The organism is Niallia sp. CD-39 (assembly GCF_059874745.1).
Genome location: NZ_JCBCPS010000006.1, coordinates 1 through 57,671, shown reverse-complemented (window position 1 = coordinate 57,671; position 57,671 = coordinate 1). Strand labels below are relative to the sequence as shown.

At 37.4% G+C, this 57,671-nt stretch carries 61 protein-coding genes, 2 pseudogenes, 2 riboswitches and 1 other annotated feature (1 of these 66 running past the window's edge); of the genes and pseudogenes, 22 read left to right on the top strand and 41 right to left on the bottom strand.

Annotation, left to right across the window (positions count from 1 at the left end):
- Positions 1 to 352, bottom strand: the 5' portion of a protein-coding gene (locus AC6F34_RS13585) for a signal peptidase I (protein WP_500773025.1). The gene continues 200 nt to the left of window position 1, outside the view; only the first 352 of its 552 coding nucleotides appear in the window; the start codon lies at positions 350 to 352; its stop codon lies off the left edge, out of view.
- A 134-nt stretch (positions 353 to 486) separates the two neighbouring features.
- Positions 487 to 2,202 (bottom strand): ABC transporter substrate-binding protein, encoded by a 1,716-nt coding sequence (locus AC6F34_RS13580; protein WP_500773023.1) that lies wholly within the window; start codon positions 2,200 to 2,202, stop codon positions 487 to 489.
- Positions 2,203 to 2,297: 95 nt separating this feature from the next.
- Between AC6F34_RS13580 and AC6F34_RS13575 the strand changes: the two genes are divergently transcribed.
- Positions 2,298 to 3,500 carry an MFS transporter gene (locus AC6F34_RS13575; RefSeq protein ID WP_500773021.1) on the top strand — a complete coding sequence of 401 codons (1,203 nt, stop codon included), beginning with the start codon at positions 2,298 to 2,300 and terminating at the stop codon, positions 3,498 to 3,500.
- 50 nt (positions 3,501 to 3,550) lie between these two features.
- Here the strand turns inward: AC6F34_RS13575 and AC6F34_RS13570 are convergent, their stop codons facing one another.
- The 4 genes from AC6F34_RS13570 to AC6F34_RS13555 all read right to left on the bottom strand — a co-directional run bounded on the left by AC6F34_RS13570 (position 3,551) and on the right by AC6F34_RS13555 (position 6,174).
- Positions 3,551 to 3,877 carry a YunG family protein gene (locus tag AC6F34_RS13570; protein ID WP_500773257.1) on the bottom strand — a complete coding sequence of 109 codons (327 nt, stop codon included), beginning with the start codon at positions 3,875 to 3,877 and terminating at the stop codon, positions 3,551 to 3,553.
- Between the two features lie 108 nt (positions 3,878 to 3,985).
- Positions 3,986 to 4,594: a histidine phosphatase family protein gene (locus AC6F34_RS13565; protein WP_500773019.1), complete on the bottom strand. Its 609-nt coding sequence runs from the start codon at positions 4,592 to 4,594 to the stop codon at positions 3,986 to 3,988.
- A gap of 16 nt (positions 4,595 to 4,610) precedes the next feature.
- Complete coding sequence (locus AC6F34_RS13560; protein WP_500773017.1) at positions 4,611 to 5,003, bottom strand: RidA family protein; 393 nt, start codon at positions 5,001 to 5,003, stop codon at positions 4,611 to 4,613.
- 136 nt (positions 5,004 to 5,139) lie between these two features.
- Positions 5,140 to 6,174 (bottom strand): 2,3-butanediol dehydrogenase, encoded by a 1,035-nt coding sequence (locus tag AC6F34_RS13555; protein WP_500773015.1) that lies wholly within the window; start codon positions 6,172 to 6,174, stop codon positions 5,140 to 5,142.
- 105 nt (positions 6,175 to 6,279) lie between these two features.
- Here AC6F34_RS13555 and AC6F34_RS13550 point away from each other — a divergent pair, with 105 nt between their 5' ends.
- The gene (locus AC6F34_RS13550) at positions 6,280 to 7,188 is read left to right on the top strand and encodes a LysR family transcriptional regulator (RefSeq protein ID WP_500773013.1); all 909 of its coding nucleotides are present in this window, start codon (positions 6,280 to 6,282) and stop codon (positions 7,186 to 7,188) included.
- Positions 7,189 to 7,323: 135 nt separating this feature from the next.
- On the opposite strand, the gene pdxR is transcribed toward AC6F34_RS13550, so the two are convergent.
- A complete protein-coding gene (gene pdxR, locus AC6F34_RS13545; protein ID WP_500773011.1) occupies positions 7,324 to 8,715 on the bottom strand; it encodes a MocR-like pyridoxine biosynthesis transcription factor PdxR in 1,392 nt (463 codons plus the stop codon).
- A gap of 107 nt (positions 8,716 to 8,822) precedes the next feature.
- Between pdxR and AC6F34_RS13540 the strand changes: the two genes are divergently transcribed.
- Positions 8,823 to 9,527, top strand: coding sequence for an aspartate/glutamate racemase family protein (locus AC6F34_RS13540; RefSeq protein WP_500773009.1), 705 nt, complete (start codon positions 8,823 to 8,825; stop codon positions 9,525 to 9,527).
- A 168-nt stretch (positions 9,528 to 9,695) separates the two neighbouring features.
- Here the strand turns inward: AC6F34_RS13540 and AC6F34_RS13535 are convergent.
- The 3 genes and pseudogenes from AC6F34_RS13535 to AC6F34_RS13525 form a co-directional block, all read right to left on the bottom strand.
- Positions 9,696 to 10,451, bottom strand: a pseudogene (locus AC6F34_RS13535) (3-oxoacyl-ACP reductase).
- Between the two features lie 352 nt (positions 10,452 to 10,803).
- Positions 10,804 to 10,903: riboswitch (TPP riboswitch) on the bottom strand.
- A 55-nt stretch (positions 10,904 to 10,958) separates the two neighbouring features.
- Entirely contained in the window at positions 10,959 to 11,453 is a 495-nt protein-coding gene (locus AC6F34_RS13530; RefSeq protein ID WP_500773007.1) for a hypothetical protein, read from the bottom strand.
- A gap of 355 nt (positions 11,454 to 11,808) precedes the next feature.
- Positions 11,809 to 12,288: a hypothetical protein gene (locus AC6F34_RS13525; RefSeq protein WP_500773005.1), complete on the bottom strand. Its 480-nt coding sequence runs from the start codon at positions 12,286 to 12,288 to the stop codon at positions 11,809 to 11,811.
- Between the two features lie 102 nt (positions 12,289 to 12,390).
- Between AC6F34_RS13525 and AC6F34_RS13520 the strand changes: the two genes are divergently transcribed.
- Positions 12,391 to 12,897 (top strand): cysteine hydrolase family protein, encoded by a 507-nt coding sequence (locus AC6F34_RS13520; protein WP_500773255.1) that lies wholly within the window; start codon positions 12,391 to 12,393, stop codon positions 12,895 to 12,897.
- A 420-nt stretch (positions 12,898 to 13,317) separates the two neighbouring features.
- On the opposite strand, the gene AC6F34_RS13515 is transcribed toward AC6F34_RS13520, so the two are convergent.
- Positions 13,318 to 13,953 carry an NAD(P)-dependent oxidoreductase gene (locus tag AC6F34_RS13515; protein ID WP_500773003.1) on the bottom strand — a complete coding sequence of 212 codons (636 nt, stop codon included), beginning with the start codon at positions 13,951 to 13,953 and terminating at the stop codon, positions 13,318 to 13,320.
- 152 nt (positions 13,954 to 14,105) lie between these two features.
- On the opposite strand from AC6F34_RS13515, the gene AC6F34_RS13510 reads away from it, so the two are divergent.
- Positions 14,106 to 14,540: an Rrf2 family transcriptional regulator gene (locus AC6F34_RS13510; protein ID WP_500773001.1), complete on the top strand. Its 435-nt coding sequence runs from the start codon at positions 14,106 to 14,108 to the stop codon at positions 14,538 to 14,540.
- A gap of 66 nt (positions 14,541 to 14,606) precedes the next feature.
- Here the strand turns inward: AC6F34_RS13510 and AC6F34_RS13505 are convergent, their stop codons facing one another.
- Positions 14,607 to 15,824 (bottom strand): MFS transporter, encoded by a 1,218-nt coding sequence (locus AC6F34_RS13505; protein ID WP_500772999.1) that lies wholly within the window; start codon positions 15,822 to 15,824, stop codon positions 14,607 to 14,609.
- A gap of 142 nt (positions 15,825 to 15,966) precedes the next feature.
- Here AC6F34_RS13505 and AC6F34_RS13500 point away from each other — a divergent pair, with 142 nt between their 5' ends.
- Positions 15,967 to 16,848 (top strand): LysR family transcriptional regulator, encoded by an 882-nt coding sequence (locus AC6F34_RS13500; RefSeq protein WP_500772997.1) that lies wholly within the window; start codon positions 15,967 to 15,969, stop codon positions 16,846 to 16,848.
- Between the two features lie 51 nt (positions 16,849 to 16,899).
- Here the strand turns inward: AC6F34_RS13500 and AC6F34_RS13495 are convergent, their stop codons facing one another.
- Positions 16,900 to 17,889: a choloylglycine hydrolase family protein gene (locus tag AC6F34_RS13495; RefSeq protein WP_500772995.1), complete on the bottom strand. Its 990-nt coding sequence runs from the start codon at positions 17,887 to 17,889 to the stop codon at positions 16,900 to 16,902.
- Between the two features lie 140 nt (positions 17,890 to 18,029).
- On the opposite strand from AC6F34_RS13495, the gene AC6F34_RS13490 reads away from it, so the two are divergent.
- From AC6F34_RS13490 to AC6F34_RS13480, 3 genes are read left to right on the top strand one after another with little or no spacing between them, the layout of a single operon-like run.
- Positions 18,030 to 18,242, top strand: a complete 213-nt coding sequence (locus AC6F34_RS13490) for a helix-turn-helix transcriptional regulator (protein WP_500772993.1) — start codon at positions 18,030 to 18,032, stop codon at positions 18,240 to 18,242.
- On the top strand, positions 18,235 to 18,978 hold the full coding sequence (locus AC6F34_RS13485; RefSeq protein ID WP_500772991.1) for a hypothetical protein: 744 nt from the start codon (positions 18,235 to 18,237) through the stop codon (positions 18,976 to 18,978). The genes AC6F34_RS13490 and AC6F34_RS13485 overlap by 8 nt, the downstream gene beginning before the upstream one ends.
- A complete protein-coding gene (locus AC6F34_RS13480) occupies positions 18,971 to 19,180 on the top strand; it encodes a hypothetical protein (RefSeq protein WP_500772989.1) in 210 nt (69 codons plus the stop codon). The genes AC6F34_RS13485 and AC6F34_RS13480 overlap by 8 nt, the downstream gene beginning before the upstream one ends.
- Before the next feature lie 324 nt (positions 19,181 to 19,504).
- Here AC6F34_RS13480 and AC6F34_RS13475 read toward each other — a convergent pair whose 3' ends face one another.
- The 7 genes from AC6F34_RS13475 to AC6F34_RS13445 all read right to left on the bottom strand — a co-directional run bounded on the left by AC6F34_RS13475 (position 19,505) and on the right by AC6F34_RS13445 (position 26,416).
- Complete coding sequence (locus tag AC6F34_RS13475) at positions 19,505 to 21,241, bottom strand: ABC transporter ATP-binding protein (protein ID WP_500772987.1); 1,737 nt, start codon at positions 21,239 to 21,241, stop codon at positions 19,505 to 19,507.
- Positions 21,238 to 22,980, bottom strand: coding sequence for an ABC transporter ATP-binding protein (locus tag AC6F34_RS13470; protein WP_500772985.1), 1,743 nt, complete (start codon positions 22,978 to 22,980; stop codon positions 21,238 to 21,240). The genes AC6F34_RS13475 and AC6F34_RS13470 overlap by 4 nt, the downstream gene beginning before the upstream one ends.
- Positions 22,981 to 23,402: 422 nt before the next feature.
- Positions 23,403 to 23,837, bottom strand: coding sequence for a PaaI family thioesterase (locus AC6F34_RS13465; protein WP_500772983.1), 435 nt, complete (start codon positions 23,835 to 23,837; stop codon positions 23,403 to 23,405).
- A gap of 16 nt (positions 23,838 to 23,853) precedes the next feature.
- Positions 23,854 to 24,420: a GNAT family N-acetyltransferase gene (locus AC6F34_RS13460; RefSeq protein WP_500772981.1), complete on the bottom strand. Its 567-nt coding sequence runs from the start codon at positions 24,418 to 24,420 to the stop codon at positions 23,854 to 23,856.
- A gap of 693 nt (positions 24,421 to 25,113) precedes the next feature.
- Complete coding sequence (locus AC6F34_RS13455; RefSeq protein WP_500772979.1) at positions 25,114 to 25,401, bottom strand: helix-hairpin-helix domain-containing protein; 288 nt, start codon at positions 25,399 to 25,401, stop codon at positions 25,114 to 25,116.
- A 32-nt stretch (positions 25,402 to 25,433) separates the two neighbouring features.
- Entirely contained in the window at positions 25,434 to 26,009 is a 576-nt protein-coding gene (locus AC6F34_RS13450) for a nucleotidyltransferase family protein (RefSeq protein ID WP_500772977.1), read from the bottom strand.
- Positions 26,010 to 26,020: 11 nt separating this feature from the next.
- A complete protein-coding gene (locus tag AC6F34_RS13445) occupies positions 26,021 to 26,416 on the bottom strand; it encodes a hypothetical protein (protein WP_500772975.1) in 396 nt (131 codons plus the stop codon).
- Positions 26,417 to 26,500: 84 nt separating this feature from the next.
- Between AC6F34_RS13445 and AC6F34_RS13440 the strand changes: the two genes are divergently transcribed.
- Complete coding sequence (locus AC6F34_RS13440; RefSeq protein ID WP_500772973.1) at positions 26,501 to 27,148, top strand: SDR family oxidoreductase; 648 nt, start codon at positions 26,501 to 26,503, stop codon at positions 27,146 to 27,148.
- Positions 27,149 to 27,425: 277 nt separating this feature from the next.
- On the opposite strand, the gene AC6F34_RS13435 is transcribed toward AC6F34_RS13440, so the two are convergent.
- From AC6F34_RS13435 to AC6F34_RS13425, 3 genes are all read right to left on the bottom strand, one after another.
- The gene (locus AC6F34_RS13435) at positions 27,426 to 27,845 is read right to left on the bottom strand and encodes a hypothetical protein (protein WP_500772971.1); all 420 of its coding nucleotides are present in this window, start codon (positions 27,843 to 27,845) and stop codon (positions 27,426 to 27,428) included.
- 221 nt (positions 27,846 to 28,066) lie between these two features.
- Complete coding sequence (locus AC6F34_RS13430) at positions 28,067 to 28,972, bottom strand: aminoglycoside phosphotransferase family protein (protein WP_500772969.1); 906 nt, start codon at positions 28,970 to 28,972, stop codon at positions 28,067 to 28,069.
- A 324-nt stretch (positions 28,973 to 29,296) separates the two neighbouring features.
- A complete protein-coding gene (locus tag AC6F34_RS13425) occupies positions 29,297 to 29,707 on the bottom strand; it encodes a carboxymuconolactone decarboxylase family protein (protein ID WP_500772968.1) in 411 nt (136 codons plus the stop codon).
- A gap of 121 nt (positions 29,708 to 29,828) precedes the next feature.
- Between AC6F34_RS13425 and AC6F34_RS13420 the strand changes: the two genes are divergently transcribed.
- From AC6F34_RS13420 to AC6F34_RS13410, 3 genes are all read left to right on the top strand, one after another.
- Positions 29,829 to 30,269: an Lrp/AsnC family transcriptional regulator gene (locus AC6F34_RS13420; protein ID WP_500772966.1), complete on the top strand. Its 441-nt coding sequence runs from the start codon at positions 29,829 to 29,831 to the stop codon at positions 30,267 to 30,269.
- A gap of 146 nt (positions 30,270 to 30,415) precedes the next feature.
- Complete coding sequence (gene solA, locus AC6F34_RS13415; protein ID WP_500772964.1) at positions 30,416 to 31,546, top strand: N-methyl-L-tryptophan oxidase; 1,131 nt, start codon at positions 30,416 to 30,418, stop codon at positions 31,544 to 31,546.
- A 209-nt stretch (positions 31,547 to 31,755) separates the two neighbouring features.
- Positions 31,756 to 32,088 carry a cupin domain-containing protein gene (locus tag AC6F34_RS13410; RefSeq protein WP_500772962.1) on the top strand — a complete coding sequence of 111 codons (333 nt, stop codon included), beginning with the start codon at positions 31,756 to 31,758 and terminating at the stop codon, positions 32,086 to 32,088.
- Between the two features lie 191 nt (positions 32,089 to 32,279).
- Here the strand turns inward: AC6F34_RS13410 and AC6F34_RS13405 are convergent, their stop codons facing one another.
- Positions 32,280 to 33,194 carry a tetratricopeptide repeat protein gene (locus AC6F34_RS13405; protein ID WP_500772960.1) on the bottom strand — a complete coding sequence of 305 codons (915 nt, stop codon included), beginning with the start codon at positions 33,192 to 33,194 and terminating at the stop codon, positions 32,280 to 32,282.
- A gap of 194 nt (positions 33,195 to 33,388) precedes the next feature.
- On the bottom strand, positions 33,389 to 35,083 hold the full coding sequence (argS, locus tag AC6F34_RS13400) for an arginine--tRNA ligase (protein WP_500772958.1): 1,695 nt from the start codon (positions 35,081 to 35,083) through the stop codon (positions 33,389 to 33,391).
- 76 nt (positions 35,084 to 35,159) lie between these two features.
- Positions 35,160 to 35,385, bottom strand: a binding site (T-box leader).
- Positions 35,386 to 35,640: 255 nt separating this feature from the next.
- Here argS and AC6F34_RS13395 point away from each other — a divergent pair.
- Positions 35,641 to 36,123: a DinB family protein gene (locus AC6F34_RS13395; RefSeq protein WP_500772956.1), complete on the top strand. Its 483-nt coding sequence runs from the start codon at positions 35,641 to 35,643 to the stop codon at positions 36,121 to 36,123.
- A gap of 15 nt (positions 36,124 to 36,138) precedes the next feature.
- Here the strand turns inward: AC6F34_RS13395 and AC6F34_RS13390 are convergent, their stop codons facing one another.
- The 4 genes from AC6F34_RS13390 to AC6F34_RS13375 all read right to left on the bottom strand — a co-directional run bounded on the left by AC6F34_RS13390 (position 36,139) and on the right by AC6F34_RS13375 (position 38,409).
- Entirely contained in the window at positions 36,139 to 36,576 is a 438-nt protein-coding gene (locus AC6F34_RS13390) for an SRPBCC domain-containing protein (RefSeq protein WP_500772954.1), read from the bottom strand.
- A gap of 108 nt (positions 36,577 to 36,684) precedes the next feature.
- Positions 36,685 to 37,218, bottom strand: coding sequence for a GrpB family protein (locus AC6F34_RS13385; RefSeq protein WP_500772952.1), 534 nt, complete (start codon positions 37,216 to 37,218; stop codon positions 36,685 to 36,687).
- Complete coding sequence (locus tag AC6F34_RS13380) at positions 37,218 to 37,664, bottom strand: GNAT family N-acetyltransferase (RefSeq protein WP_500772950.1); 447 nt, start codon at positions 37,662 to 37,664, stop codon at positions 37,218 to 37,220. Before AC6F34_RS13380 ends, AC6F34_RS13385 begins: the two co-directional genes overlap by 1 nt.
- Before the next feature lie 193 nt (positions 37,665 to 37,857).
- The gene (locus AC6F34_RS13375) at positions 37,858 to 38,409 is read right to left on the bottom strand and encodes a GNAT family N-acetyltransferase (RefSeq protein ID WP_500772948.1); all 552 of its coding nucleotides are present in this window, start codon (positions 38,407 to 38,409) and stop codon (positions 37,858 to 37,860) included.
- A 151-nt stretch (positions 38,410 to 38,560) separates the two neighbouring features.
- Here AC6F34_RS13375 and AC6F34_RS13370 point away from each other — a divergent pair, with 151 nt between their 5' ends.
- Entirely contained in the window at positions 38,561 to 39,367 is an 807-nt protein-coding gene (locus tag AC6F34_RS13370; protein WP_500772947.1) for a pentapeptide repeat-containing protein, read from the top strand.
- A 140-nt stretch (positions 39,368 to 39,507) separates the two neighbouring features.
- On the opposite strand, the gene AC6F34_RS13365 is transcribed toward AC6F34_RS13370, so the two are convergent.
- The 3 genes from AC6F34_RS13365 to AC6F34_RS13355 form a co-directional block, all read right to left on the bottom strand.
- Complete coding sequence (locus AC6F34_RS13365) at positions 39,508 to 39,957, bottom strand: GNAT family N-acetyltransferase (RefSeq protein WP_500772944.1); 450 nt, start codon at positions 39,955 to 39,957, stop codon at positions 39,508 to 39,510.
- Between the two features lie 97 nt (positions 39,958 to 40,054).
- Complete coding sequence (locus AC6F34_RS13360) at positions 40,055 to 41,311, bottom strand: MFS transporter (RefSeq protein WP_500772942.1); 1,257 nt, start codon at positions 41,309 to 41,311, stop codon at positions 40,055 to 40,057.
- An 18-nt stretch (positions 41,312 to 41,329) separates the two neighbouring features.
- Positions 41,330 to 42,073 carry a class I SAM-dependent methyltransferase gene (locus AC6F34_RS13355; protein WP_500772941.1) on the bottom strand — a complete coding sequence of 248 codons (744 nt, stop codon included), beginning with the start codon at positions 42,071 to 42,073 and terminating at the stop codon, positions 41,330 to 41,332.
- A 310-nt stretch (positions 42,074 to 42,383) separates the two neighbouring features.
- Positions 42,384 to 42,528, top strand: a riboswitch (FMN riboswitch).
- A gap of 458 nt (positions 42,529 to 42,986) precedes the next feature.
- Between AC6F34_RS13355 and ribE the strand changes: the two genes are divergently transcribed.
- The 4 genes and pseudogenes from ribE to rsgA all read left to right on the top strand — a co-directional run bounded on the left by ribE (position 42,987) and on the right by rsgA (position 46,343).
- On the top strand, positions 42,987 to 43,628 hold the full coding sequence (ribE, locus tag AC6F34_RS13350; protein WP_500772939.1) for a riboflavin synthase: 642 nt from the start codon (positions 42,987 to 42,989) through the stop codon (positions 43,626 to 43,628).
- 19 nt (positions 43,629 to 43,647) lie between these two features.
- Positions 43,648 to 44,247: pseudogene (gene ribB / locus AC6F34_RS13345) on the top strand (3,4-dihydroxy-2-butanone-4-phosphate synthase); the annotation flags it as partial.
- Between the two features lie 89 nt (positions 44,248 to 44,336).
- A complete protein-coding gene (ribH, locus tag AC6F34_RS13340; RefSeq protein WP_500772937.1) occupies positions 44,337 to 44,807 on the top strand; it encodes a 6,7-dimethyl-8-ribityllumazine synthase in 471 nt (156 codons plus the stop codon).
- Between the two features lie 474 nt (positions 44,808 to 45,281).
- Complete coding sequence (gene rsgA, locus AC6F34_RS13335; RefSeq protein ID WP_500772935.1) at positions 45,282 to 46,343, top strand: ribosome small subunit-dependent GTPase A; 1,062 nt, start codon at positions 45,282 to 45,284, stop codon at positions 46,341 to 46,343.
- 62 nt (positions 46,344 to 46,405) lie between these two features.
- Here the strand turns inward: rsgA and AC6F34_RS13330 are convergent, their stop codons facing one another.
- Positions 46,406 to 46,576 (bottom strand): hypothetical protein, encoded by a 171-nt coding sequence (locus AC6F34_RS13330; protein ID WP_500772933.1) that lies wholly within the window; start codon positions 46,574 to 46,576, stop codon positions 46,406 to 46,408.
- Positions 46,577 to 46,771: 195 nt separating this feature from the next.
- On the opposite strand from AC6F34_RS13330, the gene AC6F34_RS13325 reads away from it, so the two are divergent.
- A complete protein-coding gene (locus AC6F34_RS13325; RefSeq protein ID WP_500772931.1) occupies positions 46,772 to 47,407 on the top strand; it encodes an O-methyltransferase in 636 nt (211 codons plus the stop codon).
- Between the two features lie 48 nt (positions 47,408 to 47,455).
- Here the strand turns inward: AC6F34_RS13325 and AC6F34_RS13320 are convergent, their stop codons facing one another.
- From AC6F34_RS13320 to AC6F34_RS13310, 3 genes are all read right to left on the bottom strand, one after another.
- The gene (locus AC6F34_RS13320) at positions 47,456 to 48,493 is read right to left on the bottom strand and encodes a hemolysin family protein (RefSeq protein ID WP_500772929.1); all 1,038 of its coding nucleotides are present in this window, start codon (positions 48,491 to 48,493) and stop codon (positions 47,456 to 47,458) included.
- A 57-nt stretch (positions 48,494 to 48,550) separates the two neighbouring features.
- Positions 48,551 to 49,864 (bottom strand): hemolysin family protein, encoded by a 1,314-nt coding sequence (locus AC6F34_RS13315; protein WP_500772927.1) that lies wholly within the window; start codon positions 49,862 to 49,864, stop codon positions 48,551 to 48,553.
- A 261-nt stretch (positions 49,865 to 50,125) separates the two neighbouring features.
- Entirely contained in the window at positions 50,126 to 50,548 is a 423-nt protein-coding gene (locus tag AC6F34_RS13310) for a DUF1801 domain-containing protein (protein WP_500772925.1), read from the bottom strand.
- A 209-nt stretch (positions 50,549 to 50,757) separates the two neighbouring features.
- On the opposite strand from AC6F34_RS13310, the gene hemF reads away from it, so the two are divergent.
- Positions 50,758 to 51,675, top strand: a complete 918-nt coding sequence (gene hemF / locus AC6F34_RS13305) for an oxygen-dependent coproporphyrinogen oxidase (protein WP_500772923.1) — start codon at positions 50,758 to 50,760, stop codon at positions 51,673 to 51,675.
- Between the two features lie 152 nt (positions 51,676 to 51,827).
- On the opposite strand, the gene AC6F34_RS13300 is transcribed toward hemF, so the two are convergent.
- From AC6F34_RS13300 to AC6F34_RS13280, 5 genes are all read right to left on the bottom strand, one after another.
- Positions 51,828 to 52,919, bottom strand: coding sequence for an ABC transporter permease (locus tag AC6F34_RS13300; protein ID WP_500772921.1), 1,092 nt, complete (start codon positions 52,917 to 52,919; stop codon positions 51,828 to 51,830).
- Positions 52,919 to 54,187 (bottom strand): ABC transporter permease, encoded by a 1,269-nt coding sequence (locus AC6F34_RS13295; protein ID WP_500772919.1) that lies wholly within the window; start codon positions 54,185 to 54,187, stop codon positions 52,919 to 52,921. Before AC6F34_RS13295 ends, AC6F34_RS13300 begins: the two co-directional genes overlap by 1 nt.
- A 13-nt stretch (positions 54,188 to 54,200) precedes the next feature.
- Positions 54,201 to 55,133, bottom strand: a complete 933-nt coding sequence (locus AC6F34_RS13290; RefSeq protein ID WP_500772917.1) for an ABC transporter ATP-binding protein — start codon at positions 55,131 to 55,133, stop codon at positions 54,201 to 54,203.
- Between the two features lie 113 nt (positions 55,134 to 55,246).
- Positions 55,247 to 55,879, bottom strand: coding sequence for a response regulator (locus AC6F34_RS13285; RefSeq protein ID WP_500772915.1), 633 nt, complete (start codon positions 55,877 to 55,879; stop codon positions 55,247 to 55,249).
- Positions 55,876 to 57,000: a sensor histidine kinase gene (locus tag AC6F34_RS13280; protein WP_500772913.1), complete on the bottom strand. Its 1,125-nt coding sequence runs from the start codon at positions 56,998 to 57,000 to the stop codon at positions 55,876 to 55,878. Before AC6F34_RS13280 ends, AC6F34_RS13285 begins: the two co-directional genes overlap by 4 nt.
- 200 nt (positions 57,001 to 57,200) lie before the next feature.
- Between AC6F34_RS13280 and AC6F34_RS13275 the strand changes: the two genes are divergently transcribed.
- A complete protein-coding gene (locus AC6F34_RS13275; protein WP_500772911.1) occupies positions 57,201 to 57,671 on the top strand; it encodes a dienelactone hydrolase family protein in 471 nt (156 codons plus the stop codon).

Genomic DNA, 57,671 nt, shown 5'->3' with positions numbered 1-57,671 from the left:
GTTCATCTACAATGTTATTCGCGTCTCCTTTCGTTTCGTAAAGAGCTTGTCCATCTTTAAATTCCATCTCATTAACCCTATGAGTGACTAATGTAGTGTCATTTAGCTTGTAAGTAATCACATCATTTACCTTAATGGCACTCGGCGGTACTTCTTTTACAATAATGAGAGATCCAGCATCAACATTCGGTTCCATACTACCAGTCAAAACCGTCATCATCTTAAAGCCGAAGAGATGTGGGCTTTGATCTGGGTTCACTTTTCCTTGCACCAAAATAAACATGGATCCAATTCCAAAAAGAATAAGGAGTGCAAACAACCCATTAGAAAGATATTGAAAGATTCTTTTCAATAAACCACCTCAATATAGATTATTCTGTTCTTTTTTAAGAACGATTTAAGTATAGTATATCTTTCTATTTAATTCAATATATAGTTTATTATTGTTCTTTATAAAGAATAGCGTTCTTTTGAGGGAATTTCTATCTATCTCTTAATCCATAGCTTCGTAAAATCTAGATGACCGTATGATTGGGACACTGCATCCTGTAGGATAGGATCGAGCTCCCTTTGTACTTTTGGATGATAAAGAAAAAGAAATAACCGATGTTCATGTATATAATCCTCTATTTTCTTCAATACCTTATGTCTATCTACTGCCGAAAGAGCTGTTTCGAATTGCTTCAGCATGACCGCAAGCACTTTAATGTGATCTTCCCTCAGTAAAAAGGTGATTAACGCCTGATCCTTAAACAAACTCAAAAACGATAGATGAGTGTCATAATGAAAGGCGATACCTAGAAGAAAAAGGTCGACCATTTCTCCTACTTCTCCATTGGCATAAGTGTCATAGGACACTTTTCTCGTTTCCAGATGAATTCCTACCTTTTTTGCCCACTGTTGTAACCAAGTGGCTTCTCTTGTTGCATGTTTCGTATCGAAGTGACAAAGTATCAATGTCTCCCCCTTATAGTTCGCTTCATCCAATAATCGCTGAACTCGCTTTGGGTCCTGATGATGCTTTGCCCTCTTTTCATTCGTGAAGCCCGTTGCTTCAATGATTTCTAGGTTTAGTTCCCTTTTCATTACATCAATTTTATAAAGATGGTACATAGCCTCACGAAATGCTGGATGACTCACAACAGATTGTTCTCTTTGATGGAACATCAGCAATTGAAATCCAGAATGTTTTACTGAGATCACCTTGGCTTTTTCGTTACTGCTCTTTGATGTTGAAAGGTATAATGTATTTTCTGCATCCTTTGATACAGTATAAAAATGAATTTCGTCTATTAAAGGTCGTTCCTTAAAGTACCCAGAATGTGCTTGAAGAATTAATTTGTTCTTTGTTCTCTCTTTTAATGAAAATGGCCCCGTACCTATCCATTTTTGCTCATCGAATTCAACAGATTTAGGCAAAATACAAAATGCTGGCGAGCAGAGGTAACGAATAAAAAATGGATTTGGCTCCATTAATGTGATGGTTAGTTGATAGTCATTTTGCGAGGTCACTTCTTTAATCTGCTCCGTCAACCAAGAACGTGAATGTTGCGATTTACTAAGACGCTCAATTGTATAATACACATCCTCACTCGTGCACTCTTCATGGTTATGAAAGAGTACTCCTTTTCGCAAATAAAAGGTCCATATTCGGTTGTCCTCTACCGAATAATGGTGCGCTAGATGTGGAACTACCTTCTCCCTCTCAACGTCATATTTCACAAGTGTGTCTCCAAGATGTGAAACAATATGTGCCTCTAATGTGACGGCGAACTTCAAAGGATCTAATGTAGAAAAAGGTCGCGACTTGAATAAATAAAGGACATCCTGGGCTTCCTCATTTCGGTGGAGACCAAGACGATCACGAATGAGTAAAGATGATTTTGCAATCCATGCCTCTGGAATCGGCATTCGAAGAAGATGAGAGAGTTTCTCTAATTGATCCATGTCTATATAATTTCGAATCGCCCTCTCAACCTCATCTTGAAAGTCAGCAACATAGGTAATCTTTGAACGATTGCCTCTCCCTTTTCCAGGCTCATAGTATAGTAAACTCTCGTCCTCTAGCTGGTGTAATACCCTTTTCACATTGCGCCTTGTGCAATGCCATACTTCTTCTAGTTCTCCTAATGAGAATTCTACCTTTCGATTTTTCTCTCTTCGAAAGAAATGCGCTCTCATTTCCACATAGCGTTCATTCATTCTACTCACTCCTAAAAGGGGACAACATTTTCTAAATTGTACCCTTTTTAACCCTTTTATTAAAGATGATAATAGAGAGGCAAAGGAGGTAAACCATGAATAATTTCAATTATTACTTTTTTGGAACGATCATTTTTAAGTTAGTTGATAAAATGTATATATTTGCGCTTCCTTGGCTTATTTATGAAATTACACAGTCGGCTGCTAGCATGGGTTCGATGTTTTTCATTCAAACATTGCCCTATATTTTCATTTCTCCAATCGCTGGTGTTTTAGCAGACCGCATGCCAAGAAAATTACTGATGATCGGGAGCTTACTCTTTCAAGGAGTTTGTATCGGTCTCATTCCCTTGCTTCATTCGTTTGGTATATTACAAATTTGGCAGATTTATTTATTAGGTTTTCTGATCGCCAGTGCAGGAGCTTGCTATTCAGTCGTAAATAGTACCATCATTCCGCAGTTATTTAAAAAGGCGCAGTTAGTGAAGGTGAATTCCATTTTTCAATTTATTGATACGTCGTCCGTTTTGTTCGGAAGCATGATCGCAGGTGTATTGATTGCACAAATCGGGGCTTATTTTGTGCTCACTCTAAACGCCCTAGCATTTGTCCTGATTATCGTCTCCATTTTCTTACTTGACTTCCTCACAGCTCAATCAATGGCTAAAAAACAAAGTAATTCATGGGAGCAGTTTAAAGAAGGAGCACAATATGTTTGGAAGCACCCAACATTGAGGCCATTAACTGGTTTAATTCTTGTTGTTAATTTTGCAAATGGGGCATTGATTTCTATGCTTGTTTTCTTTTCCCGTGATAGCATCGGCTTATCTTCAACTGAAACTGGATTCATTTATACTGGAGCAGCAATCGCACAAATCGGGTCAATTATCCTTGTCAACTATTTGGGGAAAGGGAAGAACCCTATTCCGCTAATGCTAACATCCTTGCTCTTTAGCGCAATCGGCATCATCATTGTAGGAGCTAGTTGGAACTTCTTAAGCTTGCTTATAGGAGTTTCCTTACAAAGTGCACCAGTCATCTTATTTAATGTCCTGAATCGGACATATCGCCAGTCCATTGTTCCAACAGAGATTTTCGGAAGAGTCAGTGGTCTCATCTCAATGTTGAGCTTAAGCACTCTCCCACTCTCAGGCTTTTTAACAGGAATCTTTGCAGAGTTTATTGATATTCGCTTTATTTTTCTTGCTCTAGGCGTGTTCTCATTTCTATTCGTTCTGCGCTACAAAGCAATTGGGAAAATGAACGTTCCTGAACTAAGCTACAATCAAGGAAAATAATAGAAAAAGGACAGAAAGCACAGTTCACAACTCCTGCTTTTTTGTCCTTTTTATAAAAAATCAAGATTCGTTAAAACTTTTGAACTTAGATAGATATATTGCTCATCATTCGTATCCTTGAATGCTTCTTCTCTATTTGATGGTATATCCATGTAAATAATCTCTTTCATAAATTGAGATGCAGTAAAATCGAATCTCTTACCATTTATAACATTATAAAAGTGCCATCCTTCTGGCAATCTTGTTTTCTTAATTTCCCCACCTAGTAGATCATTTACAACTAACGATGTTACACCACACTGTCCCTTTGCTGGATTATCTTTACTCCATTTTGAACTTGAATCTAAAGACCAAGATTTAGAGACAGCGGACACTATTTATTCTGCTTTAAAGGTTAAATGCTCCAAGTAAACACCACTTCTATCTAAATTTTCTTCTTACTTAATTTCATTAGCTCATCAAACTCTTCAATTGCACAACTAAAGTTACAACCACATATAATCATCGTGAACATGGTCATCTAGATGCCTCGTGCAATTATATAGGTCACAATCCCAGCTGCCATTAACATTTTGAAGAATGGTGATGGACGTGTTTTCTATATAAGGTGTAGGAAACCTGTCAGGAAGCAATTGTCGTAGTGTTGCACCAATTAGGCCACCATGACTAACAACTAAAATCTTTTGACCAAAAAATTGTTGATGGACTTCTTCAAGAAAGGATCGCCCTCTTTTCGCAACATCCTCGAAGCTTTCCATTCCTAAATCCAACTCACGCCACTGGCTTCCCCACTTTTGGATTCTTTCCTCTTCAGTTGTTCCTTCAATGCTCCCACAGTTGATTTCTCGAAGTCTCTTGTCCAAACGTACAATTGGAATGTTGGCTTTATTGCTTATAATCTTTGCCGTTTCATGCGCCCTCGATAAATCACTTGTTATGATTACATCCCATCTCTTGTCATTTAAAAGACGTTCTCCAAGTTTACTCGCTTGTTGTGTCCCTTCATCATTGAGTGGAATATTCGTTAGCCCTTGAACCTTGCCGAGTGCATTCCATTCAGTAATTCCGTGTCTAATAAATCCAATCTTCGCCAACTAATCATCTCCTAATTTATATGATTTCTTTGCATGCCCATGCATCGATCTCAACTTTAAAAGCAGGGGCTGCTAGTGCTACAACATAGAGCATTGTTGTACATGGAAGATGTTCTCCTAAAAAATCCGCTATTATCTTTCTTCTTTTGTTTGGATCAAAATCTCCAACTAAATAGAAAACTAGTTTCGTTAAATCTTCTATATTCATATTAGCAGCCTCTAAATTTTTCCTTATATTTTCTAAAGCAACTTTCAATTGGTCCATTCCATCGTCTGGAACAGTGCCATCGATGTTCATGCCTAGTTGCCCTGAAAGTGTAAGCCACCTATTTGGCCCTGTCACCTCAATTTGGTGTACATAAGGCGCAACTGGTTCATGTATCGTGCTTGGATTTCTTGTTTGCTTCAAACCATTCCCCCCTTTATTTTTGATAATTCAAATTATACTACAAATAGTACTAATCTCTTAAAAGTAGCCAGCTTTTCCACAATAAGAAACCCGCTGTATCTTAATCGATTCCAACGGGTTCAAGTTAATAGAATATTTATGGTTTAACAAGGATTTTCGCTTGTTTTACATCGTTCATTAACTGATTAAAACCTTCCTCAACAATATCATCTATAGATATTTTCTTCGTTATCACTTCTTTTACATCTAATCGACCAGTAGAAATCATGTCAATTACCTCTGGAAATACGTGGCGATATGCTAATGTAGAAGTTACATCAGCTGCTTTAAACATGATTTGCCCCATGTCTACACTAACAGGTTTAGAGTAAACAGCTATAGCCATGATCTGACCACCTTGTTTTACCGAAGCTACAGCATTTGTCATCGTCGCCTGTACTCCAGCACATTCATAAGCAACACTTACTCCACCATTCGTAATTTGATAGATCGTCTCTACAATGTCATTTCTACTACCGTCTATAACCGTTGTTGCTCCAAGTTCGCTTGCCTTTTTTAGCCTTTCAGCAGATAAATCAATCACAATTATATTTGTAGCACCCGCTGCTTTTGCAGATAGTAAAGTTAACAATCCAATAGGACCAGCTCCAAATATGGCTACAGAATCTCCTGCTTTTAATTTACTTTCTCTTACTGCATAGAATGAAACTGCAGTTGGTTCAACTAGAGCCCCTTCTTCCAATGATACATTGTCCGGAAGAACATGAACCATCTCTTCATCAACTACTGTATATTCTGCAAAACCGCCATCACGATTTAATCCTACAAACCCCACCTTGGCACATTGATTGTAATAGCCTCTTTTACATGCATAGCATTCGCCACAATAGATAAGTGGTTCAATCGTTACTCTCTCACCAATTTTATGTTTTGTTACCCCATCACCTAACTCAATAATTGTTCCCGAAAATTCATGTCCTAGAGCAAATGGTGGTTTCACTCCACTAATCGGATGTGGTTCATTTGATATTCCATGTGAATATGCATGAAGATCACTGCCACATATTCCTGCCCACTCTACTTTTACTTTTACTTGATTAGATCGTACAATTGGTTCGTTTACCTCTTCTACTCTCAAATCTTTTGCATCATGTAATACAGCTGCCTTCATTTCCTCATCCCCTATTCTAATATAAGAATAGTATAACAATTGAATGACATAAGGAAAATTTAATATAATTAAACAAGCGTTTACTTTTACTTAAGGTGGTTTACGATGAATATTGAACAATTAATGTACATTGTAGAAGTAGCAAAAACAAAGTCTCTTGCTAAAGCCGCAAAGACATTAAATATTACTCAATCTGGTTTAAGCCAGGCCATCACCAAATTAGAATCTGAGCTAAACATAAAAATATTTGAACGTACCAATACTGGAGCCATCGCTACGAAAGAAGGAGATAAAATTATAGAAAAGGCTCATGTTGCTTTACTTGCTATACATGAAGTCAAGGAGGAAGCACATAACCAGCTAAAAACAAACGATTATCTCAAAATTTCAATGATTCCAGGATTAATGAACCCTATCATTGATACCTATCTACATTTTAAAAACCATTATTCTACTTTTAAAATTGAAGTAGATGAAAAAGGCAGCTTCGACATTATTGAAGACCTTAAAAACGATGAGATAGACATTGGCTTTATTGCCATAAATCAAACACATCTTGATTTAGTAAAAGAATTTGAGTTCATTCCCATTCTGAATGGAGATTTAAGGGTCTATGCGTCAAAAGACTCCACTCTATTTAAAGAAGACGAACAAATTACAATACACTCATTAAAAGATCAATTATTCGTCCTCTACAATGATGATTATGTTGAAGAGTGCATATCAACTATACAAAGAATCATTGGGCCAGTTGATATTTTCTTGAGGACTACAAATATAAATCTCATCATGAGAACCGTTTCAGATCTTAAAGCACTTACGATCGGACATGACCTTTCTATTCTTTATGATCAATCACTAAATACAAAAGCGCTTAACATAGCAAATTTTATGGACACTTCGTTTAAGTTTGGATGGATTAAAAAGAATGACTATAAGTTATCAAAGGAAGCTAAAGCATATATTGAAAAAGTGAATCAATTCTTGCTAAATACTAAAAATCATTCTACATAAAAAAGAAAGACAAATGAGGCTCGGAGAAGGAGGAGAGCGCATTGAATTAGAGAGCTTGCCAACTCTTCTCGTCCTTGTCACCTGTCCTTTCCTATTGATCTAATAGGACATCTCATTAGTGAGGATGCTCTTATCCTAGTACGTCATCAATACAGAAGCAATGCGTGAAACACCAAGTTCTATTTGTTCTTCTGTTAAGCTTCCATAACCTAAAACAACTTGATTTTTATACTTTCCTTTTGTTATCGCATAATGCTCCACAGGGTAAACTTGTACACCAGCATCTTTGATTTTCTCTATTAGTGCATCATCAAATATAATGTTTAAAAACTCAACGACTAAATGCATGCCAGCTGCCTCTCCAATGATTTTGCAGAATGAAAAATGCTTGTTTAATGCATGAACCAAAGTGGCTCTTCTCCGTTTATAAATACGCTTCATTTTCCGAATATGTTGATCTAAATAGCCATCTTCTATAAATTTAGCCATCGCTAATTGCTCAATCGTACTTGTATGACGATCCGCATACCATTTCAACTTTTGGAACGACTGAATCAGCGCAGGCGGCAATACAACATAGCCAATTCTAATTGCTGGAGACAGGATTTTGCTAAAGGTTCCAACATAAATCACCTTATTCGGATCGAGGCTTTGCATCGACGACACAGCAGTCCCTTCATAGGTGAATTCACTATCATAATCATCTTCAACAATATAACTATTCATCTTTCTCGCATACTCTACAAGTTGGATCCTTCTCTGGATGCTTAATGTAATGCCTGTTGGAAATTGATGAGATGGAATAACAAATACAAAGTTAGAAACTTCCTTCTCTGGAAGACATGCTGGGATGATTCCCTCTTCATCCATTGGGATTGGCATCACTTTTGCACCAGCTTGTGAAAAAATCCCGCGCATTTCGTCTGTTACAGGATCTTCTACTGCAATCGTGTCCAACGTCCCAGCTAACAATCTAGTAATGAGATAAAGTGCCTGGGTTGCACCAGAAGTAATCACAATTTGTTTAGAGGAACAAATCACTCCTCTTGTACGCGATACATAATTCGCAATACTTGTTTGCAATCGTTCCTCACCAGACGGATTTCCATAACCAAAAATATGTTGATCGACATCAAAGCAAATGTCTTTCACTAGCTTTCCCCATACTCTTCTTGGAAAATGATCCATTGCAGGATGCGCAGCACGGAAGTCAATGACATCTTCTTTCTTTCCTTGTTGTGTCTCGACTATTCTCGGATTTTGAATAGATTCCACCTGTAAGGCTACTCCTGAAGCCACGTAGGTCCCCGATTTTTCTTTCATATAAATATAGCCTTCATACAACAGCTGTTCATAAGCCGCTAAGGCGGTATTTCTAGAAACTCCTATTTGATTAGCCAATTCTCGCGATGATGGCAGGCGCGTTTCTGCAACAAGCTGCTCACTTAAAATGAGCTGTCGAATCTGCTGATATACCTGTTTTGTCAAACTAGTCTTACTCTCACGATCCACTTCAAACCAAATCATCTATTCACACCCTATCTGGTACTATAAATATGTTTATTTATTGGCTCTATAACATACCAGTATATCATGATAAGTTTGAATAAACTTAAAAAGGTGGTTAGTGAGAGATGAAAACGATCGGACTAATAGGTGGGCTTAGCTGGGAATCAACAGCTGATTATTACAAACGAATCAATGAATATGTAAAAATGCAATATGGTGGGCTCAATTCAGCAAAAGTTGTGATGCATTCATTTAACTTTCACGAAATTGTGGAGCTACAAAATACAGGTCGATGGGATGAGGCAACGAACGAAATGATCCATGCTGCACAATCTTTAGAGAAGGCTGGGGCTGACCTTATTATCATTTGTACAAATACGATGCATTTAATGGCAGACGAAGTCCAATCATCTGTTTCTATACCATTGCTTCATATTGTCGATGTCATTGCAGCTGCAATCAAAAAGCAAGGACTGTCTACCATCGGATTATTAGGTACGAGGTTTACGATGGAGAAGAATTTTTATAAGGAAAAATTAGCAGAGCATGGGATCGAAACAATGATTCCAACAGATGAAGACCGTACAACTGTGCACAATGTCATTTACGAGGAATTATGTCAAGGAACGATCTGTCCGAACTCTAAAGAGGCTTATATAAATATAATTGAACGGTTAGTAGAAAGAGGAGCTGAAGGTGTCATTCTCGGCTGTACAGAAATCCCTCTGCTCTTATCTGAAGAAGATTCTACCATCCCTCTATTTGACTCGACAAAGTTACATGCAGAGTATGCTGCACAATTTTCTTTAAAGGAAACAATCCATTCTTGATTCTAAAAGATACCACGATGTCTTTTCTAATTGGTAGATAATCTAGCAATTAGAAGAGGTATCGCATCGCTAAGAATTTGTATTCTCCATTTCGTAGAGATTTGATCTATGTATGATTGCATCACTTGAAGGTTGTTCCTCTGTTTGGAACAACCTTCTTAGCTCTATTTAGTTAAATGTTAAACCACTGTCGACAACGAGGTTTTGGCCAGTGATGGCTCTCGCTTTTTCCGAACCGATAAATGCAACCGCTTCTGCTACATCTTGTGGCGTCGTAACACGATTTAGTGCTGAACTATTTGCTATAAGTTGGAACACTTCTGGTGTTGTTACAGCACTAGCGTCTGTTTGTTCGAGTAAGCCACCTGAGATCATATTTACCGTAATGCCAGCAGAGCCTAATTCTTTTGCCATATTTCGTGTGAATCCCAACAAAGCAGCTTTCGCTGTTGTGTATTGATGATAGGGTACTACAGGGTTTTGGAAAAGATTCGTACCAATTTGAATAACGCGCCCATAGCCTGCTTCCTTCATAATAGGTAAGGTAGCTTGAATCACATTTAACGATGCTTTTACAGCACCTTCAAGCTGTTCTTGATAATGCACCCACTCTAAGTCCTCTACTTTAGCTTGTGCAATCGGATCGAACTTAAAATTGACAAGTGCGTTGTTTACAACAACATCAATGATTCCGAATGTTGCTTGCGCCTTCTCAACCATTGCTTGTACAGATGACTTCTCTCACACATCTGCCTGAATAGCAACAGCGCGATTCGTACCAATTTCTTCTACTAATGCATCTGCAAGCTCCTTGCTTTTATAATAGTTAATGACGATATTGTAGCCTTGTGCAGCAAATGTTCTTGCAATCTCTCTTCCTAAACCTCTACTTGCTCCTGTAATCAACACTGTTTTTCTTTGCATGATTCATCCTCTTTTCCTTGTATTTAATCAAAATATGAAAAGACAAAAGAATGCATTTGAAAGCAACTTGGTGACTAAATGATAAAAAGCTCTCCAATGTTGGAGAGCTCAGACTGTTGATAAACGCTCGCATACGTCGTTATTTGTCTCACTCGTCCCCTCATGAACCGTGTGTTCTATTCGGGTCTTCATTCGACCGCACGCCTAGTCTGACAAGCGTTTTCAAGACATTCTGAGGGTTTCTCTTATTATCAAAAAGTACTACGAAAAAAATGTAGACAAAGTCAAAATCGACTTTGTCTACAATCTCAGCTCTCCAATGTTGGAGAGCTTTGTGTAATCGATTCGTATACATCAACCATACATTGCTCCCTACGCTCGTCTTAACGAACAGGTTCTAAGGGTCAGGTTTTACCTTCTCAACTCTAATAAGAGTCCCCCTGCAAATCATATTTCAATTGATTTAACACTATCATACAAACATACTAAACTCAACGGAAGTACTCTCTACTTTTTCACCCGCTTTTTTCTTTTCATTTTCTTCCTGCTTTGATCGGCACTAAGCTTCATAAGACCGTAAATAAAGACAAAGGCTAGAAGAATAAGTGTATAATTTATGTACCAGAAAAGCGGCGCATATGGTACGCCAGTAAAGAGTGTTAGGATGTAATTACAAATCGATAAGACTACTAATAAAATCGAGAACTCAAGGATAATTTGTAAAAAGGCAACCGTTTCTCTTAAAAACCCATAGTAAAGCAAGGCGAGGATTAAAATGATAAACAGACCAATAAAGAAGAAATCCATGTACCTTGATAAAACGAGAACCGTACTATACTCCGCATCGGATAATGCGGTGCCTCTTTGCACATACGTTTGATTCATATGAATATGAAAAGAAGTTAAAAGAATACTGCATATAGACATTATGATCGCAAAAAAACGAAAAGACTTCGTTTGCGTATGCTGCTTCCATTCTTCAAAAGCAAAAATTTGTTTCATGCTGTCACTCCACTATAATAGTATGAATATTCAATACCATTATAGCAGATAACAGTACCAGCAGAAGTCCAACTAAGTTAAAACATTTTGTAAAACTGATAAATCAATGGGTTTGTAATAAAGCCAAAAACGAATAGAAAAATCATGAGTTTAATAAGCTTTATTCTCATTCTCACCATTGAAAAGAGAACCAACCAGCAAACGAGAGGGTATAGCATGAAAGAGAGAACCACCGCAACAATCAGCGCATTTATAGGTGACTGTGTCATCCACTCAAGCCACAAATGGATAGTCCATTGAGCGATGCAAATCAAAATCCACATACAGAGCCATAGTCGAAAATGGAGAATCCTCATTACGTTAAATGTGTAACACGCTTTTTACTTTTTATCGAAGAAAGCAACAGAAAAACAGGAATAGAAAGTAGATAGATGATTGCAAATTGAACACTATAGGATCTATGCTCATGGTGAAGAACACCTGAATGAATGACAAGAAGTTGACCAACTATAACTAAAACAACAAATAAGGAAATTTGCAAAAGAGATAGACGAACAAGGCTTTTAACCCCATCCTTTTTCCAATACTGCCATATGAAGAAAAGAGTAACCGAAATAATAAGACCCCATGTTAAGTCTATGGTTTGCTGTAAGTTTCTACCCGCAGTCATCCTTTCGACAGTGGAAACTTGGCCAATCGGAACTTCAAACCATTTGTAACGTTGAATATAAGCGAGCGTATGAATAATATAGGCAGCCGTCACAAAACATGCATATAACAAGAAATACCTGTTTTTCACAAAAGAAAAGGAGAAAAAAGATCGTAGTTTCCCCACACAAACACTCCTTAATATTAGAATATTTATACTATTATACCAATTCGGGTTATAATAAACAAAGAGTGATTGAAGCATAAGGAGAGAATAAACTTGAAGGCAATGCTTGTTATTGATGTACAAAATGGAATGTTCATAAAAAATGAAGAAGTCTATCATGCTGACAAACTTATAAGGAGAATTCGTAAACTGATCAATAAAGCCCGTTCAATTGATGTCCCGATTTTTTATATTCAACATAATGCTCCTAGTGGTAAGCTATTAGAGAACGGTACTTCCGAATGGGAAATCGATCCTCAAATTAAACCTTTTAAAGAAGACATCGTTATCCAAAAAACGACTCCAGACTCCTTCTTCAATACAACCTTACATGATGAACTTCAAAAAAGAGGAGTGACAGAATTAATTTTGGCAGGGATCCAAACTGAATTATGTGTTGATACCACTTGTAGACGCGCCTATAGCTTAAATTATAAAGTAACCTTAATTTCTGATGCACATAGTACATGGAATTCGAATGAATTGAGTGCTCCAAAGATTATTTCCCATCATAACCAACTGCTTAGGTGGTTCGCAAGAGTCATTTCACATGAAGCTTTTGAGTTTTAATCTGTTGTCTACCTTTAAACATAAAATTTTTACGTGAGGTATGAAATCTATGGCACTCTTCTTTTACATTACTCCCATTATTGCAATCATTTTTTTCGTTAATTTGGTAGCGCTGCTTAAAAAAATTCAAAAAGGGGATCCAACTACCGCAAATAACACTGCTTTCGGTGCTATTATGTTTGCCTATCTCATTGTTATGATTCTTCTATTTTCTGCAGGATAATGATTACAAACAGGTGCTTCTGCAAAAAGGAAATCCTCAGAATGTCTTGAGAACGCTTTTAAGACTAGGCGTAAAGTCGAATGAAGACTCGAATAGAACAGAGGGTTCATAAGGGGGATGAGACAAACAACGACGTATGCCAGCGTTTGTCGGGTAATCTGAGGTGCTTCTCAATAAAAGAAGCACCTTTTTAATAATTATTCCCCTACAACAGTAAAGCGGTCATTTTCATGACGTGGGTTTTCGATTTCATCAACGAAAGCGATTGCGTAATCGGAGTAACTGATATAGCTATCTCCTTTTGAATTTACGAGTAGCTTACTTTTTCCCAATTTATATGATCCAGTACGCGGACCATTCGGATCAAAGAATGCTGACGGGCTAACATGCGTCCATTGTATTCCTGTCGAATTCTTTAATTCTTCTAAGCTTGCGCCCATATACTTAGCTGTTGGTAAGAAGGCTTCTGGAAAGTCAAGTGTATCGTACAAACGAATTGTTTCGTTTTCATCAACGTATAAGCTGCCGGCACCACCTACTATCATCAACTTTGTTTGCGGAGCACCCTTTAACGCTTCAATCAATACCTTTGTTCCATCCACATATTGACTCTCTTCACCCATCGGCGCTTTAAAAGCATTTACAACGACATCGAACCCTTCAAGATCCGCCGTCTTAAGATCAAAAAGATTTTTTTCTACTACCGCTACCTGATTGTTTTTCACTTTTTTCACGTCTCGTACAATGGCTGTAACCTCATGCCCTCGTGAAACAGCTTCGTCTACAATTAAACTTCCTGCTAAACCACTTGCTCCAATTACACCAATCTTCATTATTGCTACCTCCTGCACATTTATTGTAACTAAATCGATTACATGTAATCATTATAGTTACAGGTTATCATCCTGTCAACCCTTCTTAAAATACACTTTCTTTTACGGTATACTTATAATATGTCCAATTACGAAAAAGGAAGTGACATAAAGTGTCAATTAGTAGCCGCCTGTCTGTAGGCATTCATATATTAACCCTATTAGCACTCGATAAAGAGATGAATCATACATCAGAATCAATCGCCTCAAGTGTCAATACAAACCCCGTTGTCATACGGAAAATAATGGGTATGTTAAAAAAAGCAGGACTACTGCAAAGTCAGCCAGGGATTGCTGGAGCAAATTTAGGAAAAGATCTATCCTCAATCAGCATCTATGACGTATATAAGGCAGTCAATGTCGTTCAAGAGAACGAGCTTTTTAACATTCACGACAAACCGAATCCCGATTGCTTTGTCGGACGGAATATTCAAGACGCGATTGAACCATTATTTGCTTCTGCGCAATTAGCAATGGAAAAAGTATTAAAAAATGTGACATTAGAGGATGTCATTCAAGATATTTCTCACAAAGAAAACTCCCAATAATAAGGGAGTTTTCTTTATAGATAGATTCGTCAATTTCGGATTACACCGTTCTAAATAGCGCTTCTTTTACACCGCATGTGTTTTGATTTCTTTTTGAGCCACTTTCACCTCGTCCCGATGAAGAAGGTAGGCAAGGAAGTAACCAATCGCTAAAAAGACTAGTACGAAGAGCACAACTCCCGTCCACTGTAAATCCCCCCACAGCATTCCTGCCATTGTTCCTCCAACACTAGAACCCATATAGTAGGAAAAAAGATAAAGCGATGAGGCTTGAGCTTTGTTATGTGTTGCCCGTAACCCGACCCATCCACTAGCAATAGAGTGACTACTAAAGAAACCGTAGACAGTAAAACAAATTCCTAGTAGTTTGATAAGTAAGTTTGTGTTTAAGGTTAGCAACGTGCCAATAAGTAAAACAGTTATGCTAATAAGTAATAACTGCTTCCTACTAAAGCGATCAGCTAGTCTCCCAGTTATAACAGAGCTAAACATTCCAAAGATTAAGAGCAAGTAAACCCAACTGACTACATTTTGACTCAGTTCATAAGGTTTATCTAGAAGAACATACCCAATATAATTAAAGAGTGCGATATTGCATGCAAGCAGCAAAAAACCTAGCCCGAATAACGGAAAAAGACTTGGATTTCTTAAATGCTGAAACATTGAGCTACTTAACCCTTTCAGATCAAATGTCTTTGCACGAAAGTTCGAAGAGTTCGGAATAAATACCCAAAATAGAATGCTAGCGAGTAAGCTAATCAGTCCGACAAGTAAAATCGCTGTTTCCCAATTTGTTAGGCCCGTAACGATACTTGAAAAAAATCTCCCGAATGTAGCACCAACTAAATTCCCACAAATATATAACCCCATAGCCGAACCTAGATGCAGTGGATTGATCTCTTCGCTTAAATAGGCCATTGCAATTGAAGGTAAACCCGCTAACGCAAAACCAACTAGCATGCGCAATAGCAAAAAGGTCGTAAAGTCTTGACTGAGTGGGGTAATGATGCATATAAGTGATGCGACAATTAAGGAGACGATCATCAAAGGTTTTCTTCCCCACACTTCAGATAATGAACCAAAAATTAACAAACCAATTGCGAGTGTCAATGTTGTTAATGATAATGACAAACTCGCCGTTGCTGGTGTTACACCAAACTCTTCTGTAAAAACAGGGAGAATTGGCTGCACAGCATATAGTATGGCAAATGTATTAAATCCAGCTAAAAAGAAAGCTGCATTGATTTTGCGATATAATGGTGTACCTTTTTCAGCATAAGTCATGTAGTCATCCCAGCAATTTCTTGTAGCACAATAAAACGTCCCTTCCATTATTTCTCTTTCATTTATCGTATCACCAATCATTTATGTTGTATAATGCATTATAAACATACAATTAATCCATTTTACGAATAAGGAGAATTCTATGGAATGGCATCACCTGCATTATTTTCAAACATTAGCAAAGATGGAGCATATGACAAAAGCTTCACAACAATTGTCTGTTTCGCAACCTGCACTGAGTAGGGCAATTGCGAAGTTAGAAGCTGAAGTTGGCGTTCCATTATTCGATCGAAAAGGAAGAAACATCTCATTAAATAAATTTGGTAGGCTTTTCTTGCAAAGAGTTAATAGAATGGTTCAAGAATACGAGGAGGGTTTAGCAGAAATCCAAGCATTAATTGACCCACACGCAGGAGAGGTGACATTAGGTTTTATTCATACGCTCGGGGCAAATTATATTCCAAACTTAATCCGTGACTTTATGAAGCAGCACCCAAAAATTAAATTTAAGCTTGTCCAAAGCAACTCTCATACATTGCTTGCTCACTTAAAGGACGGAACCGTGGATTTAGCTTTCTTATCTAATTTAGCTTATGAACCACCTATTTACTGGGAAACGATTAAAAATGAAGAACTGTACATTACCTTACCTAAAACCCACCCACTTGCCAACAACATTGAAATTAATTTGGCAGACTTACAGAATGAAGATTTTGTGATGCTGAAGGAAGGCTTCTCTTTACGGAACACAGCTGATCTCCTGTTACTCGATGGCGGGATCGACGCAAATGTAACCTTCGAAGGTGAGGAAGTTTCCACGTTAGCAGGGTTTGTTGCCGCAGGACTAGGGATTACACTAATTCCCCGTATCGATGAAGCGGATCAATTAAAACTCATCCAAATAGGTGTGAAAAATGCAAAGCATAAGCGCATCATTGGTCTGTGTTGGAATACCCAAATGTTCCAATCACCTGCAATGAATCAACTAAAAGCTTATATTTTGAAGCATCTTAAAGAAACTTAGTTCGTATGATTTAGGGCCATTTGTAATCAGCATGGCCCTCTAAAAAATCACTTAATTTTGAAACCTAACAGATTGTTTTGTAGGAAAAGGATATTTTTTCACTCTATTCCCATTCACATCTTCATGAGATAGACGAATTGCATTTATTCTTTCGTTATTGTAGGTCTGATAGTAATAAGTGCCAGATTGGCTGCACATCACACTTGTATAAATCGTATAGGATGGCTTTCCATCATCTAATTCGATTCCACGCGGTACTGCACAATTTTGCAGTGACTTTAACGCATTCCGTACACCATCCAACTCTCCTTCAGCAGCTTCAATATGATTGTTTAGAAAGGCTGCACGTACAAACCTTGATGGAGAGGAAAAATCACCAGGCATTCCAAATGTCCCACTTACAATTTCCGCCTGCTTCGGTTTATAACTACCCCAAATAGATGGATTAGGGTCATTCGTGCTTAATGCGGAATATTGTCCTAGATTCAATAAATGCCACCTAAAGTCTGGGCTATTTGCCATCACACCGACCTTATTATCATAAATTTTCAACCCTTGCTTCGTTTGCTCAATCACAATCTTTTTCCCATCGCTGTCACTAAAGATCCAATGCATCGGTGGTACTTCACCAATCGCTTGAAGAGCCTTTCCTATTATATTGACCATTTTCAACTCTTCTGTTAATTCATTTACTGTAGAAAACTGAGACAATGCCCATAACAGCACATCGTAACAACTAATATTAATCTTATTTGTGATTAGAGTTTCACTGTATTCAGCAAATCCTTCGAAATATAGTACAGCTCCCATTAAACCTTCTTCATTCTGTCCATCGAATATTACGACATGATTTTTCTCAACAAATCCCATCCCTAAAAGTGCGTAATTATTTGATAATACTCCTCGATCCTGTCTATTTATCCATTTATAATTCCGCGGCAAAAAATATACCCCATAATCAGTCGGTATGTCTACAAAGTCCATGTTTCTCGCCAATAAACTTTTCTGATCCTCCGTTCTAATCGTTAAACTCGTACACAAGTTGCTCCCTCCTCTAACGGTCATTGTATCCTTACAATCATATGTGGCCACCCTTTTAATTATGAAAAGGGTAGATATACTTGACATAATGTTAAGTATAATTTACATTATGTATATAATAGTTCACACGGAGGATTTTTATGTTAAGGAATCGGGTAAAGGAGTTACGTGCAAGGCATGGATTTACACAGAGTGATCTTGCGCAGCGTGTCGGAGTAACAAGACAAACAATTGGTTTTATTGAAAAGGGAGAATTCTCTCCCTCCATCACGCTTTCGCTACGCTTAGCAAACCATCTACAAATTAAGGTAGATGAATTATTTTGGTTAGAAGGGGAAGATTCAATTGACTAAAGATCTAAGATTACAATTGCCTTTATGGAACAGTGCCGTCTTTCTAATTTTAATTCCATTAATGAACAGTATGCTATACATTATCCACGAAGCATTCAAGGGATTTAGTGCAATATCTGAGTCAAATGAGTTTATCGTCTCATTCTCATCTTATATCCCTATTTTCCTTGTTTTTATATCTAGCTTCATGCTGTTAACGATTTGGATCGTTCTATATTTCAGAAAGATTTCCAAACATAATCAGCAACATCCTAATGAAAGAATTCCATTGCTAGCATCATGGCCTTCTGAATTTTCAATTGAAAAGGACGAAATGGTTAAGAAAGTGGCAGAACAAGCCACACGTAAAGTGTATATTTTTTATGCGAATTCACTAGGACTATTGCTTTTTCTCTTGCTATTCCCATTGCATCAGAGCATTTATATTACATTTATCCTAGTAACTTTAATCGTTCAGCAATTGATCTATTACATGGAAATGAAGCGATACCATAAAGGCACTTTTTCATTTTCAGATCAACAACCAATGAAGAGAAAAACTGAAAAGAAAACACTAATAACAATTACTTCAATTCTTATACTCTTATTTAGTACGACTCTTGTCACCTTATTTGTATTAAACGAAAGAAACAACCAGTATGTTTCAGAAGCAATCGCTTGCATGGAGGATGGGAAAAATCTACTTGTTGAATATTCCTCTAATCCATTTAAAAAGCCAGAGGTGACTTGTGATTAAGCGTAAAAATGAAGATCTTCTTTCACTAGAGCGCCATAAATTAAGGCAGCAAATCCAACAAGACATCTGCAATGACCTAAACATTGTCGCTGCCTTTTATGGTGGTTCAATTGGAGAGAAAAACGAGGATGCATATTCAGATATTGAAAACAACTTGCCTTGCTACAATCATGGGATTGTGATCGTAGCCAAGATAGAATAATGAAAGTAGCAAAAAGCATGCTTCCTCATTTCCTTTCAATCTATGAGGAGCTTTGCTTTCAAACTGGATTGGAATATGATGAAAAGTATATATTGAGTATAATTAAACTAGTTTATAAGTAACTGTAGTTTATCTTTAAACCTTTTCATGAGCTAAATGATATATCGTTTTTTATAGGCTGAACGTCTATGGTTTGATACCCGTGGTATGAACTCTAGAATCAGCAACTTTCTCTTCAGAATCAGCAACTTTCTCTCTAGAATCAGCAACTCACCCAAAATATGAAAAAGAGCCATTCTCCTTAGAAAATGGCTCCACATATCTTTACATTTGCAATGATTTTGCTTGCATTTGGTACATTTGCTCGTAGATTCCACCTTGGTCTATGAGCTCATCATGTGTGCCTTGTTCTTTGATGACACCACGCTCTAAAACGAGAATGCGATCTGCGTTTTTAATGGTTGAAAGACGGTGGGCGATAATAAATGTTGTTCGCCCTTTTTTTAATACCTCCATCGCATGCTGAATGATTTCTTCTGTCTCAGTATCGATGTTGCTTGTCGCTTCATCTAGTATGAGAATCGCAGGATCAAATGCTAACGCTCGTGCAAAGGAAATCAACTGACGTTGCCCTGATGACAATGTGCTTCCCTTCTCAATTACTGGCTCGTCAATGCCCTTTTCAAGGTGGGAAAAGACACGCTCAGCTCCAACGGCTTTTAATGCTTCTTCCACTTGTTTACGAGAAATTCTGGGGTCATTTAGACTTACGTTTGTAGCAATCGTTCCTGTGAACAAATATGGATCCTGCAATACAATGCCCATATGCTCTCTAAACGTTTGTCTTGGAACAGATGTTACATCCGTTCCATCGATGAACACTCTTCCTTTTGATGGATCATAAAAACGGAACAGTAAATTCATGATTGAGCTCTTCCCAGATCCTGTATGACCGACGAGTGCAACAGTTTCCCCTTGTTTCGCTTCAAATGAAATGTTCTTCAGCACATACTCATCATCCTTATAGGCAAAGGTTACATCATCAAAAACAACATTCCCTTTGTATCGTTCCATCGTTTCTTCAGAGACCGTTTCGCCCTTCATATCGAGAACCTCAAAAACACGTTCCCCGGCAATTAATGAGCGCTCCATTTGTGAAAACTGATTGACGACGTTCGTGATCGGATTAAATAATCTCGTTAAATAATCAACAAATGCATAAAGCGTTCCAGCTGAAATGATTTCTGTTGTCGTCATCGATTGCGTTCCAAAATACACGATAAAAATGGCAAACATGATTAATCTTAACGTGTTAACTAAGTTAAACGACGTTGCTGAATCAAGAAACAACAATTTGCGCTGGTAATGATAATGTTCATTATTCATATCATCAAATTCTTGCGTCATCTGTTTCTCACGACGAAACGCTTGAATGATTGACATTCCATGGATGGATTCATTGATCATCGCATTCAAATCAGCAATTTTCGTACGAATAACATGATTATACTTAGACGCATACCTTCGATATAAAATCATCCACACATAAATTATTGGCATCATCACCAATGCAATCAATGCCATCTTCCAGTTCAGAATAAACAAAGCAATATATACACCTAAGATAGAAATAAAGCTAGTTGCAAAGTTCGATAATACTTGGACGTATAAATTCCGAATTGCCTCCGTATCATTCGTTACTCTCGCGACAATTTTCCCTGCTGGAAGCTGATCAAAATATTCAATCGGCAACGTTTGAATATGACCGAAAACATCTTTCCTAAGCTTTTGTACCACTCGGTTTGCTCCCATTTGCAAGTAGATATACATAAAGTAGCGGAATAGCGCCGAAAGCATTGCCAATACAAAATACAAGATTAACAGCCAGACTATTGGCTGTACTTCAAGTGATCCTAGTGTCATATACTCATCAATGATGTATTTTGCAATGAATGGTCCAGCCAGTTCCGTAATAACAGCAAATGTTAAAAAGAATAAACCTAAAAATATCGGCCCTTTAAATAGAAGTGCATAGTTTGTTAATCGTTTCCCTGTACTCATGACGCACCTCCCTCTAACTGCTGGCGGTCAAACTGTTCTTTATACCAGCCGTTCATCTTAACTAACTCATCATGTGTACCTTGCTCTACAATTTTCCCTTCGTTCAGAACAATGATTTGTTCCGCATGTTGAACTCCTGACAAACGGTGTGTCGTAATAATCGTAGTTTTTCCGCTTCTCTCTTCTTGAATGTTTTGAATGATTCTAGCCTCTGTCTTCGCATCAACAGCCGAGAGTGAATCATCCAAGATAAGAATTTCCGGATCTTTTATTAAAGCACGTGCGATTGAAACTCGTTGCTTTTGCCCACCTGATAGGGAAACGCCTTTCTCACCAACAAGCGTTTCTAGACCTCTTGGAAGATTCGCTAAATCCTTTTCAAAAGCTGCTAATCGAATCGCATGGTCAACTTCTTCTTTCGTAGCGTCCTCTTTTCCAAAAAGAATATTTTCTCGAATCGTCCGTGAAAAAAGAACATGATCCTGCGGTACATATCCAATCCAATCAAGCACCTTCTCCTTTGATTGAGAAGCAATGTCTATCCCATCGATAACAAGCTGACCTTGATCGATTGGATATTCTCTCAATAATTGACGCAAGAATGTCGTCTTTCCTGCTCCTGTTTTTCCTACAATCCCTAACGTTTCGCCTTTTTTCAACCGTAAAGAGATATGTTCAAGGTTTTTCACCTGACTAGTTGGATATTGGAACATCAGGTCTTGAAAGCCAATCGAACTTGGTGTTTGCACATCCTGAAGCTTTGTAGCATTTTCAACATCGGCTTTGTAATCTAATGAGCCCTGAACACGATCAAGGGATGCATTTCCTTGCTGCATGACATTGATTAACTCACCAATTGCGAAAATCGGCCATACGGCCATACCTAAATACACATTAAATGTAACGAGCTGCCCAACTGTTAATTCACCATTTGATACAAGCACTGCTCCATAACCGAGAGCAACCACATAGCTAATTCCTGTTCCAACTCGTGTAATTGGTCCAAATAATGCATTGATTTTTACAGTGTGCATGTTTTTCTCATACACTTCTTCACTCATGTTTGCAAACTTAGTTTCATCCTTTTTCTCCTGCACATAGGCACGAATGACCCTGACACCTGTTACTGACTCCAATACACCATCGTTCAACTCACCAAAAGAGTCCTGAGCCTTCATAAATCGCTCATGAACTAGCTTGCCTAAGTACTGAATCAGGATCGCCATAATTGGCACAGGAAGCATTGCAAAAAACGTCAATTTCCATGAAATCAACACACCCATCGCAATGATGATTGTACCTAAAAACAATGTAGCATCAATCAATGTCATAATTCCGAACCCTGCTGTTAAGGAAACTGCGTTCAAATCATTCGTTGCTCTCGCCATTAAATCCCCAGTACGATTCTTCTCATAAAAAGTCGGCGTCATCCTTAAAAAGTGAAGCATTAACTTTCTACGCATCAATTTTTCAAGGTTTAATGCTCCCTCAAACAAGCGATATTGCCAAATGAAATTTAATATATACCCTATGACAATAATGCCTACAAAGATGAGAATATATTGCCCTAATAAGCGGCTTGTCATTTCCTGCTCAGTAATAACGTCAATGATTTCTCCTAATAAAAATGGCGGAATAACTTCTAAAAATGTTGCAATGATTAATAAAAAAATCGCAACCGTATATTGCTTCCAATACTTTTTAAAGAACCACCCTAGCTTCCCTAAAACATCAAACAATTGCTACACCTACTTTCCAAAAAGCCCCTCCACGGAGGCTACCCACTGTCTGAATAATCCTTGATAAAATGAAATAACCTTTGAGCTCCCAACATATAAACCCTCTCCTTTTCTCTTTTTCACTACATAGAAGAATCAATTTTCCAACAAAAAGATGCATACCCTAAAATGAGCATGCATCTCCAAGAAAGGTATAAGGGTGAACTCCACCCTTATATGTTACGTATGAAATAGTTATTCAATACAAAACAGGAATGGAGCAATATTCAATTATCGTCAAAATATGTAGATCACGTTTCATTGCCCATTCCTCCTTTCAATTTATTAGTTGTTTGATTCGATTCAATTGTATAGTGCTCTTGCAGATTACCATCATTTTCATATAAATGTCAATAGTCAGATAACGGAAATTTTACTTTTCTCTATCGTCCTTGCCCTTTTTCACCTTTTAACACCATGCACGTACTTGTTGCATGAGCAACGATGCTGCCCGATTCATCATAGACATGACATTCCATTAAACCAATCGTTCCGCCACGCTTTATTAACTTCGCAACAGCCTTTAGCTTTGTTTTCCATACTGGCTTTAGGAAATTTAATTTAATATCGACAGATGTATACGTTTCACCATCTTGGAGCGTTGTAGCAAATGCTGTTCCCATGGCAGCATCTGCAATATCACATAGCACGCCACCATGTAATGTACCCATCGGGTTGTAATGCTTTTCAGATGTTTCCATTTCAAAAACGCTCATGCCCTCATCTAATTCCGTAACAGTAAACCCAATCAATTGCGCAATTGGAGGTGGTGGCACATCCCCTGCCATCATTTTCTTCATTTGCTCTAACCGATTCATCTGCCCTACCTCCACATTAGTACTTAATCTTCTCATACTCAGGTTTAATCATTGAATACATATACAAATCGTCGAATTTATTATTCGTATATTCATAGCTTCGTAGGAGTCCCTCTTGAACAAAATAATGCTTCTCAAAAAGTTTTTTCGACGCAATGTTCTCTGGCTCTATAAGTGCCTCAATTCTTTGTAAGCCTAATTGTTCAAACCCGTAACGTATAACCGCCTTTAATACTTCGCCTGCGACGCCATTTCCCCAATATGTACGATGAAGCTCTATGCCAATTTCTGCTCGATAATGTTTTGGCGATACATTTAGAAAGCCACAGCTGCCAATCATTTGGTCTTGGTCTTTAAGTGTAATTCCCCAGCGAATTCCCGTGTTGCTGTTATAAATCGATTTGTACCAAGAAATTTCATCCTTCGCATCATTCACCGTTAAAAATGGTTCTAACCCCATATGACGCACGACCTCGGGATCAGACATATATGTAAGGATATCATTTGCATCATCTTCTGTTACTTCCCTAAGTCTCAACCGCTCTGTTTCAAGTCCAGGAAACAGAGATAACTTTTGAATCATAGTACCTCTCCTTTTTATGTGTTACCACTATTGTAAACAAATTATTGTCATTTAGGGAATCATTATTTCACTATTCAGATCATAATAAAAGTGGCATGTTATCGATTTTTCTTCATCCAATTTTTTCAAGGTTGGATTGTAATAAAGTTAGTTCTATCTAGGAGAGTGAATCGGGTGCATAAGCGAGCACTTTTAATTATTTGATTCGTTTTTATTTTCATTGCATTTAAACCAAATCAATCGATTCCCACATCTAGCTTTGAGATGGAGCAACATGATTTAATCGACTCCCTAAAGCAGCAAATCCATAGTTTAGAAATCGAGATAAACGAAATGCAAACTGAAAAACTCCCTCAAATGACCAAATTATTGAATTTACACTCGGACATTATGCATCGTACTTTCGATTATGATACTGACATACTAGACGATGTTTCAGTTTTTAATGAAGAAGTGTATCTTACATTAACTTACAAAGACAAGATTCAAATGCTTCTAACGGGTTTAGGCTTGTCGACACAAACAAAGGACAGCAGACGATTACGCTTTCTCGTGAAATAGCACTTGTCCTAAATGGATTGAACCCTGAATACATAGAATAGGATGAGCTCAAGCCATATCCTGCTTTTATAAAGCTTTACAAAAAAGGAGATTTGGTCCCTTTCGTCCAGGAAATTTACATTCCTTAACACATTAGTTCTTAAAAGCCAAGCCTTCTTCAGCAAGTGCAGCTCTTAATGTGGGCAGAGATTTAGGTCCAACTCCATGCAACGCTAAAATTTCCTTTTCTGTATAGTTCGCCAGCTGTACTAATGTTACTATGCCTTCATGAACTAAAGCGCTGCTTGCTGGTCTTGATAACTTCGCTAAAAAGCCTTCCTTAGGTTTTTTTTCTTTTTCACACTTAGGACACGTTGGACAATCACTGCTTTTATAGTAAACATGCCCAGCATCACATGTTCTTTTTTCTTTAACCCTCATTTTGAAAAACCTCCTCAATTTTATTATAAGGATTATGATTCGTGTGGATTAACCCATTTAATTTGAACTTTTCCCCACGTTTTCTCCCATTGCTTTTTCTTTACACGATGTTCATAGATTTTATATTTTTCATTAAGAAATGTTGGCGTCGGTTTAACGATCATTTGTAAGACATCTTGTACTCCATGTGGTGCGAATAGCTTTAATTCATTTTCTTCATCAAGCTTCACGGCTAATGCTGTTACTGTCTCAGGAAATTGTGAAATTCCATCTCTTGCAGAGGTATATGGATAGTTGTCATTCATGACATGCATCCTTGCTTGGTTTTTCACTGACCATGGAACATTAGGGAGTAGTTGATTCAGCTTTTTTTCTAAGATTTTTTCTGTATCTTCATTCGAATCACTCGGATCAAAATAGACGACATCTACGTCTGGCAATGGCGTTTTTTCTTTGAATTCATGCAATGTATCCCAAATCTTCGAGCGCACAAAACCTGCACACACCCACCAATCTGGAAGATCGAGTTTTTTTGCTGCATGTATGACTTCCATCATTTCTTGATCGTCTCTGATCCATTTTAATATGTCCTTTTCATTGAGTATCATCAATTCTCCCCCTACTTTTGGCTCTCATCTAATAATATATACTCAGCATTTTCTAATCTAGTTTGAATCGTATAATCCTCTTCAATAACAAATTGGTCGCAGTATTCGCTCGCTGCTTCTTTCGTTGCATGATCAGAATGATAGTCAACCAGTGTTTCCTTTGCAGTTACGGTACATCGATAGCCTTGATCTGTTTGTGAAACATTAATTGCATCAACGGTAATTTCAACTGAGTTCACAACAATTGGTCTAAATAGATAGATTACGAATGCACTAAGAATGAGGAGTACACCGATCACAATTGTTAATGAACCGTAGCGTTTCTCCATTTTCACCATTATAAGTGAAGCGCCGAGGGCAACGATACCCATTCCTACTGCAAATAAGACTAGACCGAGAATGTACATAAAAATCTCCTTATCACGTTTATTTTGAACGAACATGGGAACAAAATTAATAGAATATAATCTTATAACATATGGAGTGATATCATGAAAGTCTTGATTGTTGGTGCAAATGGACAAATCGGAAAACACACAGTAAATAAAATGATGAAACATACAGATTTATCCCCAACTGCAATGGTTAGAAAACAAGAGCAGATGGCTTATTTTGAAGAAGTAGGGATATCCTCAACCCTTGGCGATTTATCATCAAACATCGATGAGTTAGCCGAGGTTTTCAAAGGACATGATGCAATTGTATTCACTGCAGGGTCTGGCGGACATACAGGAGCAGATCAGACGATGATGATTGATCTAGATGGTGCGATTAAGTCAATGGAAGCAGCTAAAGTAGCTGGCATTAAACGTTTTGTAATTGTAAGTGCCATGGGAGTGAATGATCGAGAAAAATGGATGAAGAGTGCTCCATACTACAGTGCTGCTAAATACTACGCTGATGTTTGGTTAATTAACAGTGGACTAGACTATACCATTATACGCCCTGGCCTTTTAACCGATGATACCGAAACTAAAAAAGTAACCGTCGCAACAGAACTTGACTATGGAAAAATCCCAAGGGAGGATGTAGCAAATACAATTATACACACTTTACTAGACTCCAACACAATTGGAAAAGCGTTTGACTTGATTGGTGGAGAGCATGATATTTCAACTGCACTTAAATCCATTCACTAATTAGGGGGCTCCATTTGCGGGCCCTCTTTCGATGCTTTCTACCTTTATCATTTATTGCGGTGAAATTTAAAATAGATTAACTAGAGAGCTTCATGATCATCAATGTACAAATCGCTAATTCAGTTCCTAGCCATATGATCACTTCTTGGACTTATTTGTAAAAAAGACTGTCGTTTCGACTAAAATCCCATTAAAAACATCCAATCTTCATTAAATTACATGAAAATTTTAGATACATTAAGCCCGTTACGTGAATACCTTTATTCATTTCACACAATCACTGCTTTTCTTCTAACCATTGTGCTACTTTCCTATCCATCTCTTTTTGTAAATCTTCTATATTACCACTATGTTGATTGGCTAATTTCAAATATTTTTTCGGAAACATTTCTTCTAGGGAGGACAGATACAAACTTCCATCTTGTGGCTCTGTATATTCAGTAACAGAATACTTCTCTCCACTTTTACTTAATCGAATGACAGCAGGTAACGAGTGTCCAGATTGTGTTTCTATTCCAGTGGCTCTATTAAAACCGCCATAATAAGACCACATAAACACGTCTATTCCCTTTTCTGATTCTTGTGTACCATATATTTCATGAACTTCAAATTGCTTTTCTGTTTCAAAATAAGAAGATGAATATTTTTGGATAATATAATCAGAAATAACCTCATTCATTTCTTCACTTATATACATATCCCATCTCGTAAGTTACCACCACTAGCATCACAACCAACTAATAGTAACGCTCCACATAATATTAATAAAATACTAGATTTGAATGTACTCCTCAAATGACCTCCTCCTCTCATTTATTAAATGTATAATCTTAAGTTCAGTACTAAAGTCTTCCTAATGGTTGGCAGCTGATTAATCGCTTTACCACTATATAAAAGTACTTCTGTGAACAGTCCTCTCTATCTATACCACTTAGGGATTAAACTGTTAAAGTAATCATGATCGTCTAAATACAGATATACTCGATTTAGCATATCGTCCATATTGTTTGGAATCGTTCTTAACGTCCAAACTACTGTTGAGAAAACACACATTGCCATGTATAGTGAATACAATCTCCAAAAGTCTTCATCAGGTTCTTTATTATTAAAATAACCTCTGATTTGTCCGATTGAGAAAGGAATGCTTTCTCTTCGGCTAAAAATTCCTATCTTTAGAAATTCATGAATTGGATCTCCCCAATCATACCTGTTAAAGTCTATCACTCCAGCAAATTTTTTATGATTCACAATGATGTTGCCAAGATGAAAATCATCATGTTGAAGCTTGTTTGGCCGATTTTTTAAAAGATGAATATTTTCATCTATAAAATCCATCAGTTTTTGGTCATTTTTAACCTTCACATTACTAGTTAAGTAAGCCTCAATATACTTCCTATGCTTTTCAACTTTCCTTGTATACCACGAAGAGATATGTTCTGGCGCAGAGAATTCATGCATTTTTTTTAATTCTTTTCCCGCCTCTAGACCAATATTAAATTGTTCTTGATCTGAGTACCTTGAAATTTCACTCTCAGCATCCTTCCCCTCTATGTATGATGTAATCATATATCCTTGATTCTCTATTTCACCAATTGAAATCGGTTGTGAACAAGCAACGTTATAATCCCTCATTCTTTGCAAAATAGAGTATTCCGTCTTCTTAAATTCCAACTCTTCTAAATTAAATGTACGAAGAAATAGCTTATTGTTATTCTGCATATGGATTAGATATTTTTTATCAGAGGAATATCCCTTCTTTATTTCAATCGCTCCTTTACAATCACTTACTATCGGAATCTGTTTGATTAATGCTATAATCGACATCTTTACCTCCTATATTTTTTTGATTCTATGATAATTCATCAATCTTCTAGATTTCGATGATCTCACAACATTTCCTGCTTTTTATTGACTGCACCTTCAGTTGGAAGAATGACATTTTTTAGACTCCTGCCATCCGTTTTCTTATGTAAAAAAGGTTCCAGTGAAAAGGGTGAATATAATCGTATCATCAAAATACTTGTATGATGTTTATAAAGACTTCGTTATCATTTCAACCTACACCTTTAATTGAATTAGAAAAGCTGCCTGATTAGGCAGCTAGAGTAAAAGCATCTTTTATTCTAGAAAGAGCATAACAGTTTATAGCTATTCTGCGCCTAACTTCATAATTGCACCGAATTGTTGTGACGCTGTTGTAAATGCAATAAATGCACAAAGCTCACTAATTTCTGCATCAGAAAAATAACACCTCAGTACATTAAATTGAGCATCTAATAGATCCCCTTTTTGTTCTAAAAAGGCCTCTGCAAATCCGACTGCCAAAGATATTTTCTCGTCAAACAATTGAGGTTCTGGTTTTCCTTTTGCCTTGCAATACTCACAACCATTTCTTTGAGCTAGTGTTCTTCTAACTTGCTCTTTTAGACGAGACGATAGATTCATATCTTTCGCGAGTACATCTCCTAATTGATTCCATCCAGTTAACACATCTTTATTATGCCCTAAAAGTCTTTGAAATGAGGTCACCCCAAATTCAGATTCAGTGATTCTTGTCAAAATGAAAACCTCCTTGTAGTATTTATGTTATCGAATGCATCCAAAGAAATGAATTAAATACGCAACTCATTTTGCACATATTCTTTTATAAATTAATATAAAATGGAGGATTTCTTTAAAAATGAAAATTGATACGATTGATAAGAAAATCATTGATGAGTTAAGTAAAAATAGTCGGTTATCGATGAGTGAACTTGGAAGAAGAATTAATTTATCTTCACCCTCTGTAACAGAAAGGGTCCGACAAATGGAGTCATTTGGAGTAATAAAGAAGTATACATTAGAAATCGATTATGCTAAATTAGGAGATCCTATTCAATGTATGATAGAGGCAACTGTTAAAAATGGTGATTATCATTCTTTTAAAGAATATATTGAAAGTCTTCCAAATGTAGAGTTTTGTTATCGAATTGCTGGGAACGCCTGTTATATGCTAAAAATGCAATTCGATACATTTGAAAAAGCAGAAGAATTTATTGATAAAATTAATCCTTATGCTCATACGGTTACACATTTTATTTTTTCTAAAGTCCAGACGTATTTAAGATTCGGTTCGGACTAAATTCTTGAACCTCTAATCCTTCCTATTCGTTGTAGAATTTTCAAGGAGACTTGACACCTTTTTTAACAAAATATATGATTTCTCTACATAAATAGCAGTAGAAACAAATGTAGGATAGAGATTGTCGCAAAGTGAGGTAGGAACAAATGCTAGATTATGATGTAATAGTAGTTGGAGCGGGCTCTATGGGAATGGCTGCCGGCTATTACTTATCCTTAAAAGGAAAAAAAGTTCTTCTATTAGATTCTCATCACCCTCCCCATGATAAAGGGAGTCATCACGGTGAAACAAGAATTATTAGACATGCGTATGGCGAAGGAGAAGAGTATGTTCCTTTAGCACTAAAAGCACAAGATTTATGGTATGAGTTAGAGAGAGAAACAGGAAAGCAGTTCTTTTTAAAAACAGGGGTGCTAAATGTAGGCAAAGAAACGTCTACTGCCATTCAAAACATAATTTCTAGCTCTAAGCGCTATTCTCTTCCACTCGAAATAATGAGTGCAGGTGATATTAAAGCCCGTTGGCCAGGTATCACGTTACCAAGTGATTATATCGGTTGCTATGAACCAACATCTGGTGTTCTTCGATGTGAAGAGTGTATCGAGGCCTATCGTGAACTTGCGATTTTAAACGGCGTTACTATATTAACAAATAGTAGAGTGTCATCTGTTATTGCTGAAGAAAACAGAGTCGTTGTATCAACAGGTTCAAACTCTTTTACTTCTCAATCATTAGTCTTAACTGCTGGTGCATGGACCAATCAATTGTTATCAACACTGAACTTGAACTTGCCGCTTAATCCTGTAAGAAAGACTTTTGCCTGGTTTGATGTGGATGAAAAGATTTACGGAGAGAAACATTTCCCTGCATTCAGTTTTGACACACCGAATGGAATGTACTATGGGTTCCCTAGCATTCAAAAAGTTGGCTTAAAGCTAGGAAGACACGATGGTGGAGATCCAATACATCCAGATGAAGGAATGAAACCTTTTGGTGAGGTAACCGGAGACAAGAAAGACTTAACACAATTTTTAACGAATTTCATGCCTAACACCAAAGAATTATTATATGGGAAAACTTGTTCATATACATTAACACCTGATGAGGATTTTATTGTAGATCTACATCCAGACCATCCAAATATCGCGATTGCTGCAGGATTTTCAGGTCATGGTTTTAAGTTTAGCAGCGTAATAGGAAAAATCCTAACCGAGTTAATAGTAGATGGAAAGACAAAAGAAAATATAGATATATTTGCTATTAAGCGATTTTATTAAGGGAAAAGAGAAACCTTTGTTGTATGGGGTTTCTCTTTTCATTCTTCTACCTCGTTCATTTCTTTCACAAAGAAACATCTAAAAATAGAATCGACTGTTCATTACTTCTACAATATCTTACTGTTAAAAGTTAATTTTTGTCTATTTTCATTGTGCAAATGATACAATTTACATAGCTTAAATTATTGTTTCAGAAAGGAGAAGTATACTTGGAAAGTTTACCGCAAAAAATAAATTTATTAGCTCTAGTGTCTGATCTAACTGAATATAAGAATTTTGTCGTGTCAGAAATTAATGACCATGTTTTAAGAATCGCTGTAATAAATGGTGAATTTCATTGGCATGAACATGAAACAGATGAACTATTCATGGTACTCGAAGGAGAACTCTTAATCGAATTAGAAAATGATCAAACGATTACATTACTGCCCGGTGAAATATTTAATGTTCCAGCACATATGCAACATAGAACACGATCTAATGGCAGGACTGTAAATCTCTGTTTCGAGAAAAAAGACAATGATATAAATGGATCTTCATAGTACCAATGTGTAATTGGTACTTTTTTAATCCATATTTCAAGTCAATTACACAAGATTTCGTTTTTCTTGTTTAACCTAGCCACTTTTGCTGCATAAGGAAAAGCTACCCGAATTGACAACCAACGAATATGTACCATTAGCTTAAATACAAAAATTCATAATTCGCTCATCCTATTTGCAGTCAATTCCTTTTATTTTTGATATTCATGATGATTATGCCTTTTACATCCAAAAAGATAGCATGTCCCAGCACGATAAGTTTCAAAATCCATTTGTGGAGCATATCCAGAGGTAATTAGCTCTACCATGTTTTTATACTGATTATTCTCTTCAATATAATCCTCAATTAACTCTTTCTTATCTATTTCAGTCCAGTTTTCTTCTACTTCTTCTTTCTTCACGTCTTCTATTTCTTTTTCCTTTTCTTTTATTACTTCTTGGATCACTTCATTTATACGTGAGAAATTATTCATTTTAAACAGTGCATAAACAAACCTGTGAACCCAATAAGGACTTTTCACATATTCTACATACCCTTTCTCAAACCATTGAATCGCTTCTACATAGCAATTCATTTCCATATATAAATCAGCTACATCGATTTCTCCCACAAAATCGTCAGCATTTGCGTTAAATGTATCCAACTTCTCTTTAGCTTCAGTTAATCTCCCAAGGTCAGTCAAACATTTTAGATGATTATACATCGTCCTGTCCGAATCTTCTGCGGCTCGTAAGAATAACTCTGAAGCAGCTTCCAGCTCTCCAAGATGATAATAAGCTATAGCTAAATTGTGATGTGCTTCATTGGAGGGCTGAATCAAAATGGCCTTTCGCAATGCAATTTTAGCTTCTTTCCATTTCTCTTTTTTAATGTAAATTTCCCCTAGAATGTTATAAGGAAAATTTGAGGAAGGCTGCATTTCAACCGCTTCTTTTATTAATTCAAGGGCTTTATCATCATTGTCTTCCTCATAAAAATACATCCATGCAAGATTATTAAGAGATTGTACATCTCTTGAATCTTGCACTGCTTGTTGAAACAGTTTCATTGCTTCTTCATATTTATTTTGTTCAAACATTTCAATTGCCTTTTGATTGGTGTTCAAATTTGTACCCCCGACGTTAGTTAATCATTGATAGATAAATCTATTTAAATAAAAGCATGTCATCTTAAAGTCAAGTCTTTCTTCCACTAAACGGTCTCGTAAGCCTTATTAAGAACAACTATTGATACAATAAGCAAAAAAATATAAGATCTTAAAGCCTTCTAAATCCACCGCGTCAACCACTTAACCTCCTCTTACATCTCATCTGGCGCATGTATTCCTAATAGACGCATTCCTTCTTGTAGAACAATTTTCACTGCGAGGACGAGCGATAATCTCGCTTTCATTTCCGGGTGCTCCTCAAGAATACGAATCGACGCATAAAATTTATTAAAAGCTCTTGCTATCTCAATTAATTGTTTAGCAAGTACCGATGGATCGTGTTCAGAAAATGCACGTGACACAGATTGAGGGAATTCCATTAACGACACAATCACCGGCCATGCTTGTTCATCATTCAGTTTTACTTCTAAAGCTGAGACTGAGTCACCGAGCTGCCCTTTTCTTAATAAAGAAGCTGCGCGTGCGTGTGAATATTGCACGTAAGGTCCCGTTTCTCCTTCAAACCGCAGCATCTCTTCTAGTGAAAACTCAATGTCATTTGAACGATGATTTTTCAAGTCATGAAACAGGACTGCGCCAATTCCAACATGCTTGGCAACCTCTTCTTTCCCACTTAAATAGGGATTCTTTGTATCGATGCCTGCTTTCGCTAACTCAATTGCTTCATTGATTACTTCTTCCAATAATACGACTTTCCCTTTACGAGTCGACATTTTCTTTCCATCTTTTAAAATCATTCCAAAAGGAATATGACTCATTTCCTCTTGCCACTCTAAGCCTAGCTTTTTCAAAACAGCCTTCACCTGTTGGAAATGAATTGTTTGTTCTTTCCCCACAACATAGAAGGACTTTGAAAAGGAATACGTATTTTGACGATAAAGAGCTGCTGCTAGATCTCGTGTTGCATATAGAGAAGCACCATCTTTTTTCTTAATTAAACAAGGAGGTAAACCTTCTTCATCTAAACGAACAACTTGGGCACCAGCTGACTCCTCTAAAAGATTATGATGTTCAAGTAATTGAACAACTTGTTCCATTTTGTCATTATAAAAAGCTTCGCCATGATAAGAATCAAAAGGTATTTCTAAAAGGTCATAGATTCTCTTAAACTCTTGTAGGGACACCTCACGAAACCATTCCCATAAATAACGTGCTTCCTGATCACCTGATTCCAGCTTCTTAAACCATTCTCTTCCTTGATCTTCTAAGCTCGGGTTTTCTTTCGCTTCATCATGGAATTGCACATACAGCTTAAACAGTTCTTGGATTGGGTTTTCTGAAACAGTTGTTTCGTTGCCCCAACGTTTATAGGCAACCATTAACTTCCCGAATTGTGTTCCCCAATCACCTATATGGTTAATACGGACAGCATGATACCCGTTTTTCTCTGCAAGTAAAGCTAAAGAATGCCCGATAATCGTTGAGCGCAGATGCCCCATTGAAAAAGGCTTTGCTATATTAGGAGAAGAGTAATCAATTGTGATTACTTTTCCATCGCCACTAAGGTTCTTACCGTATGAATGCTTCTGGGTCAGTATTTCTGTTAATACAATCTCTGCCATCCCCTTTTGATTCACAAAAAAGTTTACGTATCCACCTACAACTTCTACCTTATCTATTAGTGGATGCTTGATGTGTAGCGCTAGCTCTTCTGCAATCTTTTGGGGAGCTTCGCGCTTAACCTTAGCCAACTCAAAGCAAGGAAAGGCAAAATCTCCTTGATGAGAAAATCTTGGCTTTTCTATGAGTTTCCATATAGTTGATTTTGAAACTATTGATTGGAGTTGTTTCGTTAAAACTTCAGCAATCTGCTCTTTCACATACATCTTGGATTCTCCATTTCTAATTTGAATTGAGTTTGACGAAATCTACAGAGACAAAATAAAAAGCCCTCGCCTCTATAAAAGAGACGAGAGCTGATGATGTTCCCGTGGTACCACTCTAATTGCTTTTCTTTTCATACAAAAGAAAGCCACTTCCTACTGATAACGGGATGTCCCGTCTTTTCCTACTACTTTCAGAAAAAAACCTCAAAAGTGCGCTTCGTCCTATGCTCTGGTTAGGCTCCCACCATCCCTAACTCGCTAAAACATCCACATAAGATTACTCTCTTTATCATCGATTGACTATTTATTTCTATCCATTATATCCTTTTGGTTAAAAAATACAATGAAAATTTTTCATTTAGCAATATACTGATCATCCCTCTACTTTTATATTTTCACATAAAAAGGAGGAATAGTTTTTTCACTTAAAATAAACTTTCTAAGTTTGTGTACTTCTGCTTCTCTTCTTATTGACATAATTTCTCCCATAGAATAAAGGGTTCTCTTAATTCGCATAGAAACAATAAAAGATACCCTTAAAAATAGGAGTGATCCACTTGACCACTGCAAAAGTCATCTTAACGAATCAATTATTAGCGAATGCAAATGATCCTAGTTGGTATTTATGCTTTAAAGACGCTGTTGAAGGAATTGGTGAGAAGGAAGCCTTTTGGAAGCCAGAACCGCAAACTCATAGTATCGCTGAAATTGTTCAACACCTTATTTTTTGGAATGAGATTTGGCAGAAACGTTATGAAGAAGGCCATTTTAGTGGTGCAACCTCTATTTCTGACAATGACCTTACGTTTGAAGTTGATGCCACGTCTTCGTTTACAAACTTAAAGGAAAATCTTCTATCCGTTCTCTTAAAGTGGGATGACCTAATAAATGAACAAGATCGATTAGCTAAAAACGTAGAGGGCTTTCCTGTCGAGGCAGAGTGGTGGGCGATACTTGGAAATACCACAACCCATAACGCTTATCATATCGGTCAAATTGTTTATATAAAAAAACTCCATTCTTTTATAAATAAGGAATAGGCATAAGCCAATTCCTTATTTTAATCCTTCAGCAAGTCTTTTTATCGTTTCTTTCGATTGTTCAGCAAACTCGACAGATGCATCATAATAATTTTCCCCATCTTTAATAAGAGAAAAATCACCTATGTTGATTTTTAGCACCGTTTGACCATTACTTTCCTCAAGGAAGTAATGGTAAGCTACTGCACCCTCCGGGGGCTTGATTTCCCAGCCTGTCCCAATCAATGCAATGACTAATTCTTTTTCTTCAACAGCTTTAATAATTTTTGTGATCGACTGTTCTCCATTCGGTAAATCCCAAACGACTTTACTACCTTCTTTCATTTTTTCAGCTGGATAATCTTCAGGTAGTTCATCCCATTCAGCTACGTATTTTGGAGTAACTAGTACCTCCCACACTTTTTTTACTGACGCATTTATGATGACCTCAGTTTGTACCATTTGCTCAGCCATGCATACTCCTCCTCCTCTATTCTTGTTAATCTTACATTAATCTTTACAGAGTACATTTCATTTACAATCAATGGATCTAAGCTTTAATAATAGGGTTATCCTCTTGTTTCAATCGCTGTTTCTTGAAAGAAAATCCATCATGCTTTCCCACCTAAGTGCACGCTTCTCAAGATCACTTACAAATGCTTTTTTTGCCTTACTATACTCCGCTGTATCATCGTACTTAAGCGCCAAGCTTTCTTTATAATGGCTATATTCTTTTACTTCATGTGGATGAGCACGTAAATAGTCTCGAAACACGAGATGTCTATGAATTTCCGGGTGATTCTCTTCATAAAAATGAATATGATGAGTTCGATTCTCTCCACCCTTTCTAAGAAGTCGCCTACCAGATATACCCCATTCGCCTGCAACATCATACCCTAACTCAATAAAGCGATGATTTAACTTATCGACCCCACTTATACTTTGAACTATACAAAGGATATCAATCACTGGCTTTGCCTTCATTCCCTGTACAGAAGTACTTCCAAAATGTTCAATCATAATTATATTTACTCCGAGAAAATTAGACAAAAACTGTGCTTCATCATCAAACTTTCTTTTCCATTCATCTTGGTAATCAGTCAAGCGAATCTTCATCAGTATGCCCCTTTCTCAAAGTGATAAAGCCCTCCGACTTCCCGAACCATTTTCATGTTCAGTTTTTCAAGCACTCGAATGGATGCACTATTACTTTTTAAGCATTCTGCTTTAATTCTATTAATTTCCCCTGTTGAAACAGCCCAATTCATAATGGCTAATACCGCTTCTGTTGCATAACCGAAGCCACGAGCAGATTCATTCAATCCATATCCAATTTCCACTGAATCATCGACAGGCTTGCCCTTAAATCCAATATCTCCAATCAATTCATCGTTCACTAAGGTAAGGACAAACCAAACTCCCCAACCATATTGTGCTTGGTCACACGATAGTGAGTGAAGATAATAATCAATATGAGGCCCCATAGAATATGCGTCCTTATATTTTTGCTTCATTTCATATGTACAAGGAATAATCCTTAATCTCTCTGTAATAATCTCCAAGGTTATATCCTCCAAAGGTTTCGGAAAATTTATCGATTTCTAAATAGATGCACTTTGATGTATCTTGGTTGTAAAAGGTGGCTCGTTGAATCTAGAAATCATTCCAACATGTGAAACGAGTGCGATTTCGGTACTCTTTTACAATCTACTAAACTTTGAGAAAGACCAGCTTCAGCTCTTTCTCTGAAACCACTCATTTGGATCTCTGATTGATCCTTCCCATTATAATAGTGTTGTAATAGTGATCTCCTATTTTTTTATCATCAATTAGAAGCCCTTCCTCTTTAAATCCATACCTTTTATACAATTCAATGGCACGCTTATTACTTTCTAAAACTTCCAATTGAATTTTTCTTAGTCCTCCAAGATCTGCCCATTCAATAAACGCCTCTAATAATGCCGCACCAATTGAAAAGCCCCAATACTCTTTCATTACTCCGATCCCAAATTCTATTTTATGCCTGCTTCTATTCAGCTCGCCACCTACTCCTCTTAAAAAACCAACAATTTTCTCATTTACCACAGCTACAATTAGTAGACTGTTTACACTTTCTGCATCCGAACGAATAATCTGTTTAAAACTTTCTTCATCTAAATACTGTTCGCCTCTTTCTCTATTAAAGTATTCCGTTTCCCCATCTAATCGCATTCTCAGATCAGATAATTCTGCCGCGTCCTCTTCGATTCCTGATCGTATTTGAAAGGTAAGCTCCTTATTTTTACGTTCTATTGATTCTATCAACACTTTTCATCACCCCTTAAAGTTCCACAACTGCTTATAATTCTCTTAATACAGAGAAGAATCCTTTTTTGTTATTATAAAATTAAAGGAATTAGCCTGTTTCGGCTAGAAAAGAAGACTAGGTAAAAAAACAATTTTCTTGGAAGTGAATGTAATGGACATTAGGTATCAATCAGACTGCTCAAATTGCTTCGGCTTATGCTGTGTCGCTTTGCCGTATGCGAAATCTACGGATTTTCCTTTTAATAAAGATGGTGGAAAACCTTGTAAAAACCTCCGATCAGATTATACATGTCAAATTCATCGAGAACTTAAAGAGACAGGATTTCATGGTTGCGTGTCTTATGAATGCTTCGGTGCTGGACAGCATGTCTCCCAACATGTTTATCAAGGAAAGGATTGGAAAAGCAGTCAAGTTTCAAACGAAGATATGTTTTCGGTTTTTCGCATTATCCAGCAATATCATGAGATGCTTTTGTATCTTAATCAAGCAATACATTTACAAGAAACAGCTTCTATCCACATGCAGCTTCAGCATTTATACAGTGAAATGTATGAATTAACATTAGCAACTCCTGATAGAATCCTAGTAGCAGATTTATATACTCACCGCGTAAAAGCAAATGAGCTTTTCATCCAAGCAAGTACCTTATATAGAAAAGATTACGGGAAAGGAGCAAAATTAACAGATAAGAAAAACATTGATTGGATGGGGAAAGATTTAAAAGGCGGAAATTTCCGAGGGTGGAACCTTCGAGGTGCATTTATGATTGCTGCAAATTTAACATCTGCCGACTTGAGCTATGCTGATTTAATAGGAGCAGATCTTAGAGATGCTAACCTTATAAATGCCAACTTATCAGGTGCACTCTTTTTAACACAGTCTCAAATCAATTCCGCAAAAGGAAATGTACATACAAAACTGCCATCACATATTAAAAGACCTTCGCATTGGAGCTAAATTCTAGTCTGTGTTATAAATTGTATGCCCCCTATCTGTAGATAGGGGCATAGCTTAAAATTAATTTTCGTTTTGTAAATCACCGGTTCATATCATTTAAAACTATTAAAGCAATTGAACTCATAGACCATTAAACGATTCTATGAAATATATTTAACAACCGCCATTTCTTTTCCAAAGTTAACTCCTTCATCGATAAAACCTAAGCTTTTATATAATTCATGTGCACCTGTATTCTCAGGATGGTAACCCACAACTACTTTCTTAGCATCTGTCATAGAAATCATCTCATTTAGAACGAGTTGCATCCCCTTCTTCCCAATTCCTTTTCCTTGAAAACGCTCATCAATCATAATGCGGTAGATCCAGAATCCATCTAATTCTTCTTTTTCTGTGTTAAACATAGCGAATCCTACGATGGATTGATCTAAATAAATCGCAAAGCACTTAAGCGATAACTGAAATTTTGATTGTGCAATCGAGATTGAATTAGGTTCAAGGTAACTTTCTTGTACTTTTGATAGCTTCAACGTACAACACTCATACCAATTTTCTTCATTTAACTCTTGAATTTTGACATTTACACTCATATGATGTTTCTCCTTATTTTTCGTCTTTTTCATTATATCAAAATAGAAACATACGCTCATATTTCCCCGATATTAATTAACAAAAGAGATCCATATTCTATGGTTGTTTCACCATGCCATCTTGCTTATGAATTAAGATCACAAATAGACTTGCTAAAAAGCAAAGAATTCCAGCTCCCATAAAGGCAGCTGTATATGTTCCAAAACGATCAAATGCAAGCCCACCACCGAAGGATGCGACTGCTGCGCCAATTTGGTGGGATGCAAAGATCCACCCATAAATGATGACACTCTTCTCCATTCCGAATATATTTCTAGAAATATTAATTGTTGGTGGCACGGTCGCGATCCAATCAAGACCGTAAAAAATCGCAAAGATCAAAAGGAGCATATGAGAACCTTCTGACAACGCAAACGGGAGCAAGAGCAATGAAAGACCTCGCAAAGAATAATACCAAAACAGTAGCCAGCGATTATCAAATCGGTCTGATAGCCATCCAGAAAGCGTTGTTCCAATTAAATCAAATACACCCATGATTGACATCATTGATGCGGCAATGACTGCTGTCAACCCAAAGGCCACACAATACGAAACGAAATGCGTTCCAATTAATCCAGATGTAGAAAGACCACAAACAAAGAAGCTACCAGCCAACAGCCAAAAAGCTTTATTTTTGCATGCCTCTGCTAATATTGAAAATGCGAGTTTAAAAGGATTGCTCATTTGCTTCTTTTCAGAAGAATGACTTTCATAGCTTCCTCCATATGGTGTAGTCCCAGCTATTTCTGGAGACTCCTTCATAAAGAAAAGGACAAAAAAGAACATGACAATGCCAAGACCTAGAATAACTCCAATGGCCATTCTCCATTGATATTCTTCAATGATATAAGCTAAAAGCGGCAATAAAATCAACTGACCTGTAGCCGTACTTGCGGTTAAAATCCCAACAGCCAATCCGCGATTCTTCACAAACCACCGATTGGCGATAATTGGGCTGAGCACCGTTAAGAACAGCGATGAACCTAATCCGATCATAATGCCCCAGATTAAAATGAGATGCCAAGTTTCTGTCATCACAAAAGTAAAGCCTAAAGAAATCATCAAAGCACCCATTGAGTAAAGCATCATTCTTTTTAATCCAATCATTTGAACGAATGCACCCATGAATGGCCCTGATAATCCGTAAATGAATAAGGATATACCGAGAGCTAACGAAATCATTGAGCGATTCCATCCGAACTCTGTCTCAAACGGGATAACAAATACACCAGCTGATGACCGGATAATTCCAGCTACGATGACAGAGAAAAATGTGATGATCAATATAATCCAAGCAAAATGAATCTTCTTCATTACGTTCCCACCTGAATATTATTTTCTACATTTTAGAACAAAGCTAGTTGGAAGTTTTGACGCCTTCTCATACGAATACCACCTGTTTGAATGGCGTTTAACATCCTCGGCAGACAGTCGTACATCCTCGACTACCTTCTCAATTTTAAATCCTTTTTCTATGCACATATTTATGTACGTACTTAAGCGATACTGTTGCATGATGGCCGGATGATTCCAAGCCCCATGCTCATACGGACCTTCATCATGATATGACTTTTCCATCACTAAAAGTCCATCTTCACTTTTTAATCGATTGTAAAATGGGTGCTCCCAACTGAAGACAAAGAGACCATCTTTTTTCAAATATTGAAAAATCAACTCCAATGTGCGATCAAGATCTGTCGTCCAGCCAATGGCATATATCGAGTAGATGAGATCAAAGTGATTCTTTGGTATACCTGGGTTTTCCTCCATCGGCGATTCAAATAAAGACACCCGTGCATTTGATTCGCTCAACACTTTTTTAGCTGCATGAACTTGGCTTGTTGATAGATCGATCCCCCATAATTCACTCGCACCGTGCTGATCCATAAATTTTAATGAATGACCGCTCCCACAGCCGATTTCAAGTACCTTTTTGTTTTTCACATCTCCTAGCAGTTGAAGTTCATCTTCTGTTGGTGCAAGCGGACCATACTCAGGTAACGGGTTTCTCCCGTAAAACCGCTCTGCTACCTCATCCCAGCTTTGTTTATTGATTTCCAAAACTTTTGTTTTCATTGTACTCTCCCACCTTTCACAGAACTAATACATTCTCTTACGGTCGATGCATCCCCTGCTTTTTCAAAAATAAATTACTTTTCCACTTTGAATTTTGAAGCCAATATAAAGTGGCTAGTCCCATGCTGTCTGACTCTCTCGTGAATGATTTATACTTCTTAAGCGGCAGTAACGATCAACCTTTTATGTTAGTAGTTCCATCAGAATTGAACTCTTGTTAGATGTTCCCCGTAGGTTCGTACCTTTCAATTTTATAAGCGGATCGTATATTTTTTAAAATAGTCTATGGTATACTAGTCTCAATCGAATAGATTTCCTTCGGGGCAGGGTGAAATTCCCAACCGGCGGTGATGAACGAAGGTTCTAAGTCCGTGACCCGTAGCAAGTATCTTGTTCCGGTGGATTTGGTGAAACTCCAAAGCCGACAGTGAAAGTCTGGATGGGAGAAGGAAAAAAAGACGTTTTTAAAATGAATTTTAATGACGTCTATTTGATGATGTGAAAAAATCGCCCCGTACATGAATGTACGGGTTTTTTATTTAAGGAGGTGAAGTTTTGAGTAAGGTCCAAGTTAAAAATAGAGAATGGTATGTATGTTTATTTGTGCTGAAGAGATTTCCCTTTAATAGACTAGTAGCATATGATTCTAGCAATGAAAAAAAATTAGTCGTACTAGTAGAACGACAATTCCCAAGAATGATCATGCCCTTAATGGTTGATCGTTTTAATCGAATACTCAACTATAAAAACAAATTATTTCCTCCATTCAAACCACCCCATGCCCCGAGGTGGAGTTTTCCCTATTCGAGATCTATTAAATTGCATTGTTTTATTTATAGGTGCATCTACTCATCGTAATTGCATGAAAATAGTTTGGTGAAAGTACAAGTACAAATAGAAAGGATTGAAAAGGTTGTTTACAGGAATAGTAGAGGAAATTGGTACGCTCCTTAGCATAAAGCATGCGAAAGAATCGCTGTCATTAGAGATATGTGCGACGAAGATTCTCGAGGATATGCATATTGGCGATAGTATTGCCATAAACGGCGTTTGTCTAACTGTTACAAGTTTTTCTAGCAAAGAATTTACTGCGGATGTGATGCCGGAAACGTACAACCATACTTCACTTAAATTACTACGTACAGGAGATTCTATAAATCTAGAACGCGCAATGGCAGCAAATGGCCGTTTTGGAGGTCATTTCGTATCTGGACATGTTGATGACGTTGGGTTCATTACAAAAAGAACCAAAAAATCGAATGCATTATATTTGGAAATCTCAGTCTCTAAAGACGTTCTTCTCTATGTTATAAAGAAGGGCTCAATCACCGTTGATGGTGTGTCATTAACACTATTTGAAGTGGAAAGAGATAAATTAATGATATCGCTGATTCCTCATACGCAAGGTCATACTATTTTAGAACAAAAACGAGTAGGCGATGCGGTTAATATCGAGTGCGATATGATTTCCAAATATGTATTCGAATTCCTTCAACATAAAGATACTAGAAGTGAAGAAAGCTGGAAGGACTTGTTGCAAAGAAATGGATTTTAAAATATCGGAGGACACTCAAATGTTTCATACAATCGAGGAAGCATTAGTAGATTTAAAAGCAGGCAAAGTCATTATTGTAATTGACGATGAAGATCGTGAAAACGAAGGAGATTTAGTCGGCCTAGCTGAGTATGCATCAGCTGACATGATCAATTTTATGGCATCTTATGGTCGTGGGTTAATTTGTACACCAATGGAAAAAGAAAGAGCAGATGAATTAGGCTTGCATATGATGACGGATCAAAATACAGATGCAAAAGGTACTGCATTCACAATAAGCATTGACCATAAATCGTCTCACACAGGTATAAGTGCCTTTGAAAGAGCCACTACCATTCAAGCAATGATTCGGGAGGAAACTTTACCAGAGGATTTCACCCGACCAGGACATGTTTTTCCCCTTATCGCAAGAGAAGGAGGCGTCTTAGCACGACCTGGTCATACTGAGGCTACCGTTGATCTTGCCCTATTAGCTGATTCTAAACCTATCGGTGTCATTTGTGAGATTATGAATGATGATGGAACAATGGCTAGGGTGCCTGATTTAATGGTATTTGCGAAGAAACATTCTCTAAAAATCATCACAATTCAAGATTTAATAGAATTTCGAATAAAGCATAAGATAGTTTTTGAACTAGGAAGTTAAAAGACAATCGATGATTGACAAATTAAGAATTTTTAAATTATGTATGAGGAGGAAAATGTATCATGAGTAAGATTTATGAAGGTTATTTAACGGGAAAGGGTTTAAAAATAGGAATTGTCGTTGCTCGTTTCAATGAATTGATTAATGGGAAACTGCTGGATGGTGCAAAAGACGGCTTGATTAGGCATGGTGTAGACCAAGAGGATATTGATATAGCTTGGGTACCAGGTGCCTTTGAATTGCCCTTTATTGCAAAGAAGATGGCGTCTAAAGGATCGTATGACGCTATTATTACATTAGGCACTGTCATTAGAGGTGCAACCGCTCATTTTGAATATGTGAGCAACGAAGCAACGAAAGGAGTTGCCCAAGCAAGCATGGAGACAGGTGTCCCTATTGTATTTGGAATTTTAACAACTGATACAATCGAGCAAGCAATTGAGCGTGCGGGAACAAAGGCTGGTAACAAAGGTTATGAAGCAGCCGCAACAGCAATTGAAATGTCCAACCTATGTAAGGAATTTAGTCAGTAAAGATACACTTAAGGTAGATTGTCACGTCGGCAGTCTACCTTTTTGATGTTTGCACGTTTTCTTCCTTATGCAGTACTTTGATTATGCTTCGAATTTCTATTCTATTCCGCAAATGCAATACATTGCACCCATTTTTTTCAGAAAAAAATAAACTTTTAATTAAAATCACTTTACATCTCATTTAGAATAAACTATAGTAAATGAACAAATATGATTTTCAAGAGGAGTGATGGATTATGAATAGCAATCAATTAATAACGTCTATTGTCAATTTCATAGCACAGCCCTCTGGGAATACGGATCGATAAACCTTTTTCGTTTATTTCTTCATTGATGACTCAAAACCGTGGGCTTGTGCATTCATAAGTCAACGGTTTTTTATTATGTCGGCATGTTTTGTATGCCCAAATACTAAAAGAGGACCGTTATGTAAAACGGTTCTTTTTTCTATTCAATCATTGGAGGAATAAACAAATGAAATTACAAACATTAGGATGGAACGAATTTTTTAACGAGGCTTTTAAAGCTTTTGAACAGCAAGGATACACAGTCGGGAGAGTCGCACTTGAACATAAACGGATGTACCGTATTTATACAGAGCATGGTGAATTACTAGCAGAGGTTACAGGTAAAATGCGTCATCTCGCTGAAGGAAGAGAAGATTATCCTGCGGTTGGCGACTGGGTTGTCATCTCAGCTCGACCTGAAGAAGAAAAGGCAACCATTCATGCGATTTTGCCAAGAATGAGTAAATTTTCAAGAAAAGCAGCTGGAGTCACGACCGAGGAACAAATTGTCGCCACCAATGTGAATACGGTCTTTCTCGTGAATGCATTAAACGCTGACTTTAATGTGCGCAGAGTGGAGCGCTATTTATTAATGGCGTGGGAAAGTGGAGCAAACCCTGTCATCATCCTCAGCAAAGCAGACTTGTGTGCAGACCTCGATGAAAAAGTGAGTGAAATGGAGTCCGTTGCGTTTGGTGTACCAATCCACGTCGTTAGTTCTGAGAAAGATCTAGGTATAGAAGAATTGAAAACCTACCTAGGAGAAGGACAAACGGTTGCTTTACTTGGATCTTCAGGTGTCGGAAAGTCAACCTTGATCAACTCATTATTTGGGGGAGAAAAACAGGCAGTAAGCGGAATACGCGAAGGCGATGACCGTGGACGTCATACGACAACACATCGAGAACTCATCGTAACGAAAGATGGCGGCATCCTTATCGATACACCAGGCATGCGTGAATTACAGCTTTGGGATGCGGATGAAGGGTTAAGCCATAGCTTTGCAGATATCGAAGAGCTTGCCGAAAGATGCCGATTCCGTGATTGCCAACACCATTCTGAACCAGGGTGTGCGATTCAATCTGCATTATCTAGCGGTGACCTGGATGAAGGTCGCTACAATAGCTATGTAAAATTACAACGAGAACTCGCTTACCTTGCCCGAAAGGAAGACAAACGTGCAGAGCTAGCTGAGAAAGCAAAATGGAAGAAGCTCTCGGGTGACAGAACGCGAGTTTATCGTAAATAAAATGAATTGAGGAAGGGTTCAAATGGCCCCTTCCTCTTTTTAATTCCACATATACAAGAGCTCTATGTTTGTTCAATCTCTAATAAGTCAGCAAAATACTCTGTGAAGGCCTTCTCTACTTTTACATAGGGATATAAATCGCCCTGCCATAAAAATTGACAGCTATCCAAAAGCTGGATCGTGTCTTCACACCATTTTATATACTGCTTTTCCTGTTCTAATCCTTTTCTCAATACAGCTGCACTCCTTACAATTCTTGCTTTGATGATATTTCTTTCTTTAAAGCTAGCAAATCTTTCAGACAATATTTCATCATTTATTCATTACAATAAATTCTTTTTATCTTTATTAAAATATAGAGAATCTATTATAATTAAAGCAGCACAAAGCCTATTGTGACTTGATTCATTCTAGAAGAGAGGTCGTTTATGAAAACAATTAATTCTTATATCGATGAGGTTTTTGCGAATGAAGATGAGTTATTAAAAAAAGTAACAACTACGATTAAAAAGAATGGAATGCGCAATATTTCTGTTTCCTCAAGCACAGGTAAATTGCTAAAAATGATTGTAAATATTTCTGGTGCAAGGAAGGTACTAGAGATCGGAGCACTTGGTGGATACAGCGGAATCTGCTTAGCAAGAGGATTTGGGAAAAGTGGACATCTTACTTCTTTAGAACTAGAAGAAAAATTCGCTGCTCTTGCACAAGAGCATTTATCAGAAGCTGGGTTTGGCAATCAAGTCACATACTTAACAGGTGAGGCACTCAAGAGTCTTGAGAGCTTAAAGCAAAGCAATCAAACTTTCGACTTTTTCTTTATTGATGCAGATAAAGAAAATTATGAAAACTACTTACGCTATTGCATCGAGTTAGCAGAACATGGTGCATTAATCTTGATGGATAATGTATTAGCAGGCGGAAGTGTGGCGGATGAAGCAGCTGCTGAAAAACGATATACCTCCTTTATGAAGGCATTTAACGAAACCGTTGCAAACCACCCTCAATTGGAAGCTGTTCTTCTTCCAATCGGAGATGGAATTACACTTGCACGAGTAATATAAAAAAGAAACAGCCAATGTCAAAATTCGACTTTGGCTGTTTCTTCATCATCAAAACTCGTCACGGATTTCTCCAACGATTTCTTCTAGTATATCTTCCATTGTTACAATTCCGACCATTTCCCCTTCGAAATTCGTTACAATCGCCATATGCATATGGCTTTGTTGCATCTTCAGAAGAACTTCACGTATCGCTGTTTTCTCTGAGAAGAATAAAACGTCATGAATGTATTCCTCTACGTCCTTCCTTCTTCCAGCAACTAAATTTGTCAACATTTCCTTAGCATTGACAACACCGATCGGCAATGCTGCATCCTTGTTTTCCATCACTGGATAACGAGTAAGCCCATGCTCATCTAAAAAGTCTAAGCGATCTTCTCTAGGCATATCCTTATACACCATGACAACCTTGTCTTTTGGAATCATAATATCTTGTAAAATACGATCATCAAAGGCGAAGATATTCTCTAAATAATCAAGCTCTGTTCGATTGATTTCTCCACTCTCATAGCTTTCGGTCACGATCATCTTCAATTCTTCTTCAGAATGAACTGTGTCATGCCCTGCTGGCTTCACACCAAATACACGAAGTAAGGCACGAGAAGAACCATTTAATGCTGAAATAAAAGGATACATAATCCGACCAAACCAATACAAAGGTCGAGCCAGAATCAACGTCATTTTTTCTGCATATTGAATCGCAAGCGTTTTTGGCATTAACTCTCCAAGGACAACATGAAGTACCGTTACGATTAAGAGTGCAATAGTATAAGATAGAATGGTTGAAAGCGCGCTAGGCACATTGAATTCATCAAACAATGGCCGCAGCATCCGCTCTACTGTTGGTTCACCTAAAGCCCCTAACACTAGGGCTGTAATTGTGATTCCTAACTGACAAGCTGATAAATAGTAATCTAATTCCGACGTTACTTTTTTAGCAATTAGTGCCGTTTTATTTCCCTCGGAAATGAGTTGATCAATCCTAGACATTCTTACCTTTAGAATTGCAAACTCTGCACCAACGAAGAATGCTGTTAACCCTATAAAAACAGCTACTAAAAACAAGTTTAAAATAATTAATCCGTCCAAAGAACACTCTCCTAAATAAAAATCTATTTACAGTTGCTTATAGGCCTAACTGTTAGACTAAGTTGTACTTAATTCTTGTTTCAATAACTTCACTTGCTTAATCTGGAATTTATCCGTTTCTCTTACAATCCACACATGCTCTCCATGCTGGATTTTATCGCCTTTTTTCACTTCATCCATTGTTTGCGATTGAATCCAGCCACCGATTGTATCGATATGCTCATCATTCTCAAATTGAAACCCGAAGCGATCCTCTAACTCTTCTAGAAGGACGCGGCCATTTATTAAATATTCCTTTTGACTGATTTTCTGAATTTCTGGAAGCTCATCCTGATCGAATTCATCCCGGATTTCCCCTACAATTTCTTCCATTATGTCTTCCATAGTAAGAATTCCTGATGTCCCACCATATTCATCAATTACGAGTGCCATATGAATTCTTGCTTTTTGCATAATCACTAATGCTTCTTGAATTCTTGTTGATTCCAAAACAACAGGAAGTTCGCGAACAAAATCACTAAGTTGAAGCGTTTGTTCTTTAGCCATTTTACTAAGCATCTTCTTCACATTTACCGCACCAATGATTTTATCTTTATCCTCATCCGTCGTAACCGGATAACGGGTATAGTTATACTCATCTATTTTTTTGACAATATCCTCATAGGACATGTCTTGATCAAGTGTAATAGCATTAATCCTCGGAACCATAATATCCTTTGCTACACGTTCATCAAAAGAAAAAACATTCTCCATATACTGCAGCTCTGTTTGGTTTAACTCTCCACCTTGGTAGCTTTGGGTCATGACAATTTTCAATTCTTCTTCTGTATAAGCGTGGTCTTCGCTATTCGCTTTTACACCAAATAATTTTAATAAGAAACGAGAAGATCCGTTTAAAACCCAAATAAACGGTGACATTATTTTTCCAAACCAATAAAGGGGTCCAGCTAACAATAAAGTCACTTTTTCAGAGAATTCAATGGCCAATGTTTTTGGCGCCATTTCACCTACAACAACATGTAAGAAGGTAACCAATATAAACGCAATCGCATAAGAAGCAATTGAAGAAGCAGTTTGTGAAACCTCGAAATACGAGAAAACTGGATACAATACTTGTTCTACTGCTGGTTTACCAATTGCCCCTAGACCTAAAGCAGTAACTGTAATACCTAATTGACATGCTGATAGATAATAATCCAAGTCGCTTGCCACTTTTTTTGCGATGATTGCCTTCTTATTGCCTTCATCGATCAATTGATCAATTCTAGATTTACGAATTTTTACGACTGCAAATTCAGACGCAACGAAGAAAGCTGTTAAAGCAAGTAGTACGACAATCAAAAGTAAATTTATTAACGTAATAATGTCCAATTAATCCCCTCAGATGAGGGATCACCTCCAAAGAAAATATAAACATTGCATTACTGATATGAAGCAACACGTCATACTTTATGAAATGAAATGCACAAGTTAAGATTGGTTTATCCATTCATCCTAAAAACTATAACGTGATAGTTTAAGTATAAAATAGATGCCTTTCTATTGGCAATTTAAATGATGCTAATTTCAAAAAAAGATTACGGAAATTGGATAACAATTGTTATACTTTTTCCATAATCACGACAAAACATGCTATGAATGAGGATATTTAGCTTGTAGAAACAGGATGGACTGTTGAATCATTTTCTTTAAAATCTGTTGATCTACATCATCTACCTTATTTATGTACACACAGGCTTTTCCTGTTTTATGTTTTCCCAAATGTTGCAACAATGTTTCCCTGTCAGGATCGCCAGGTGCAAAATACAGGCTAAAATTTGCTTTCCTTGGTGAAAAACCGATGAGGGGCGCCTCTCCTTCATGTCCGGAATCATACTTATAATGATATTTACCAAACCCAATAATACTTGATCCCCACATTTTTGCCTCAAATCCACTTGATTCTGAAAAGAGATCTAATAACCGAAACGCATCTTCCCGTTTTTTGGGATTTTCCACTTCCTCAATGAATTGAATGACACTATTATCTGTTTCTTTCGTTTTTAGCTCGTACATCTTCTTATTCTCCCTCCATTACTAATTGTTCATTTCACATACGAAATTAACCTCTTATCTTTATTAAACCAAAAAAAACATTTTATGCAATTGATCAATAAATAATAAAACTAAATATTGTAAATTATTTGAATTTAAATGGTATAATAGGTAAAATCATTGGAATTTATGGAAGTTAATCATCCTCATTTTTTGAAAGGAGATACAAAGTGGGAACAGCACGGATAGAAGTGAATAAAACCTATATAAAAGAAACATTTGAGTTGATACAAGATAACATTTGCCGAGAACTTGAGGCACTTGATGGACAAGCTTCCTTTAAAGAAGATGCTTGGGAGCGACCAGGTGGAGGTGGGGGTAGAGCTCGCGTTATTGAAGGTGGAAGTGTTTTTGAAAAAGGTGGCGTAAATTTTTCCTATGTTCACGGTCAGCTTCCGGAAAAAATGTCCACTGGCCTTAACCTCCCTACTGGTCATGACTTTATTGCAACTGGCGTGTCGATTGTGTTGCACCCAGTCAGCCCGTATGTTCCGATTATTCACATGAACATACGCTACTTTGAAATGTCTAATGGCGACAGCTGGTTTGGTGGAGGAATTGATCTTACCCCCATTTACATTGACACTATACAAGCGAGGCAATTTCATCAAAGCCTTGCCGCACTGTGCAACCGCCATGACCCTAGCTATTATGGGCGCTTTAAAGAGTGGGCAGATCAGTACTTTTTCATTAAACATCGGCAAGAAACCCGTGGAATTGGCGGTATATTCTTCGACCGACTACAAGTGAACAAAGAGAATACGATTGAAGACCTATTCTGCTTTGTAAAAGATGTAGGAGAATCCTTCGTACCTATTTATAAACCACTCGTGCATGCAAACAAGGACAAAATTTATGGTGAAGAGGAAACACAGTGGCAGCGCATTCGTCGTGGTCGCTATGCAGAATTCAATCTCGTCTATGATAGAGGAACAAAATTTGGATTAGACACAAACGGCAGGGTTGAATCCATCTTTATGAGCTTACCTCCCTTCCTAAGCTGGCCCTATAATTATCAGCCAAAAGAAGGATCTGAAACCGAAACATTAAACTTATTAAAAAAAGGGATCAATTGGCTTGAGATCTAGTAAATAAACACATCCCCACTCTTTTCTCGTTAAAAGTGGGGATGTGTTTATTACGTTATAGACAATCTTGATCTCGCCGGTGTCACCGCCTTACACTCTTATCGATTCCTTACTTAAATACGCAATCTTCATCAATCCACTCAGGTTTTTGTTTAACTTGCCTTACGTTCAATTAAGTTGATGCCAATTCCCATTGCGACAATTCCTATTAGCAGCATGATTAGGATCTGCATTAGGATATCCTGTAATCCAGCATTATAAAAAATTACAGATTGAATGGACTCAAGTGCATGAACCATCGGGAATAAATCGGCAATAAATAATAGAATTGGATTGGTTATTGTTCCCGGCATCATGTACGCCCCGCTTATGAGCGGGATCAAAGGTACGATAGAAGGATAGATCATATAAAACTGCTCTGGCGTTTTAACAAAGCCAGTAATCAACATCGCAATACTTATCATACTAAAAGTGAAGCACGCACAAATGAAAAGGAGAAGTAATAATTGATCTCCTAATTCGTAATTCATTACATATTTAAACAATACTAGCACAATTGATATTTGAAACATTGTGATAAGAAAACTGTATAGAATATATCCACAATACATACTCGTTTTTTTCATTGGTGATAAGATGATACGATCCCACATGCCTGCTACTTTATCATTCAAAACATTATTCACTTTAATTCCTAGAAGAAAAATAGCAATTAGGAAGGTAAAGGCAAATAAAAGCTGCGTTCTCATATCAAATGATGGAATGGTCTTTTGATCAAGTGTTTTCACTTCTATTTGAAGCGGTGCATTCGCAAGCCTATCCGTTATCAATGATCGATCATAGCCTTCATATACAACAGCTTCAATCCATAGCTCATTATGGATCTCCTTTTCTATATGTTGCTGCACAAAAGAGACCATCGGATCTTCTCTAGAAGATAAGAGACGATAATCATGCTCATGTACATGCACAGCAATGTCCAAACGCCCATCGCGGATTCGCTCTCTCGCTTCGCTTGGCTCCATCACTACAAACTGCCAAGCATCATTTGAATTTAACACTCTTTCCCACTTTTTAACGACCCCAGAAGAATTGACTTCTTCACTAAAAAGTCCGATAACCGTTGGTGACTGGATTCCACTTGAAAATACAAGTGTTGCAACTATGCTCCCTACTATGAACAAGATCGGGACGAGCGGATTGCGGAGATCCTTTGTTAGTTGGGCCCATAATATTGTTTTCATTATGCTCCCCTCCTTTGTGGATAAAGCCAGAGGGCTACCATCGTCATTAATGCAGCAAATGCGATGAGTGCACTTCCAGAGATGATAAGAGATATGCTTACACCATATTGAATCCACTCCGATGCTATAAATAAAAACTGGCCATTTGGAGTCCATTTCCCTACTGCTTGTAACCATTCTGGAAACAGATAAATAGGAACAAAGTTCCCGCCTATAACTCCCAGCATAATAATGATTAACAAAAATAGTCCAACTGCTGCTTCAGGGTCTTTTACTCGTAGAGAAATCGAAGTAAATAGTGACGCTAGCCCCGCCATTGTTAACGAGAACAGCGATACCAATCCGATCATCCCTATCCAAAAGATAAAGTTCTTGTTAGGAAATACATTCAGAAGCAGATGAGAGAATCCAAAGACAACCATCATTTGAATCCATACAAGGATAAAAGTTGAGACCATTTTTCCAATTATAAAATTAATCGGATGACTATGCGATAATAGAACCCGATTAAATACTTGTTGCCGGATTTCAGCACCTGTTTTCGTTGCAACCGTCACCACAATAAACATTGCAAAAATGGCTGAAAGCACAATCGCAAAATATTGCTTCATTGTAATTGGATCAGCGTTATCAATCCTCTCCATCCCCCCTTCAATTGTTGGGGTTTCAATAGCACTTGGTCTATCTCCGCTCATGAATATGAGCTCACGATTCATATGGTCTAAGAACCCTTGAATGATTTGATGAGCGACCTGGCTCTTTTGTGTCTGCGTATTCGTTCGAAATTCCAATGAAGCAACTGGTTTCTCCCCCATTAATGCGGCGTACAATGTATTAACAGTAAATTCTTCAGGAATAACAACCATTCCATCAAGTACACCATCTTCTACCTGTTCGATTGCTTCCTTTTCCGTAAATTCATATACTGTTAACCATTTCTTCACTTCATCACTGTTTAAATATGCAGATAAATGATGTTGAAACTGCCAATGACTTGCCTGTTCAACCGTCCTAGCTGCCTCTTCCGTTGTAAATTGGGCAGCTTGAATCAACTTCTCTTGTAAGCTCGCTAAGTCAGTAGCAGCATTTTCATCGTTATTTACAACTGCAAGCTTTAAATCCATTGATAACTCATCATCACTATCAAACATTCCGGAGAAAGTAAAATTTAAGACAAAAATTAAAATGATTGGCAGTAAGATCGCCATAATCAGCTCTTTTCGGTCACGCAAAAACAGCAAGACGTCTTTTTTAATAAAACTTTTCATGAGTACACCCTCTTTAATTTCGTAATGTTCGGCCAGTTAGGTGTAAAAAAACATCCTCTAGGCTCGGTGTCTCTGATTGATAATTTAATAGCTGTATTCCATGGCTATCTGCTAAATGAACCAAATGAGTAATTAAATTACTCCCTTTTTTCACGATTATTGTGATCAGTAAATCTTTTGTTTCGACTTTTCGAACACCATCTAATTGCTGAATTTTATTGATAAACTCATCATCCACCCGGTTAAGCTCAATCTTCACCTTGTCATCTGTAGATAATATACTTAATAGTTCATCCTTCGTTCCTTGAGCAATGACCTTCCCATGATCCATAACATATAAGCGATCACAAAGCTGCTCGACTTCTTCCATATAGTGACTCGTATACAAAATCGTTGTTCCATCAACTTTATTAAGCTTTCGAACTGTTTCTAATATATGATTTCTAGACTGAGGATCAATTCCAACTGTCGGTTCATCTAATATTAAAATCTTTGGTTTATGCAAAAGGGCAGCAGCAATATTGATACGTCGTTTCATCCCACCCGAGAACGTTTTAACTAAGTCTTTTTGACGATCCGTTAAACCAACGATTTCAAGTGCCTCTTGTATTCTTTTTTCAAGCTGCTCGCCTTTCAATTTATAAATGGACCCAAAAAACTTTAAGTTTTCGTACGCAGTTAACTCTTGATACAAAGCAATCTCCTGGGGTACAACTCCCGAGAATTTTCGCATTTCCACTGGTTTCTGAATGATGTCCATGCCGCTCAGTTTTATCTCACCACTTGTTGGCTTAATTAATGTGGAAAGCATAGAGATTGTCGTCGATTTCCCTGCACCATTCGGTCCAAGCAGCCCTACGGATTCTCCGCTGTTCAAATACAAATTAACTTCCTGTACAACTTTTTTTCCTTTAAATGATTTAGTTAAATGAATCGCTTCAAGCATAAAGTCAGCCTCCCCCTTGTTGAATCTTATTTGCATCATAATGCAAAATAACCAAAGCCACTATTGACTCTGGTCATTCTTTGTTCATCACTATATGACTTTCGTCACTTCTTTTAAACCAATCGATTCCGAATGGCGTAAATCGCAAGTTGAGTGCGGTCTCTAAGCTCAAGTTTCTCTAGAATTTTGCTCGTCTGATTCTTAATTGTCCCAATAGACAAGCCCAAACGTTCCGCTGTTTCCTTGTTACTTAACCCCTCACCAATACAAGTTAGAATGGCTCTTTCGCGCGGTGTTAACGTTGGGTCAATTTGAACACCTTCTTGATTGTACAATAAGACAGGCATCAATTTTGCAGCCACATGATCTTCTAGGGACAATCCTCCACTTAATACACTTCGAATCGAGCGAATTAATGACTCTGCATCACCATTCTTTAACATATAGCCACTAACACCAAGCTTTAAAGCATCCACCACGTATTGTTGGTCATCAAAGGTTGTAAGGATGAGCACTTTAATATGGGGAAACCTTGAACGAATCGATTTTGCCGCTTCAATTCCATCCATTTCTGGCATGCGAATATCTAATATAGCAATATCAAATATTTGCTGTTCACAAAGTTGTATAGCCTTCTTACCATTATCAGCCTCTCCCACAACTGTAATTTCTTCATCCGTTTCCAGCATCGCCTTTATGCCTTGTCGAACCAATACTTGATCTTCTGCTAACAAAACTCGAATCACATCGTATCCCCCCTATCTGTCATTCGGATGGTTCCTCTTACAATAAATTGATCCTGATGCTTTACCACCTCTAATGAACCATTTACCTTCTCTAACCGCTCCCTCATAGATTTAAGACCATACCCTTCTTGAAATGCTTGATTCGTATTTGCAACATTCATGACCTCAAAGCGAAAGATGCTTCCACCCGGAGATTCAAAAGTAACTTCTGCCAATCTCGTTGGACTATGCTTCATAATATTAGTTAATGCTTCCTGAATTGAGCGATAAATAACAAAGGACTGTTCTCCAGATAGTGGGGAGGCGAACGCCCCATGCTTAACGGTAAAATGAATTTTCATAAAGCTCTCAATTTCTAACCGACGAATTAAGCGAATCACTCCTTGCAAGCCACCAATATCCTTTTGCTTAAAGGATTTTACCGCTGATCTTGTCTCATCTAAACTTTGCTGTGCTAGTCCTTTAATATTGCCAATTGTTTCTCGATCTTTTTTATCGGCTTTCAAACGAAATACTTCAATTTGCATTAATAATGCAGTCAGCTTATGTCCAACGGAATCATGGATTTCATGTCCGATTAGCATTCTTTCATCTTGTCTCGTTTGTTCCTCTTCTGTTACAAGTTGGCGTTTCATTCTTCGGTATTCACCAACCAACGCCTCATTTCTTTGGAAAAGCTCCTGTCCTTTTAAAAGAATACTTTGATACCATAAAAGACCTATTATCACTAACAGGCTAGAGACAAATATATCGATTCCAAATTCATTCGTACTAAAGAACAAAAAGAGACCTCCTACTTGAAAAAACAGGAGCACTATACTATGTACACGAGATAAAGTATGGACGGCCTCAGCAAGCAGTAACCCTTGAATGAGAAGCAAATATGTGTTGCTACCATGCCCTGCAGAATGAAACAAAAAGGACACCATCGTCGCTTGCAATATAAACAATATCACTTTAGCGATCGGGTGCTCTTTAACTAAGGGGTGAATGAAAAGAAGAAGCAAATATACGCAAAAACATGCTAGACCAAAGGTACCCAGCACAAGCGAAGATTCTATAAAAGCACTGATCCAAACAAGCGCAACAATTGCTAGCCAAACAAAATACGTCTTTCTCAAATCTATCCCTCTCTTCGAACAGCCAACTACTTACACTTATTATATCTTACCATTTTCCCTTTCCACTAAAGGGAGATTATAGGATTTCAAGGACCTCCATCATCTAGAATGGACAAGGGGTTTTTAGTGATGATGTCGAAATTGTACTAGTAATCTACTGTAACCGAAGTGAAGGATAAAGGAGGAAGTGACCCCAAGAGATGAATAAAAGAAATGACACGATGAAGACAATCGTCTTACTGCATGAGATATATGGAGTAAATTCACATATAAGAACTTATAAAAAACAATTAGAGGATTATGGCTATCAAGTTCTATGCCCAAACTTACTAGAAAGAGAAGAACCCTTTGACTATGCTCAAGAAAAAACCGCTTATCAGCACTTTATTGACAAAGTAGGATTCGATTTTGCATTTGAAAAAGTGAAAGATGTGATTTTGGATTTAAAGAATCGTCACTCCTCCATTTATGTCGTTGGCTTTAGCATTGGTGCAACAATTGCTTGGAGGTGTAGTGAACTACAACAAGTGAACGGTGTCATCGGCTATTACGGTTCTAGAATAAGAGAATATGTATCCATTCAACCAAAATGCCGGGAGTGTAATATTAACTGTGTAAGTAAGGAATGCGTACGGTTCCTTACTCACACAGTTTTTTATTTGATAGAATAA

Excerpts from the sequence above, each read along its gene's own strand:
- AC6F34_RS13580 (WP_500773023.1), bottom strand. The coding sequence starts at position 2,202 with ATGAATGAACGCTATGTGGAAATGAGAGCGCATTTCTTTCGAAGAGAG.
- AC6F34_RS13575 (WP_500773021.1), top strand. The coding sequence starts at position 2,298 with ATGAATAATTTCAATTATTACTTTTTTGGAACGATCATTTTTAAGTTA.
- AC6F34_RS13555 (WP_500773015.1), bottom strand. The coding sequence starts at position 6,174 with ATGAAGGCAGCTGTATTACATGATGCAAAAGATTTGAGAGTAGAAGAG.
- AC6F34_RS13550 (WP_500773013.1), top strand. The coding sequence starts at position 6,280 with ATGAATATTGAACAATTAATGTACATTGTAGAAGTAGCAAAAACAAAG.
- pdxR (WP_500773011.1), bottom strand. The coding sequence starts at position 8,715 with ATGATTTGGTTTGAAGTGGATCGTGAGAGTAAGACTAGTTTGACAAAA.
- AC6F34_RS13540 (WP_500773009.1), top strand. The coding sequence starts at position 8,823 with ATGAAAACGATCGGACTAATAGGTGGGCTTAGCTGGGAATCAACAGCT.
- AC6F34_RS13530 (WP_500773007.1), bottom strand. The coding sequence starts at position 11,453 with ATGAAACAAATTTTTGCTTTTGAAGAATGGAAGCAGCATACGCAAACG.
- AC6F34_RS13520 (WP_500773255.1), top strand. The coding sequence starts at position 12,391 with ATGCTTGTTATTGATGTACAAAATGGAATGTTCATAAAAAATGAAGAA.
- AC6F34_RS13515 (WP_500773003.1), bottom strand. The coding sequence starts at position 13,953 with ATGAAGATTGGTGTAATTGGAGCAAGTGGTTTAGCAGGAAGTTTAATT.
- AC6F34_RS13505 (WP_500772999.1), bottom strand. The coding sequence starts at position 15,824 with ATGACTTATGCTGAAAAAGGTACACCATTATATCGCAAAATCAATGCA.
- AC6F34_RS13500 (WP_500772997.1), top strand. The coding sequence starts at position 15,967 with ATGGAATGGCATCACCTGCATTATTTTCAAACATTAGCAAAGATGGAG.
- AC6F34_RS13490 (WP_500772993.1), top strand. The coding sequence starts at position 18,030 with ATGTTAAGGAATCGGGTAAAGGAGTTACGTGCAAGGCATGGATTTACA.
- AC6F34_RS13475 (WP_500772987.1), bottom strand. The coding sequence starts at position 21,241 with ATGAGTACAGGGAAACGATTAACAAACTATGCACTTCTATTTAAAGGG.
- AC6F34_RS13465 (WP_500772983.1), bottom strand. The coding sequence starts at position 23,837 with ATGAATCGGTTAGAGCAAATGAAGAAAATGATGGCAGGGGATGTGCCA.
- AC6F34_RS13460 (WP_500772981.1), bottom strand. The coding sequence starts at position 24,420 with ATGATTCAAAAGTTATCTCTGTTTCCTGGACTTGAAACAGAGCGGTTG.
- AC6F34_RS13455 (WP_500772979.1), bottom strand. The coding sequence starts at position 25,401 with ATGAGGGTTAAAGAAAAAAGAACATGTGATGCTGGGCATGTTTACTAT.
- AC6F34_RS13450 (WP_500772977.1), bottom strand. The coding sequence starts at position 26,009 with ATGATACTCAATGAAAAGGACATATTAAAATGGATCAGAGACGATCAA.
- AC6F34_RS13445 (WP_500772975.1), bottom strand. The coding sequence starts at position 26,416 with ATGTACATTCTCGGTCTAGTCTTATTTGCAGTAGGAATGGGTATCGTT.
- AC6F34_RS13440 (WP_500772973.1), top strand. The coding sequence starts at position 26,501 with ATGAAAGTCTTGATTGTTGGTGCAAATGGACAAATCGGAAAACACACA.
- AC6F34_RS13435 (WP_500772971.1), bottom strand. The coding sequence starts at position 27,845 with ATGTATATAAGTGAAGAAATGAATGAGGTTATTTCTGATTATATTATC.
- AC6F34_RS13430 (WP_500772969.1), bottom strand. The coding sequence starts at position 28,972 with ATGTCGATTATAGCATTAATCAAACAGATTCCGATAGTAAGTGATTGT.
- AC6F34_RS13420 (WP_500772966.1), top strand. The coding sequence starts at position 29,829 with ATGAAAATTGATACGATTGATAAGAAAATCATTGATGAGTTAAGTAAA.
- solA (WP_500772964.1), top strand. The coding sequence starts at position 30,416 with ATGCTAGATTATGATGTAATAGTAGTTGGAGCGGGCTCTATGGGAATG.
- argS (WP_500772958.1), bottom strand. The coding sequence starts at position 35,083 with ATGTATGTGAAAGAGCAGATTGCTGAAGTTTTAACGAAACAACTCCAA.
- AC6F34_RS13390 (WP_500772954.1), bottom strand. The coding sequence starts at position 36,576 with ATGGCTGAGCAAATGGTACAAACTGAGGTCATCATAAATGCGTCAGTA.
- AC6F34_RS13385 (WP_500772952.1), bottom strand. The coding sequence starts at position 37,218 with ATGAAGATTCGCTTGACTGATTACCAAGATGAATGGAAAAGAAAGTTT.
- AC6F34_RS13370 (WP_500772947.1), top strand. The coding sequence starts at position 38,561 with ATGGACATTAGGTATCAATCAGACTGCTCAAATTGCTTCGGCTTATGC.
- AC6F34_RS13365 (WP_500772944.1), bottom strand. The coding sequence starts at position 39,957 with ATGAGTGTAAATGTCAAAATTCAAGAGTTAAATGAAGAAAATTGGTAT.
- AC6F34_RS13360 (WP_500772942.1), bottom strand. The coding sequence starts at position 41,311 with ATGAAGAAGATTCATTTTGCTTGGATTATATTGATCATCACATTTTTC.
- AC6F34_RS13355 (WP_500772941.1), bottom strand. The coding sequence starts at position 42,073 with ATGAAAACAAAAGTTTTGGAAATCAATAAACAAAGCTGGGATGAGGTA.
- ribH (WP_500772937.1), top strand. The coding sequence starts at position 44,337 with ATGAGTAAGATTTATGAAGGTTATTTAACGGGAAAGGGTTTAAAAATA.
- rsgA (WP_500772935.1), top strand. The coding sequence starts at position 45,282 with ATGAAATTACAAACATTAGGATGGAACGAATTTTTTAACGAGGCTTTT.
- AC6F34_RS13325 (WP_500772931.1), top strand. The coding sequence starts at position 46,772 with ATGAAAACAATTAATTCTTATATCGATGAGGTTTTTGCGAATGAAGAT.
- AC6F34_RS13310 (WP_500772925.1), bottom strand. The coding sequence starts at position 50,548 with ATGTACGAGCTAAAAACGAAAGAAACAGATAATAGTGTCATTCAATTC.
- AC6F34_RS13300 (WP_500772921.1), bottom strand. The coding sequence starts at position 52,919 with ATGAAAACAATATTATGGGCCCAACTAACAAAGGATCTCCGCAATCCG.
- AC6F34_RS13295 (WP_500772919.1), bottom strand. The coding sequence starts at position 54,187 with ATGAAAAGTTTTATTAAAAAAGACGTCTTGCTGTTTTTGCGTGACCGA.
- AC6F34_RS13290 (WP_500772917.1), bottom strand. The coding sequence starts at position 55,133 with ATGCTTGAAGCGATTCATTTAACTAAATCATTTAAAGGAAAAAAAGTT.
- AC6F34_RS13275 (WP_500772911.1), top strand. The coding sequence starts at position 57,201 with ATGAATAAAAGAAATGACACGATGAAGACAATCGTCTTACTGCATGAG.